The following is a 57,671-nucleotide window of genomic DNA, read 5'->3' as shown; positions in this document are numbered from 1 at the left end:
CGCCCTGGGCCTCTACGGCGGCCCTGAACTTGGCCTCGGCTGCCTTGGGGTCTTGTCCGGCGCACCTCCTGCAGATGCCGACGCCGCGCGTGGTGCTGGTCGGCGTTGGGTAGCACTCGTGGCCGTCCTTGCACGTGCAGAGGACCTTCGTGCGGCTGTTGACGTAATCGCCAATCACCTTGCCCCCTTGCCTTGCCACTTCGGCCCGGAACTTGGCCTCGGCCGCAATGGCGTCCGCGCGGCGTGGCCGTGGGAGGTTCCCCCTCGACGGCGGGGATGTCGTAACGTCGCTCAAGTCGACTCCTACTCAGTCGGCTAGCCCTCGGGATCTGGCGCCCACCGCCGCCCCGAGGGCGAAATGCTTTTCACCTCTCATTCTTTCAAAATCGGACACCCCTTGCGGGTGAATTCCTGCTGGCCAGACGGCATTTGCCGCACCGCGCTTAGTGGTCGGATCCGTAAATCCTTCGGGGGTTGATCACGCTGCCACCGCGACGGAGGATTCTTCGTGGTGATCGGTGGTGTGCCGGTCGAGCCTGGCCAGTAGATCGTCCAGGTCGGAGGTGGTGAACTTCCACTGGAACGGCTGTGCTGCGGCGTTGTAGCGGTCTTCGAACTCTTGGAATCGGTCCCTGACCTCGGTGAGGTCGGTGAAGTCGTTGGGCGAGACCACCTTGCGTTGGACGACGGAGAAGTAGATTTCGACCTGGTTCAGCCAGGAGGCGTGCACGGGAGGATGGACCATCACGGCGTTCGGGAACGTCGCGGCCAGCCGGTCGGTGGCTTTCTGCCCGCGGTGGGAGGAGCCGTTGTCGACGATCCAGAACACGCGCTTGGCACTGGCGTAGGGCTCCTGACTCATGACCTGGGTGACCAGGTTCATGAACGGGACGATGCCGGTCCTGGGCTCGGTGCGGCCGAACACGCGGGCGTGGTGCACGTCGTAGGCGGCGAGGTAGGCCAGGGCGCCGCCGCGTCCGTAGGTGTGGTTGACGCGCATCGCGCGGGCCTTGCCGGGGGCGAGGGTGGGGTGGCAGCGGCAACGGGCCTGGATAGAGGTCTTCTCATCGGCGCTGATCACGTACTCGTCCTCCCCCAACTGTTCGCCCTGCCAGGTGCGGGCGTACAGGTCAAGCACCTGGGCGGCCTTCAGCCGGAAGCCGGGGCCGGTGAGGAAGATCCAGGAGCGATGCTGCCAGGGCTTGAGCGCGTCCTCGGCCAGCCAGCGGCGCACGGTGGACGCCGACACGAACGTGGCGATGCCCCGCCGGGCGGCCTCGCGGGCCAGTTCCGGGCACGACCAGCGCGAGATCGGCACCCCGGTCTCGGCGGGCAGCCGGCAGGTCAGCGCCTTGACCTCGGCGGCCTGCAGCGGGGCGAACGAGGCGGACGGCCGCAGCGTTGACGGTCCTTGAGCGCGGGCAGGCCCGCCTCGGCGAACCGGCCCCGCCAGCGGCGCACGGTGTCCAGGTGCAGCCCCGTCTCCCGGGCGATACGCGCGTTGGAGCGTCCGCGCGCGGCGTGCAGTACCACCTGCGCACGCACCCGCAGCCGGTGCTCGGTCTTGTGGCCGTAGGCCATTTTCTTCAACCGCACGCGTTCGGCGGCACTCAGGGCTATCGGACAGGCAGTGCGGACGGGCATGGCGGGCGAACCGATCGGCCGAAGTGGATCACTGGCAAACCGCAGCCGCCCGCCCGCGAGGGCGGGGCCCAAACGTTGCGGCGGGGCGCGGATCGGGCAGGAGATGCATCGCAGTGCTGGAGCCAAGGAGCCCAGGACGATGCGTCCTGGATCGCGAACCCAAGGCCCTCCAGACAGGCGAGCTCTGGATCGTAGATTGTTCCCATGGTCGAGGAGACGTCGCCCGAGCGGATAGAGCGGTCCACAAGACGGAGGCACGCTGCCCCGAAGAAGGCGAAAGGTGGTGGCGGACGGCTGCGTTCGTCTGCACTGATGGCAGCGGGCACCATGGTCTCGCGTGCCACCGGACTGATACGGCAGGTGCTGCAGGCCGCCGCACTGGGACCCGGGCTGCTGGCCACCACCTACAACCAGGCCAACACGGTGCCGACCAGTTTGTACTTCCTGCTGATCGGCGGCGCACTGAACTCTGTCCTGGTTCCCCAATTGGTCCGGGCCCGTGCGGAAGACCCCGACGGCGGCGCCGCCTTTGAGCAACGCCTGGTTACTCTGGTGCTGTGCGTCCTGGGCGTGGGGACCGCGCTGGCCACGTGGGCCGCCCCTGAGATCATCAGCGTCTACCAGCGCGACACACCCGCCACGCACGACGCGTTCGAGCTGACCGTGGTCTTCGCCCGCTTCCTGCTCCCGCAGATCTTCTTCTACGGCGTGTTCAGCATCTTCGGTCAAGTCCTCAATGCCCGGAACCGGTTCGGCGCGATGATGTGGACACCGGTCCTCAACAATCTGGTTTTGATCGCCATGTTCGGCCTATACCTCGGCCTGATGACCGCACATGAACAGGTCTCGGATATCACTGACACCCAGGTCAGGCTGCTCGGGATCGGGACCACACTCGCACTCGCCCTCCAGGCACTCGCCTTGATCCCCTACGCGCACGCGGCCGGCTTCCGGTTCCGGCTGCGCTTCGACTGGCAAGGAACCGGTCTGCGCAAGAGCGTAAACGCAGCCCGCTGGACCCTGTTGTTCGTGCTGGCCAACCTCGTGGCGAACACGGTGGTCACCCGCCTGGCCTCCGCCGCCGACACGGCTCTGCCTCGCGACGGCGTCGGCTACACCGCCTACAGCTACGCCCAGCAGATCTGGATGCTGCCCCAGTCGATCGTCACCGTCTCCCTCGTGACAGCCCTACTCCCGCGCATGAGCCGGGCAGTGACGGAGCACCGCATCGACGACCTGCGCGCCGACCTGTCACGCGCGCTGCGGGTCAGCGGCGTCTTCATCGTCCCGGCCGCCTTCTTCTTCCTCGCCTTCGGCCCGCAGATCGCTCAGCTGCTGTTCGCCCACGGCGCCGCCAACGCAGCCAATACCGCCCCCCTGGGGCACATGCTGCAAGCCTTCGGCCTGGGACTGATCCCGTTCTCCGCCCAGTACCTCCTGCTGCGAGGCTTCTACGCCTTCGAAGACACGCGCACACCGTTCCGGATGGCGGTGTGGATCAGCAGCGTCAACATCGCTCTCGCCGCGGCCTGCCACCTCCAGTTGCCCGCACGATGGGCAGTCACGGGAATGGCCGCCGCCTACGCTCTGTCCTACGCGACCGGCCTGCTGCTGACTGCCTCGCGCCTGCGGCGACGCACGGAGGGGCTGCTCGACGGGCGGCGGATCTGTCGCACCTACGCAAAACTCACTGCGGCCGCTACCGCCGCAGGCGGTGCCGGGTGGCTCATCGCCCACTTCTGCAGCCAGAGCCTGGCATCAGCCTCTTGGACGCCCGCGCTTTCGCTGGCTGCGGGCGGCATCGCGATGGTCCTGCTGTTCCTGCTCTTTGCACGGATCTCGCGGATCGCGGAGCTGCGCAGCCTGCCGGGGCTGGGGTGAACCTCGCACCAACGAAGTCAACCCCCGATGGACTTCCGGAGCCGACCACTTAGCCGTTGACCAGGTCCCGCATGGCTTCCGTCCATGCCTTCAGTTCGGCTTCGGCCTGGTCGGCGAGGAACGCGCTGCGAGCGAGGGCCGCCGCGGTGGCCTCGGCGCGGCGGTCGCCGTTGGCATGCAGCTCCTCGATGGCGGCGACCCACGCGTTCACGTCCTGGCGCTCGAGGAACAGGGCGGCGTCCCCGAGGGCTTCGCGAAGGCCGGGCGTGGGGTGGGCGATGACCGGGATGCCGGAGGCGAGGGCTTCGACGGCGGCCATGCCGTACGACTCGTAGATGCTCGGGGCGAGGAGGACGCGGGTCTTGGCCCACACGTCGCCGCGCATGTCCGAGGTCTGGCCGATGACCCGGGCGTTCGGCGGGTGCGGCTGGAGAATCTGGGGGCCGTGGGAGCCGGTGACACCGAGGAACGGCAGCTGCGGCAGCCGTTCGGCGGCGGCGTGCCAGGTGTCGACGCCCTTGTCCCGGTTGAGGTTGACGAGGGTGACGTGCTCGCCGGTGGCCGGCGCCCGGTGCTCGTCGGGGATGACGGGCGGGTGGACGATCAGCGACGGGATGCGACCGACCTCGCCGTACCGGGGTTCCAACGAGCCGACGATCCACTGGGTGTTGTAGACGACGAGGTCCGGGCGCAGGCGCAGTGCGCGGGCGTTGCTCTCGAAGTCGGAGTGCAGCAGCAGCACCGGCCGTGCACGGATTCGGTGCCCGAGGGCGATAGCGCGCTCGGCGAACCCGTGGTGGGAGACGATCGCCTTCGGCCGCAGGGAGCGGATCAGGGCCGTCGCGGATGCCGGGTCCGCCTTGCGGTGCGGGACGCCATCGACGTCCCAGGAAGCGGGCGCCTCGGGCATCTGGGAGGCGATGACGAGGACCCGGAGCCCGGCGGTCTGCAGGGCTCGCATCATCGTCTGCAGCATGGTCTCCGAGCCCGCGCGCCGGTACGGGACGGTGTAGTGCACCCAGGCCACGACGTCCGGCCGCTGCGGCGGAGGCGGTGCCGGCCGTCGGCGGGCGGGCACCGGGTGCGCGACGTGTAGGTCCTCGCACGCTCCGGTGAATGCGCGCAGGTTGCCGTCGTAGTCGAGGGCCTGGGCGTGGGCTCGGGCGACGGTGGCCGCCGCGGTGTAGGCGCCCGGGTCGTCCAGGCGGCGGAGTTCGGCGGCCCACTGGGCGGGGTCGTCGCGGGGCACGTACACCGCGGCGTCGCCGAGTGCTTCACGGATGCCGGGCAGCGGGGCGGCGATGACGGGGATGCCGGACAGCATGGCTTCGACGCCGACGCGGCCGTACGACTCCCGGGCGGACGGCATCAGCAGGATGCGGGTCCGCCCGTACAGGGCGCGCGGGTCCATCCGGTCGACCAGCTCTACGTTCGGCAGGTCGACGCCGCCCGGGTGCCCGGCCGAGCGGACCATCAGGAAGCGGGTGCCGGGCAGCTGCTCGGCGACGGCCGCGAGGACGTCGGCGCCCTTGCCCGTGGTGGAGCCGTTCAGCGTGACGAGCCGGCCGGGTGTGGTGCGGTACTGCTTCGGGTCGATCGGTGGCGGCAGGACGAGCGAGGGACCGCGGTAGGCCGGGTAGTGGTCGCGGCAGGCCTGCGACGGGAACCAGGCGAGCGTTGGCCGGCCGAGCTGCCGGTTTGCTGACATGCCGTGGACGAGGAGCAGGTGCGGCACGCCGCGCACCTGGGCCTGGATGGCGGGTGCGCGGCGGTCGTTGTGGTGGGAGATGACGAGATCGGGGCGGCTGGTCTGCGCGGCACGCCACCAGTAGCCGAGCGGCCAGACCCGCACGCCGTCTTCAGTGCGGACGGCGGCGGGCTGGCCGCTGCTGGTGGTGACGACGTCGATCTGGTGCCCGGCGGCGACCAGGCCGCGAAGGTACTCGCGGGTGGTGACGTGGGCGCCGGTCGGCGTGGGCCCGTATACGGGCAGGAAGGCCAGGACGCGCACGCCGCCTACTTCTGGTCGCTGTTGTGGTCGTCGCCCGGGTCGGTCGGCAGGTCCTCAATCGGGGTCGTGCGCACGGGCCCGGACGGCACATCACCATCCGCGGCGATGAACGCGGCAGCGGCGGCGAACGCGGCCTGACGCATCTGCTCCTGGTGCGCCTGGTACTGATCGGCCGTGACCTCCTCCCAGCCCTCGGGCACGGCCGACGCGGCGAAAGGCCCGTCGTTGATCTCGACGGAGCCGCCGTCGGGGGATACGAAGTAGCGCGGCATGGATGCCTCCTGATCAGTCGCGGGTCTGGGTGTCGAGCGAGGCGTCCGAGATCCAGCTGTTGATACCGATGGTGCCGGTCAGGATGCGGACGGCCGGGTACATGATCACGACCGCCCCCGTGGCTGCCGGGAAGCGGTAGAACGCCTCGCAGAGTCCGCCGGCGTACCGCTCGCGCCGGGCCGACCCGAACGCCGTGTAGATGCCCCACATCGGCCGGACGCTGAGCACGCCCGCCTTGTTCACGATGTAGCCGACCTCGAACGTGGCCGTGGAGCTGATGTTCAGGTCGATGGACGCGTGGAGTTGTGTCTCGTATCCCCAGTCGCGGCACATGTTCCCGAGGAAGTTCGGGGGGATGTTCCAGGTGACGTTGGCGGGCGCGCCGCCACCAGGACTGAGCGAGACCCACCCGCTGGTCGGCCCCATGGACGCGATCGCCGGGTTCATGTGGTCGATGTAGAAGTGGTCCGTCGCCGAGTAGTGCTCAGGCGGGGTCCACAGGAAGCCGGTGTTCGGGTCACAGCGCAGCGTCGAGTACTGGGTGGCGTCGCAGCCCCAGTGATCGGCCCATGCATCCTTGCCCCGGGCCGGGTAGGCGGCCAGCGGTTTCGCCGCAGTGCCGTCGCCCTGGAGACCACATCCCACCGCCAGCGGCGGGTCCGGCGGAACGAACAGGCGGCCGTCGCTGCCCATTGCGAGCTGGTTCCCGGCATCGCCGGAGGGAGCGACGAGGAGGCCGCTCGCGGTCGCTTCCAGGCCGTTCGGCTCGGGCGCCACGATCACATCCGACTTCACCACGTACGGATCGGCGGCCGTGCCAGTGCCGCTGACCGTGGTGTCCACGGTGTTCGTGTCAGCGGCCTGCAGCGCTGTCCCGGCTGGGGCCGGGGTGTAGATCCCGCCGTCTGCCCCGATCTTCGTGGTGTTGCCCGCGTCACCGCTGATCTTCGCGGCGATCACGCCCGTGGCGGCGTCGTAGGTGACGCCATCCCCCGCCGACAGGCATCCGCGCACGTCGGCACACTCGAGATACAGGCCCTCCGGTCCCGTCCCGATCAGATTCGAGCCGCCCTGCGGCGGCGTCGGGTCCAGGCGCACGGCGCCGCTCACCACGTACGGATCGGCGGCCGTGCCCGTGCCGCTGACAGTGGCGTCGATCGTGTCGGTGTCCCCGGCCTGCACGACAGTCGGTGCCGAGCTGCTGGCCGGCGGCGCGTACAGCCCGCCGTCCGTGCCGATCTTGACCTGGTTCCCGGCGTCGGTGGAGACCTTCGCGCCGATCTCGCCCGTTGCCGGGTCGTACGTCGCTCCGTCCGTGGCGGAGAAGCACGTGCGGACGTCCGCGCACTCCACGAACAGGCCCTCGGGACCGGACTGCAGGAGGTTGCTACCGCCGCCGGGCGGGGTGGGGTCCAGGATGGCACTGCCGGTGATCTCGTACGGGTCACCAGCCGTGCCGGTGCCGGTGAGATCGAAGTCGATGGTCTCGGAGTCGGTGACCGCGAGGGCGGTCGTGCCGCTGCCTCCGGTCGCCGAGATGATGTAGGGGTTGGCCGCTGATCCGTTGCCGGTGACGGTGGTTCCGGTCCCGGCGGTGACACGGCAGTTGCAGGGGCTGACGCCGCAGCACTTGCTCATGAGGGCGCTCCTGGCTCGGTGCGAGGGAGGAGGCGCCCGGCCCACAACCAGCGGCGTCGTATCGAGTCTATGGCGCAGACGGGCCCGCTACGGGGCGACGGCGTGCGCGTGGACGGTGACCCCGGGGGCCGGGGTGCCGGCGGCGAGGACGCCGATGCCGAGGACCGTCACCCCGGCCGAGGCGAGCACTGTGACCTGTGTCTGGGTCGCGGTGTTCGCCGAGATTCGGGAGGACCGGAACCCGGCGCCCGCCTCCAGGGACAGGGTGACGACCGGGGCCGCCGAGAAGGCCCCGGCTGGCCAGTTGAAGGTGGCCACCCCGTTGGAGTCGGTCACGGCGGTCGCGCGCTCGACGTGCGGCGTTGGCTGCGCGTAGGCGCCTCGCGTGCTCATGCGACCCGCTCGTACCGCAGCGTCGTACGCCCGTTGCCATCCGAGACCACCGATGCGCTGTCGGTGATGCCGGTCTGAGTGACCCGTGCGGCTTCCAGCCGGATCGTGCGCGTGCCCGGGATCGTGTACCGAACCTGAACGGACGCTGTGCGGTTCCAGGTAAGGAGCGTTGCCGAAGTGCCAGCCCCGACGGCGAGCTGATGCGCGAGAACCTCACTGTTGGGGACGACGGCCCTGGCGGTCACGTCGTACAGGCGGGCAACGATGTACGCGGCCTCGCCGGTCGTCATGGTGCCGAGGAACGCGCGAACGGTTGCGTCGAGATGGTAGGCCCCGGCGCTCGGCAGCGTGAGGACCAGTCCGGTGGCAACGAACGTCCCCGACGCGGCCGCGTTGAGGTCGACGTTCGCGGGGAGGACGGCGAAGCCGTCCTCTTGGATTCGGATACTGCTGGAGGTCGCCATCAGTCGGAGTCCGTGTAGATGTGCTCGGTCCAGTGGACGATGAAGTCCGCGCCCGCTGCCGTCCCCGTGAACTGCAGGGCACCGTCCAGGGCGAGGTCGGTGGTGTCGCCGTCCACGGCCCAGGTGAGGGTGATCCCGGCAGGCACGGTGACGTCGTCGGCGTACGTGGTCGGGCCGCCGTTGGTGCTCGTCGCTCCGGAGCCTGCTGCCTGGACGCGGACAGCACCGGCGAGGACGGTGAGGGTGACGGACTGGGGGTCGGCGCCGTAGCTGTCGAAGGCGATTGAGCTCTGGGTGCCGGTGTACCGCTGGATGCGCGGCCGTACCCGCTGAGTCGGGGTCGGTCGAGCTCCCGGGGCGGTCTGCACCGAGCACTCAACGATCTGCGCCGGGTCCGGGGCGGCCACGGTGGTGCCCGCGTCGTTCACCCACCGCACGGACGAGGTCCCGGAGCAGTCGACTTCTGTGATCCGGCGGAAGAACTGGTCGGCCACCACAGTGTCGACGGGCGTGAACGTCAGCGTCTCGCCGCTGTCGATGTCCACGGCCGTCAGCACGCCGTACTTCGTGCCAGTGGGGGGCAGCGCCCGCGAGCGGATGAAGTAGGCGCACGAGTCGGAGACGGCGACGGTCCACCCGCCGGCGAACGGATCCCACGTGTTGAGGGTGGCGGCCAGGTCGGACAGGAACGGGACCCCGCAGTTGTCCCAGCCATCCGTGAACGGGTCAGCGATCACGTTGCGGCCATTGATGATCCACGACGTGATGCGGACGTTCGGGCGCCCGCAGATCCCGGCATCCGTGCCGTTGATCTTCGAGACGCCGCACGGGGTGGCCGCGCTGTTGTCGTAGGTCACGTACCGGTAGCCGGGGATCTTCCAGCATTCGTTCGCCAGGGTGGTCGGACAGTCCAGGGAGACCCCGGAGTTGGTTCCGCTCACGCTTACAGCTCCCGGGTGCTCAGGACCACGAAGTCCGAGCCGGCGACGCCGGTGAACGCGAAGGAGTCCTGCAGCTTCTCGCCGTTCTTGCCGCCTTGGTCCACCGACCAGGTCAGAGAGCTGCCCGCCGCGATCGGAACCGCCGTGCCGCCGCTGAGCGCCACGGTCGGCGACCCGGCGTAGACGACGACGGTGACCGAGCGGGCCCCGGCCGCGATGTTGACCGTGCCTGCGCCGCTCTGCCGCTGCACCGTCGAGTCGATCTGCGGGTTCGGGCTCGTGCCGCACCGTACGACACTGCCGGTCGGCGCGTACGGCGTGGTGCCGTCCAGCGTGGTGTCCGACACGGACGGGGCGCCGGTGCCGCTGGTCGTGTAGTGCCGCAGGAACGGCGTGCTCGTGCCGTCGGCCTGGACGTCGCACAGGATCTCGTACTCGGCATCGGCCGCTGCTGCCGCCGAAACGCTGCCGCTGGTACCGGACATGAGGAGACCTCCGAGAGGGGTGAGGGGTTACGCGACGCGCGCGTATCGCAGGGTGGTGCGCTGGAGAGTGTCGGAACCGATCCCGGCCACCTCGGTGGTGCCCGCGATGTCGACCCGGGCGGCTTCCAGCCGGACTGTCCTCGGCGACGTGGGCTTGTACTCGACGCTGATCGCGGTGGAGCTGTTCCACTGCAGGGCCGTCGCTGCTCCCGGCGCGTACTCGGCGATCTGTACGACGATGGCCTCACTGTTGGGGACCAGGGCGCCCGCGGTGACATCCCACAGTCGCGCGAGGACGACCGCGTTCTCACCTGCGGACATGTTGCCCAAGTTGCCCCGGACCACCGCGTCCAGGTGGTACGTGCCGGCCGTGGGCAGCGCGAGGGACAGCCCGAGGTTGACCCATGCCCCAGAGGCGACCGACCCGAGGTCAACGCCTGCCGGTAGTACGGCGAAGCCGCTACCGCCGGTGTCGAGACTGGCGGCGGTTCCGGTCATACGGGGGTGTCTCCTTCCGGGGCGACCCAGTGGGCCGAGATGTACGTACGGCCGTCGCCGTTGCTGACCACCGCAGCGGTGCCGGACGTCCCCAGGCGGAACGCGCCGAGGCCCACCGTGTCCCCGACGGCGAACGTGTGCATGAACTGCCGCGAGCCCGTCGCCTGGATCTGCTTGCCCTGGTCGCCCGCGAGTTCGCTGTGGTAGATCACCATCGCTTCAGTGCCGGGGACGAGAGCCCCGTTCTTGTAGAGGCCAGCAACCACGCCCGTGTCGATGTTCGCTGCGCCCGGTGCTGGGAGCAGCGCGACGCCGCGCACCTGGAAGTTGACCTCCCACACGCCGGCGCGCGGGATGGTCAGCAGTGGCAGCTCGGGCACGGCCTCCCACGCCCGGACTGCCCCGGTGATCGTGTGCAGGAAGTTGAGCGCGGGCGTCTGCACCCATGCCGCGTCCACCCCGATCCGCCACACCTGCGGGCAGTCGCCCGCGGCCGGGGGCGTGAGCGTCAGCCCCGGGTCCACCTCGATCAGCACCTCGGGCACCAGCAGCCCGGCCGCCGTCTCCTTCAGGGCGTTGCACGCCGCCGGGTCCAGCCGTGGGTCGACCCGGTACGTGCGCCCGCAGGGCCCGGCCATCAGTCAGCCACCTTCTTGAAGCGGAAGTTCGTGGCAGCGACGACTTCACCCGTCGTGGTTCCGCTGTCGACGTGCTTGAGGCCCTCGACTCGAATCGTGGTCGGTCCCGCCACCTGGTACAGCGCCGACGCTGAGGCGTTGCCGTGGAGGGTGTGCGTGACACCAACGGCGGGCGTGGCAGCGAAGAGCAGGAGGGTCCGCGCGGTGAGCGGCACCACGGCGTTGGCGGTGACGTTGAACAGTCGCGCCTGGACGATCGCGTTGGAGACACTGCCCTGCATGATCACGCCGCCCTGCACGTCGGCGTCCAGCTCGTAGACGCCGGCCTCCGGCAGCGTGAGCGTCGCGGGGACAGGGACCCACGTGTCGTATGGGGAGCCTCCGAGGCCGGCCGCACCAGACGTCTGCCCGCTCACCGGCGTGAGCCGAGCACCGACCTGCCACGTCTCCGGGCACGCCCCGGCAGCCGGTGCCTGCACGTCGATGTCGACCGAGCGCGTCGCCGAGACCGCACCTCCGGGGGCGATCCCGGCGACCTCGGCGTGTGGCACGAGGAGCCCGGCCGCCCCCTGCGTGAGCGCATTGCAGGGCGCCGGGTCGAGGCGCGGGACAACGCGGGTTGACCCGCAGCAGCTACCCGCCATCAGTCACCTTCCGGGGCTGCGGGGAAAAGCGAGGCGGAGAGGTCCGGCAGGCTCGCGAGATAGGCAGCCTCGTCGACCTCCTCGTAGCCCAGCTCGAAGTACGGCGCCGGGTCCTTCAGGTTGTAGACGACCTGGACGCCCTCGCCTTCCTTCGTGAAGTAGCGCGGGCCGGCCGCCGGGCCGGGCGTGGTCTCGGTCATGTCGTCGCTCATCAGCGCCTCCTGGTGGACGGTCTTGGAAAGGGCGCGGCCATCAGCGGTACGTCCAGTTCAGGAGGTAGCTCGCTGCGGCCGTCGCCCCGGCGAAGGAGGCCACGGCGAGGGCGGTGTCGCTGTCTTGGGCAACGGACCACGTCATCGTGACCCCGGCCGGGATCGGCACCGCCGCGCCGTCCGACATGGTGACGTTGACCGCGCCAGCGAGGACGGTGAGGCTGACGCTCTGGACGCCCGGAAAGGTGCTGGCGATGTTCTGCGCCGCGGTGCCGGTCACGGCCCGTACGCCGGTGCTCAGGGGCCCGGGCAGCGCCTCCGCCGCCGTGCACTCAACGGGGGCGACCGGCGTGTACGGCTGGGTGAGGTCGCCCTCCTCGTAGGTGCCCAGGAGGACGGGCGCCGCGCCGTTGCACGGGTCGACGGCCCACAGCTGGGTGTACTGGACGTCACCGATGCCGTCCCCGTCCGTGTCGTCGCAGCCGCACCGCTCCACCACCTGCTTGGCGCAGTCGGTGCTACTGCCTGCCGCGCCGGTGCATGGCGCCACATGCCAGCCGTCCGGGACGGCGTCCTGGCGCTGCCCGTCCTCGTCCAGGTAGTAGATCGAGTTGTCGCAGCAGACCATCCGCGTCCAGGAACGGGTCTCGGGGATGACCTCATACGTGACCTTCAGGTGCACCATCAGGCCGGAACCGCCGCCCACGGTTTCCTCGACGTCGAGGTAGAGGAAGTTCCGGCCGGCCTGCGCGCCTGGGATGGTGGCGGGGCCGAAGGTGTACGTGGTCCCGTTGTGCGTGGCCGTCGCCGGCAGGCTCTGCCAGGCACCGTTGTTCAGCCGGAAGGCCCTGCCGATCTGGTCGGCGTTGAACACCGTGGCCTGGATCTGGATGGTCGCTGGGTCGGCGTTGTCCGGCAGGTCGAAGTACGCGCGCGGGAACCAGTGGGTGTTGAGGAGCGACGGGCCCTCGTTCGGCTTCGCCGGGCTCGACTGCGCCGAGGTGCCGTTCGGGTGCGGGGAAACCCACCAGGCCGGGCGTGCGCTGTCGGAGTCGGTGACCGACCAGGCCGCCGAGTACTGGTACTCGTACATGTCGTACCAGGGCGGATTGGCCACGCTGAGGTCCGGAGTCCACTTCCATACCGGGTCCACCGAGTTGTCGTTGCGGTGACCCTCATTCGAGATGAACTCGACGCTCTGGGTGGGGTCCTGCTGGATGCAGACCTGGACCGGCTGGCAGCAGTCGCCGCACTTGCCGACCGTTCCGCCCGTGCTCACCGTGTACGGGGTGCTGCCGTCGAGGGCGGTGTCCCGGTGGGTGCTCTGTGCGCCGGTGAGGTCGTCGTAGACGTAGTGGCGGAGGAACTGCCGCACGGTCCCGTCTGGGGCCGTGTCGCACAGGGTCAGCGGCTCGACGTCATACCGGTGCTCGGGGTCCTCGGCTGAGGGCGTGCACTGGCCGACGGCGCCCAGCGGCGTGTACGGGGTGACGCCGTCCAGGCGGGTGTCCGTGGTGCTGGTGACCGTGCCGTCGCAGGAGCGGCAGATGGTGCGGAGGAACTGACCGGCCGGGGTGACGGTGATCGAGCCGAACCGCCACATGTCGAACACGCCGCAGGCGGCGGCGCGTGCGCCGAGGTACTGGAGGCTGAACGTGGTGACCGGGTTCGGGAGCCTGAACCGCGCCGACGTCGCCTGATGGGGGTCGGTGAGGGCGGCACAGTCGGTCAGGGTGCTGTCGCCCGTGAGGACGCCAGTGGCCGCGTTGTAGCTGTACCCGACAGGCAGGGAGACCGGCACCGCGCCGACCGGAAGCTGAGCGGCGTTCCGGGAGCCGTCGGTGAAGTTGAAGTAGTGGAGGACGACGCTGAACTCCACCTCCACCGGCCGGTCAAACGTCCATGTGGTGTTGGCGAGGATGGGGTTGGGGAAGGTGCCCTGACCCCACCAGGCGCCGTCCGCGTTGCTCACCTTCGCCGGGAACGCGCCGGGGCCCTTCGCCGTCCAGGCGACGCCGTTGGACAGGGTGCCGGCCGAGACGAGGCCGGTGAGGGTGGCCGGGTCGTCGGCGCCGTCATCGCATAGGAGCAGCGTCTCGCAGTCCCGGCAACTCGGGCACACGCCCACGCTCGCCCCGGCCGGGACGGACACCGCGGTCCCGGTGACGGCGTCCACCAGGCGGGAACTCACGGCGGCGCCGGCCGCGTCGTACACCACCTCTCGGCGTACCCGCTGGAGGACGGCGCCGGTGGCGCTCAGCACGCACAGCGGGTACGTCTCGACGTCGACCGGAGCGTCCGGCGCGCACTGGCCCACGGTGCCGGTCGGCGTGTAGGCGGCACCGTCGAGCGTGTAGTCGCTGTGACCGACGATGGCGCCGGTCTCGTCGCGCCGGTAGTCCCGGATGAACGCGGTGGTGGTGCCGTCGGCGGCGACGTCGCAGAGCTGGACGATGTCCTGCTCGGGCTGCTCGACGCCGGCCGGGCAGGTGGTGATGGTGCCGGTCGGGGTGTAGGTGCCGCCCGTGGTGGCGTCGACCAGGCGCACGGAGGCGATGGCGCCGGTGTCGTCGTAGGTGTACTCGATGAGCACCAGGCCGAGGACGTCGCCGGCGGCGTCCACGTCGCAGAACGTCCCGCTGACCTGAATCGAGCGGCTGTCACCGCACGCGACTGTCCCGGCCGGGGGCGCGCCCGCGCTGTAGGCGCCCGTGGTGAGGTTGAGCCAGCCCTCGGACGTGACGGTGCCCGCACAGTCGCGGACCACGGTGACCGCGATCGGTGTCCCGTCCGCCAGGCACAGGCCCACCGTGGCGGTCGGCTCAGTCGGAGAGGCGCAGTCCCGCTGTGGCTGCGGGCACGGAACGACCACTGCCTGTGTGAGGTCTACTGCGTCGCCGCTGACCTGGTCACGCCATGTCGTCTCGCCGGTCTTGCAGTCGCGGAGCCCATACGCCGTCCGGATCTCACCAGCCCCGGTGACGACACCGGTCGCGGTCACGCCGCAGAACCGCTCATCGTTGCCCGCGGCCGGGTCAGCGAAGCCCTGGGTGCCGAACTTCATCGTCACCGGCGACGAGAACGACAGCTTGAAGTGCAGGGAGCCGCCCATCCGCAGGTACTGGGTGCCGGTGGTGAGTGCCTGCTCGGTGAAGACCTCCAGCGTGACCGTGATGCCGTTGAAAACGGCGGTGCCCGTGTACGGGGCGGGGATGCCCGCGTTGGGGACTGAGGGGATCGGCGGGCTGAACGTGCTCCAGTCGATGAACCCGCCGAGCTCGGGCGCGGATACTTCGACGTTCGACGCCGTGCCCGTGTTCGACTCGTAGGTGCCTTCCCACGCGGTGATCGGGTCGGTGTACTGGATGAACGGGAGGTCGCCGTCCGTGGCGTCGAGCCCGACCAGGCAGCCGGGATGGTTCGGGTCGGCGTCGTTGAACTTGTGCAGCGTCAGGCCCGGGTCCTGGGTGGTCGGCTCCTGGTAGCAGAGCGTCCCGATGAACTGGTCGCAGTCTTCATCTGCGGCAGCGCAGTCCATCAGCGTGCCCTGGACCGTGTAGGCGGCGCCCGTCGTGGGGTCGACCGTGCGCGTGCCGACCCGTGCGCCGCTGCTCGTGTCGTAGACCGGCTCGACCAGGGCGACGCCGGCGACCGTGCCGTCCGCGAGGACGTCGCACAGCAGGACGGTCTCCACGTCGACTCGGGGTGTGGCGGCGGCGCCGCTCAGGATCACGGGCCCCTGCCCGCAGCATCCGCTCACAGCTGTACTCCTGTGGTGAAGGTGACGGTCACGGTGCCGGTGTCCGCCGCGATGGTGAGTGGCCCGGTCAGGCGGGCGTCGTCGTCCCGCGCGATGCTCCAGGTGGCGGCCTCGCCCTGGTGGAGGGTCGAGGGGCCGTCAGCGGTCGTGATGCGGCCGGTGCCGCTGTGGGCGACCGCGGTGACTGACTGGAGGGTCGGCCAGGCGTCGGCGGTCCACGTGCCGCTGCCCGTCAGCTCGATGCGGTGCGCTTGGGCGCCGAACGCGGGCGGTGCGCCCTCGGTGTCATCGAGCGTTCTGCAGTCGACCGGTGAGACGGGCGTGTACGGGCCGGTGAGGTCTTCGGTGTAGGTGCCGAGACTGGTCACGGTGCCGGTGCAGTCGACGGCGAGGAGTTCGAGGTAGCCGACGTCCGGTACGCCGTCACCGTCGGTGTCGTCGCACCGGCATTCCTCGAGGACGTTCTGCGCCGGGCACGGCTTGTCGGGGCAGCAGGAGCCGCCGCCGGCCGCCGCGCACTGTCCGGCCTGGCCGGTGACCGTGTACGGCTGGCCGTCCATGGTGGTGTCGACCACGGCGGTGACCGTGCCGGTCTCGCAGTCGGTGGTGACGTTGCGGAGGAACTGCGTGTCACAGCCGGTCTGGTCGTAGGCGGCTGTCGCGGTGAACGCGGAGAGCTGCCAGCCGGTGTGACGCGGGCTCGGTGCGCACGTGGCTGGGCTGTCGTCGTAGGCGTCCAGGGCGAGCGCGAAGGCGATCCTGCCTGCGGCGAGGTCGGCGGCTGGGACGTCGGCCTCGACGGTGAGCGTGCCGAAGAACCCTGCCGGGGTGGAGGCCGGTAGGAGGGTCAGGGCGGCTTGGGTCGTCCCGTTGAACAGGCGCAGGTGCCCGGTGGCCAGGCATCCGTTGTCGGGCCCTGTCTGCTGGACGTTGAGGGAGACGGTGACGTGCGCGGTGCCGGTGTCGCATACGGGGCGCGGCGCCTGGATGATCGCCGCGAGGCTGTTGACGGTGCCGAGCGTGCCTGGCTGCGGTGCCGTCCCGGGCGGCAGATCGAGCGTGCCGCCGTCCCACAGCGTTTGCCCGCCGCTTACGGGGGCGCCGGTCGGATACGGGTAGTACGGCGTCGGGTTCGTGTCGGTGACGGTCGGGTCCGGTGCCCCATCGGTCGGCAGGTCGCACAGCAGCAGCGAGCTGGAGTTGCGGCACGGCTCGGCTGGGGAGACGCACACACCGACGGTGCCGGCCGGGGTGTACGGGCTGCCGTCGAGGGCGTAGTCGCTGTGCCCGTTGACCTGTCCGGTGATGGCGTCGCGCCGGTAGTCGCGGACGAACGGCTTGCTGCTGCCGTCCGCCTGGACGTCGCACAGCACGATGAGGTCCTGGTCGGCGCCGGTGGCGGCGACGTCGGCCGGGCAGTACCTGAGTTCGCCCTGCAGCGTGTAGGTGGTGCCGGCGCCCGGGTCGACCAGGCGCACGGAGGCCAGCGAGCCGTCGGGGTTGTACTCGTACTCCACGAGGACCAGGCCGAGGACGTCGCCGCTGGCCGGGTCGACGTCGCACAGGAGCCCGGCGAGTTCGAAGGCGCGGGAGTCGCCGCAGGCCTGCGCCCCGGCCGGGGGTGCCCCGGCGCTGAACGTGCCGGTGGTGAGGTTGATCCAGCCGTCCTGGGTGACCGCGCCGGCGCAGTCGCGGGTGATGACGACCGCGATGGGTGTTCCGTCGGCCAGGCACAGGCCCAGCGTGGCTGTGGGCGTGGTCTGCTCGGCGCAGGGGCTGCTACCGCTGCCGCTGCTGGCGCACACTCCGACCGTGCCGTTGACGACGTGCGGGGTCTGCCCGTCGAGGGCGACGTCCTCGTACGAGCCGACGCCGTTGAGCCAGGTGAACCGCCGCAGGAACGGGCCGCTCGCGTCGCATAGGGTCACCGTCTCCGTCTCGGGGCAGCCATAGGTGCAGTCGACCGGGGCGGTCGGCGTGTAGGGCTGTGACGGGTCGTCCTGGTAGGTGAGGACGAGGGTGGCGGTGCCGTCCTCGCGGATGCACCACAGTTCGCTGTAGGTGGCGTCGGCTTGGCCGTCGCCGTCGGTGTCGTCGCACAGCTGGCGGCACACGGTGTCGACGCAGCCGGTGGTGCAGGGCCCGGCGCCCGCCGGAACCGCGCCAGGCGTGCACATGCCAGTTGCGGGGTCGATCCAGCCGATGACCGACGGGTCCGGGGCCGGTGTGTCGCAGTCGGCGCAGTCGTTGCGGACGACGACGAGGATCGGCGTGCCGTCCGCCCGGCACAGCGTGGCCGTCGTGATCGACGGCGAGCAGCTGCAGCCGAGCGTGCACGGCCCGGCGTCGGCCGGGGCCGGGCCGGGCGAGTAGGTGCCGCTGGTCGGGTCGATCCAGCCGACCACGGCCGGGGCGGCGGACGGGCTGCCACAGTCGGCGCATTCGGAGCGGATGACGAGGAGAACGGTCGTGCCGTCGGCGCGGCACAGTGGCGCAGAGGCGATCGACGGCGCGCAGGCACAGGTACCTGGCGTGCCTCCTTCGCCGGGTGCGCACGGTACGGGCTCGACCGGCACTTACGCCTCCGGGTGTGCCTGGCGGCGGTGGGTGTCCCGGCCGCGCTCGGACTTGAAGGGGCGGTTGCAGACGTCGCACGTGAAGCCGCCGTCCTCCGCCTGGTCGTTGTTCTCGTCGCCCGGGTCGCTTGAGTCGCTGCCGTCCTCGTCGCCGGCGGGGGCGTCCTCCAGCGGCGCGAACTCGGGCGGCGTCAGCGGCACTGAGTCCGGGCCGTACGTCTCGGCGGGCACCTCGGGCAGCGGCTGGCCGGGGATCCCCTCCCGCTCCGGCAGGCCGACACCCAGCAGCTCGGCGCCGCCGGTCTGCTCGACGGGCTGCTCCTGGTCCTCGTCGGGGCTGACGTAGCGGTGGCCGTCCACGATCGACCCGATCAGCAGATGCTCGGGCATGTGGATGAACTGGTTGGCGGGAACCGCGAACACGGTGTGGGAGACGGTGCGAACCTTCGGCTGCTGGGCGACCGCCCAGGCGGCGAACTCGCGGCGCAGCGCGGCGGTGGGCTGGACACGGATCAGCTCGGGTGGCATGGCGGTCCTCACGGGCAGGTGGTGACGAGCACCGCGCACACGGTGCAGGTGGTAGCGGGCACGTAGGTGCGCTCGGCGAGCACACGCCGGTCGTTGACGCGCCGGTCGATGGAGGCGCCGGCGGTGTCGGGGATGACGTCGATCGGGCCGCGGCGGACCACGACGGGCCCGGAGATGTACAGCCAAGCCGTACCGGGCGGGGCCGGGGTGCCGTCCGGCCCCGTGTTCGCGGCGGAGTACCCGGAGCCGACGATGACGCAGTTCCCGGCGAGCGTGGACAGCCGCTCGCCGTCGACGTAGGCGATGTTGCAGCAGCCCAAGAGCGCCGCCGCGCCGGTGGGGACGTGGAGGGTGCCCATGCCGCCGTAGTTCTCGGCCAGGCAGCCCTCCAGCGCGGCCACCCCCTGGGCGATCGACACCGGCCCTGCGGCCGGGGTGAGGTCGATCGCCCTGGGGGCGAGCGTGTACCGCCAGAACGCCGACTCGACGGCCTGCTGCTCCCCCAGCTCCAGCGAGGCCCGTACGTGGTCGATGGCCTCCTGGTACGACCAGCCGATGGTGGAGCACATCACCCCGGCATAGATCGTGACCGGGTCGGCCTCTTCGTGGATAGGCGGGTAGAACTCCTTCTGCCCGGGCAGCGCGCCCGGCGACTCGTCCCCGGAGGACTGGTCGGGCGGGCACCAGTCGGTGTCACGGACTGGGGAGCAGCCCAGTGCCATCCACTCCACACCGAGCAGCTCGTGCTCGTCGGTGACGTCGATGACCTCGGTACAGCCGCCGAGGATCCCGTACGGCAACGGGCGGCCGGGAATGGCCCCGACACGTCGCCTCATACCTGCAGGTGGCACGTCAGATCACCCCCGCGGGGAGCAACCGACACGCCGAGCTCGGGCGTTGTACCCGGTGAGTGGGCCGACGGCGCTGCACACGCCGTCGACCCCGACGGAACCCTTGGTGAGAAGGAGTCCAGCCATGGCCGACATTACGGCATGCCCTGCTGCTATCGACACAACCGTCTGCGACGTATGCGGGAAGCCGCCGGAGCCCGACAACCGGCTGAAGGGCGGCGCCCACATCCGCTACTGCTACCAGTGGCGGCGCAGGAACGACCCTACCCGCCCGAAGTGCACGACATCCGACTGCGGGCGCCCCGCCCGCGCGGGCAAGTCTGCGTTGTGTGACCGCTGCTACCAGCGGGCGCAGCGTGGAAACGCCCCAGCGGCCCGCCCGTTCCATCAGCGGAACAAGGGCGAAACATGCAAGGTCGAATGGTGCACGGGCGAAGCGCGGAAGAAGGGATGGTGTGAGGACTGCTACGGGTGGTCCTGGAACAACGGCGGAGCCGACCCGACTGCCCGCCGCTACCGGTACAACCGCACGGTCCAGGACGTCGTCGCTCTCGTACTGAGTATCGAGCCGGATCCGATCACCGGATGCCGTGACGCGACCGGCGTATTCTCCACTGACGCCTGGGGATACCCGGTCGCCAGCGTGGCGGGGAAGGCCAGCACCCGGATCACGCGCCTGGTCGTCGAGCACAACCTCGGTCGCCCGATGATGCGGGCCACGCACGCCTGCCACACCTGCGACAACCCGCCGTGCGTCGAGCCGACCCACCTCTGGGAAGGCACTCCGGCCCAGAACAGCCACGACAGGGACACCAAGGGGCGCGGCGCCCGGGGAGTAACCCACGGCCGATCCCGACTCGACCCCGACAAGGTGAGGGCTATCCGTGCCCGATACGTCCCCGGCACTAACCAGCATGACAGTAACGTCGCAGCCCTGGCCCGCGAGGTCGGGGTGAAGCCGCAAGCGATCCGGGATGTCGTGCGCCGCCGTACCTGGGCCCACATCGAGTAGAGCATTCCGCATCTGCCGCACCTCCTCAGGTGGGCGTGGCGGGCCGTATCTCACGAGTCCGCCACGTTGAGGCCGAGGGGGTTAGGCGATCGGGCAGGCGATGCCGAGCTGCTCGCCAGTGCGGCCGTCGGGGCAGACCGGGACCGTGACGATCCGAGACTCAGGCCCGCGGTCGATCAGGGCCACACACTCCTCAGAGAACGCAGCCGTATAATCATTACTTTGGAACTTCGCCGAATCGTGAATTACCCCCAGGCTGATCTCGCCTCCGCGCCCAATCTGGAACGCGCCCGCCGGGTGGATCAGGAACGGGATGCTGTTAGGCCAGTCCACGGCCGGGGTGGGGCCGCCGATCTGGGTCGGGACGTTCGGGGCAAGGCCGCGCGCCCACTGGACGCGGACACCGAGGGTGGCAAAGGCGTTGATGATGCAGGATTCGTCGATCTCGTCGCAGGCGACGCCGTTACGGCGGGCGATGTCGGCGAGGAACATTGCCTTCGACCACCACGGGAAGACGACCTCGATACTGATCGATTCACACAGGCTGTGCCGCTCGACCATGTCAGCCGCCTGCAAGGCGACGGCTGCGAAGATTGCGGAGAACGCGCCGAAGGTCTGCGCGATGGTGACCGGCGTCGACGCGGCCACGGCCTGGTCGAACAGCACCTGACGCACACGCAGTTCGTGCGCGACCATGGTGTTGCGCTGGTACCAGGCGACCAACTCCGGGAAGTGCCTCTGCGTCAGGATGCCGGCCTCAAGACAAACGCCGACCGCGTCGCAGCGGACTTCGTCGGGCTCCGGGCACGGGATCTTGAAGCAGGGCTTGACCGCGCCGGAGATGTCATCGGACTCGGTGTGCACGAACGTCATCGAGCCGACGTCCAACGACGGGATCTTGAAGAACCGTAGGCCACCACGGGCGAGCTGGATTTCGGGGGCGTCCCAGAGCATTTCCGGGCACGCGATGTCGGTCAGCTCGTACACCGTCTCCGAGGGGGAACACCAACCGCCCGAGGCGACGATGTTGCCCTGCGGGAGGCGGGTCTGGTCGGCGGCGAGGATGACCGCGCGGGTGCCCTCGGTACCGGATGACGAGTCGTTGATGATCAGCGACTTGTCGAAGGGGAGACGGTACGAGGCGCAGAGGCCGACGCCGCCGCCCGCGGTCTTGAGGGCGTTGGCGCGGCGGATGATCCCCTCGGTGACGCCCTCCATGTCGAGAGGCTGGCCCGGTTGGTATCCCGGGACGTCGACGGAAGCGGCGATCACTGGACGCGGGTTAGGGTCCGGCGGCAGGACGCGCGGCTGGTGGACGCGAACGCGGGACAGGTCAAGGGCGCGCTGCTTCATGACCGCTCCGGAGGCCGTTACGGGCTCCTTGGCGGGCTCCGGGTCGGTGACTGGCTCCGGCTCGGACGGCTGCTCCGGGTCGGTCCCGGAAGAGGCGTTGGCCTCCTCCGGGTTGTCGCCGCGCACGGCGGCGGCGAGGGCCTCGATCTCGGCGGCGGCCTGCTCGGCGGCCGCGATGCGCTCCGCCTTCTCCGTGCGGATGTCCTCAACCGCAGTAGCCAGCTGGCGGAGCTTGGCGAGGTCGTCAGTGGTGACGGTGCTGCTGCTCGCCTTCGAGTCGAAGGCCTTGACCGCGCCGTCGAGCAGGTTGTCCAGTTCCTCGTCGGTGAGGGCGGTGATGTCCTCGGGAAGGGAGAACTCGTCCATGGGGCCGGCTCCAAATGATCGATCTTGGAGTGACCCGGCCCAAAACCAGCGGTCGTCTTGGGGAATAGTAGCCCGCTGCATTGCTGAGCCGCCTGACCATACCTTCAAGGCGCTGGCTGGAGAACGCCGCCGTCCACCAACTGCGCGTGAACACCCACATCCGCTACAGCGGACGGTTCAGTCCGCAGCTGGCTCAACGACCTGCGGACCGCCTGCCAGTGCTGCGCACGCGGCATCGACGCCGGGCGCAACCCCAACGGCCAGGCCAGCCGCCGCCCGCGCTGCTGCGCGCTCGGCCGGTGCTGCCGAAAGCGGCTCTCCCCGCTGACGCTCGCCTACATCCTGAGGTTCCCCTCCTACTGTGGAGACCGTGACCGGAGGGATGGTTGGGGGTCATGGCATCCAGGAAGCGCATCTACGACGCTGAGTTCCGGGAGGGAGCGGTACGGATCGTGACGGAGACCGGGAAGCCGATTCCGGAGGTGGCCGAGGATCTGGGCATCCACCCGGGGACGTTGCACAGCTGGGTGTCGCGGGCGCGGCGCAACGGGTCGCCGTCGTCGGACCGGCCGGTGGCCGAGCCGTCTGGTGGCCGGCTGCGGGAGAGTGAGCGGGCGGAGCTGGAGCGGCTGCGGGCTGAAGTCAGAGAGAAGGACAAGCGCATCCTCGAGCTGGAGATGGAGCTTCCCAATAAGGATGTCAAGTCGCGGCGTAGCGGGGGGTGGGGCTTGGTAGAACTCTCCGTCACGGATCATGGCCCAGAGGATGTTGATGCGCCGGCGGGCGAGGGCCAGGAGGGCCTGCTTGTGCCCCTTCCCCTCGCTTCGCTTGCGGTCGTAGTACGCCTTGGAGGCCGGGCAGCAGCGCAGGCTGACCATGGCCGAGAGGTACATCACCCGCAGGAGGTCGCGGTGGTAGCGCCGGGGTCGGCGGAGATTGCCGCTGACGCGGCCGGAGTCGCGTGGCTGCGGCGCCAGCCCGGCGAAGCCCGCCAGCCGGTCCGCGGTGCCGAAGACATCCATGTCGCCGCCGGTCGCGGCGAGGCACTCGGCGCCGAGCCTGGGCCCCATCCCGGGCAGGGTGCTGATCACCTGGGCATGCGGATGCTCGCCAAACCGGGCCTCGATTTGGGCGTCGAGCTCGGCGATCTCCTCGTCGAGGGCCATCACCCCCTTGGTGAGGCGGACCACCATAGCGGCGCCAGTTTCTCACCCGGCAGCGCCGTGTGCTGGGCCTGGGCGGCTTCCAGAGCGGTCCTGGCGAGTGTGGCGGCGCCATGGACCTTGCGGTTCTTCAGCCGGGTCTCGATTCGTTTCACCCCGAGCGGCGGATGGCTGCCGGAGTCTGGTATCCGGTCAGCAGCATCAGCGGGCCCTTGTTCGTCAGGTCCAGCACCCGCTCCAATGCGGGGAATATTTCCAGTAGTTGTGCGCGCAGTCGGTTGATCTGCCGGGTGCGGTCGAAGACCAGGTCCAGGCGGCGGGTAGTGAGGTGCGCAGGTCGACGGCGATCTCGTCGCCGGGCCGGAGCAGGCCGAGGTCCCGGCGCAGACGGGCTTGGTCGGCGATGACGAAGGCGTCCTTGGCCTCCGTCTTGCCCTCGCCCCGGTAGGTAGGCAATCTCGCCGAGACCGGAGGCGCGAGCAACGACGGCAACGATCCGCCGCTTGGTGCAGCGCCCATCCGCTGACGTTGCCGTCAACTACTGCCGTCAGACACCACAGCGGCTCCATCGGCATGTATTTCCGATGGAGCCGCTGTCATTTCACTAGGCTCTGAAGATCAGATTCGCCAATCCATCAAACTCGGCAAAATCTTCATACGCAGGCACTGCCCTGCCATCAATCAGATCCACGCCGCAAATATATCGACTCCCCGGAGCGCCAGAGTATATTAGGTCAATATCCCTGAGGCCAAAACGGAGCGGACACAAGATCGAGAGCTGCGATTCATCGTACAGCGCCATCAAGTATTCGTGCCTACCAAGCGGATATTCGCGAGAGAACTCTAGAACACTCTCCTCCCAGTCACCAGAAAGCTCAAACCTGGCACACGGAATACTACGCCAATCCACGTGGCTCGGCGCCCAAGGCAGGGAGTCCAAGAACTTCGAGAACCGCGCAGACACCTCGATATCCAGGACAGACGCGCCAACACGAGTCATCCAGTCCCGAACGTGTGGGTCGTCAATATTCACCGGCCAGCACCTCCATCTCACTGATGCGGGAAGTGGCTGAGTATCTCAAGATACTGATCATAACTCCCCCCATCGATGACGTTCACACCATAGCTCCAGCCATCACTTCGCTTGGGGCCATTCTTCACCCACCAGTTCACATGGAATCCCTTGTCTGGATTTGCGGGGTCGAAGTCGATCCTCCATCCACGCAGTCCATCAGGACTCTGTGACCCTGTGATCCTTCCCTTGAATGGGCCGAGCTTCTGCACGAACGGAACACTATCGTCGCCGAGGCCAGCCCGCTGAATCGCATGAGCGCGAGCCGCATTGAAGCTGTCAAAGTTATTGACAATCTCGCCGCAACCACTCGAATTGTGAACCAAGATCGGCGTAGTGCCTGCGAGGACATAGTACGTGTGCTCGCCGGGGAGCTGTCATCTGCGTTTTCGCAGGTAAACGCCCTTCGACTTGTACGCGGGTGTGCGTGGAAGTGCCGTGTTGTGCGCCCGTGTTGCCGTCGGCGTTGCCGTCAGACGGTTACGCGCGTGAGGGCGGTGGAGTGGGCTTTGGCCGGTGTCCTGCCCGGGTTGGGGTTCCGCCGCATCCGTTTCCACGACCTCCGCCACTCGACTGCCACGCTGCTTCTGGAACAAGGCGTCGACCTCGTAGTGATCAAAGAACTCCTCGGCCACGCCCAGGGCGGCTTCAAGTTCCCGGTAGGAGTGGGCTGTCGGTGATGCCCCAGATCCAGACGGCGTGTTCGGGTGCGTTCCGGATCGTTCGGGTGGTCTTGGCGATGTTGTCCGCTCCCAGCAGTCGCAGCCTGCCGATGGCCAGGTTCCGCAATGCGGCCATCGCCCGCGGCGCGCTGCCGGTGTGGACGGTGGAAGCGTCCTCGGCGAACACCACGTCTCTGACATGGTGACTGGAGTTTTCGATTCCCCAGTGCCCGCGTACGTATCCGCCCAGGTCGGCAGGGCTGGCCTGGTGGGTGTCAAGGCTGGTGACGGCGTAGACCGTCTCCCGGGTCTGCCGCTTGCCGCTCTCCTGGCGGCGCCGGTGGATGCGCAAGACCAGCCGCGCTTCCGGGAAGGCGATCCCGCCCAGGTTCTCGGCGATGGCCATGGTCTTGACCGAGCGGGACTCCCGCCGCCCGTGCCCGGTCCCGGAGACCGTGTGCGCCACGGGCACCTGATCCCATGGCAGGGCCCTGACCTGGGCCGACGCGGTCGGCTGGTTTCCTTTGATCACCGCGATGTAGTGGGCCTTCTTCTCCTGCACCAGCCAGCGCACCTGGTCCTTGACGCTGTGCAGGGCGTCGAAGGTGACCACGGCGCCGACCAGATCGAGTGGTTCCAGCAGCGGGCGGAAGGCGGCGGTCTCGTTGGTCTTGGCCCCCACCTCCCGCTGGGCCAGGGTGACGGTGGGGGCATGGGTGACGGCGGACAGCAGGTGTCGGTGGCGCTGCTGTCGGTGCGCGGATCCGGACAGCGCCTTGCCGTCCACCGCGATCGCCGGCCGCGGCGCTGAGCCGGTGCCGCCTACATCGGTGTGGTCGCGTTCGGCCAGGTAGGCGCCGATCGCGGCGTCCAGGGCATCGCCGTCGAGGGCGGCCAGGAGCCGGGTGAGGGTGGCATGGGACGGGGCGCGCCGGCGTCCGGGCAGGTGACGGCGGATGCCGAGCTGTTCCAGCACCGTGGTGGTGGCGCGCTGTCCCCACTCGGTGATCTCGGTGATGGTCCGGGCGCCGGAGACGACTGCGCAGGCGCAGATCAGCAGCAAGCCGACCAGGGGATACCACCGCCCGCGACGCGAACGCGGGTCGGGTACGCGCCGGAGGTAGGCGTACAGGCGGCCGGTGTCGTGCTGGTGGAGGGGACCCAGTTTCGCCAGGACGGCAGGCATCGGGGAGGATGGAGCGGCAGGCACGGGACCTCAATGTGATCAGCTGGCGTAGACACCCTGATGATCACCGGTCTCGTGCCTGTGCTGTTGCCACGTCAACTCCCGCTGGGTGCGGACGATCTACGCGATCCGGGAACTTGCAACCGCCCTGGGCCACGCCCACATCGGCGTCACCGCCGGCGTCTACGCCCACGTGCGACTCCGACTCCAGCGTGACGCCATCGATGCCCTGGGCCACACCCTCGGCGGCCATGACGACGACCCCGACGACCCACCTGCCACAGCCGTCATCCGCTGACGTTGCCGTCAGCGTTGCCGTCAAAGCCCCAGAGGCCCCGCCGAAAATCACTCCGGTGGGGCCTCCGCTTATCACTCTGCACTCACTTCGAGAACGTTCCGAGTTATTCCGGAAAGATTTTCCGAATCACCGGATTAACAGCCAATCCAGGGATCTCTGAAGTCAGACGCGAATGCGCCTCTCGAAGGAATCTGGAGAAAGCACTCTCGAGCTCTTCACGCTCGGCAGTAACTCGCCAGGGCCGTTTCGACGAGGTCAAGGCAATGAGATCGCCGTCGCGGCGTAGATGGATAACCTCTTCGCTCTCTGTGAAACCGAACGCCGCATCTTCTCCTGACGAGATACGCCTCTCTGCATGGGAGAGTGAAAGGGCCAGATCAACGAGCGTCACAAATCTACGCTTTGAGATGACCTCCACGTCATCTACGAGCATCTCGACATTGACGCCGAAGTACTTGTAGCGAAGGTCAATCTCTGCAAGACCCGCAGGATCGCCCTGCTTGGCCCCCTCCCAGGTCCTCCGCCAGGGTGAACCCGGCTCTGGGAGAGAGAAGGAAAGATGAATCATGGTTTCTCCTTGCAGGAACTCTCTCACCTAGAACGGGAAGGCGGTCACGACTTTTCCGTCATTCACGATCACGCGGATGCTAGTCAAGTCTCCACCCCCATTTGCCGGACCAGCCCTGCCGATGGTGTCACCGAAGTCCCATTCATAAATCTGGCCGGGCCGCGGCGCGCCAGTAACAGGGTCTGGCGTGTTCGGCTTGGGAGTGCCGCGATTGATGGTGTCAGCAATCCTCTGACGGACCTTCTTCTCCTTGCCGATGAAGATACCCGCCTCGTCGTCGACCAACGCACCACCGGGCCGGTGACGGTCCAGAATATGCTGCCAGTCCCCGTTCTCCAGCGCCGCGGTTCCGCAGATTCCACTCGAATTGTGAACCAGAACCGGAGTCTGCCCCGCCAGCACATAGTACGTGTGGAGTTGCTGGACGGTGAGGTTCCAGCGGTTGGCAGCGCCAGGTTTGGGCTGGACGGTGAGGACGTAGGCGTGACCGTTGGCAGCCGTGTTGAGGGCGTCTCCGTGGTGAAGTTTGCCGGCGGGGACCCAGGTGTGGGTGGTGTCGTCCCAGAAGGGGTGGTTAGCCGTGGTGTGGAGGGTGCCTGTCTGACCGTCCCTGGTACGGATGGTCAGGTCGAGCAGGTCATGGTCGTGGTTGATCCACACGTGCTGGACGGTGCGGGACCCTTGGTGCTTGCCGGTCTTGGGGTTGGCGGCCTCGACCCGGTCACCGACCTTGATCTTCCCGATGGGCTTGGTCTTACCGGTAGCCATGAGGACGCGGGTTTTAGGGTCGAAGCTGCATAGGGGCGAGCCTTCGACCGGTTCTGAGAATTCCGGCGCCCCGCTGTACATCCCGTTCACCGCTGCGGCGGCACCGCTCACACCAGCCACACATTCTGGTCCGATGAGAGGAGCGCCGACGGTACACGCGCCTACCACAGGGACAGCGATGCCGAGGCCGGCAATGAAACTGCCCACCGTCAGGTAGTCGTGGAGTGTCTGCTGCAGGGTCTCTCGGTTTGCAGCGTCGATTACCTCGTGCCAGCGGTTGGGGTTCTCCTCGCATGCACGGTTGTTGCAAGACTTCGTTGATGTGGATGATGAATCCGTGTTGCTCTTATGCGCCGTTCCGCCGCCTGACGATTCGTAGCATTTATGCCTATCGCAGTAGCTTCCGGCCTTGTGGCCGTCGACGTCGTGGTATCCCCCTTGTCCGTCGACGAAGTCCCCATGGCATGCGTCGTCGGCGCAGAACCTCAAACCGCTCGGGTCGGAGAACGTGAGGGGGTTGTTGCCTGCGTAGCTGTAGCCGTTGAGTTCTTGAGGGCTGGTGGCTTCGAAGAGAGGATCGAGGCTGATGAAGCGGCCGGTGTCCGGGTCATACTGGCGGGCGCCGAGGATGGTCAGGCCGGTATTGGTGTCGGTGGGGGCGTTGATGAAGCCGCGGTTGTCGGCCCAGGTGGTGGCCTGGCCTCGAGGGGCTCCGTAGGGGGTGAACTGGCGCCAGGTCGGAGTCTGGGCGGTGGAGTCCAGTTGCAGGCCGTTGGTGCCGTGCTGGTCAGGAACTTGGAAGGTGTAGGTGCTGGTGTTGGTGGCGGCGTCGCCGGTGCGGACGGCTGTGCCCCCGCCGGGCAGGGTGTAGTAGCGGGTTCCCTTCACATCGCCGGTGGCGGTGTTGAGCGCGAGCTGCTCCCCCGGCAGGTAGAGGATGGTGGTGCCAGGGTCCTTCTGCAGCAGCAGGCTCCCGTCGGCGTCGTACACGTAGTGGCTGTCGCCGTTGGTGCCGCCGGTGATGTCGGTGAGCTGCCCGGCGTCGTTCCAGATCAGGTTCTGGCTACCGGCGGTAGGGGTCGTGCGCGTGGTCATGTCGCCGGCGGCGTCGTAGCCGTAGCTGGTCGACGCGGTGCTGCCGCCGGTGCTGCTGGTGCCGGTCAGGGTGTGCGGCTGGTTGGCGCTGTTGCCGTCGTAGGCGTAGCTGGTGGTGGTGTCGGTGCCGCCGGAGGTTGAGTGGTCGGTCTGCGTCTGCCGGTTGCCCAGCGCGTCCAGGCTCCAGCTGGTCCAGTACGCGGCTCTTGCATCGAGGGCGTCGCCGACCATGGAGGAGTTGCTGGTGGTGGGGGTGGCGGCGCAGGAGTCGGTCGCGGTCCACGCCGCGGTCAGCCGGTCCAGTGTGTCGTACTGGTAGCACTGGGTTTCGGTGGATGAGGTGGAACCGAGCCGGGTGGAGGTCTGCTTGGTGATGTTGCCGGCCGGGTCGTAGGTGTAGGCCTGCTCGTCGACGTTGGTGGGCGTGGCGGTGGAACGCGTGACCAGTTGGTCGGTGAGCTTGCTGGTGTGTAGGTCGTAGTTGTTGGTGATCCAGGCCTCGTTGGAGCCCATGCCTATGGTCTCTTGCTGGACCCGGCCGAAGGCGTCGTAGTTGGTGGTCTGCGCGTAGCCGGAGGTACTGCCTAGACCGGAGGGCAGATCGAGGGCGCCGGAGTATGTGTGGGAGACGGTCTCGGACGGTAGGCCCCCGGCCGCGGTGTAGATGTCGCGGAACGGCAAGCCGGTGGTGGTGGTGTAGGTGTGGCGGAAGGTGTAGCTGGTGCCGAGCGTGCTGCCTTCGGTGGTGGAGGGGATGGTGACGGTCTCGCCGGTGGGTTCGCCGAAGACGTTGAAGCCCAGGGTTTGGGTGGTGTAGGCGGCGCCGCCGGAGTAGGCGGTCTGGGTCGTCACGTGGCCGACGGGGTACGTCATGCCGGAGACGGCGTTGTTGGAGTTGTCGTACACCCAGGAGGCGAGCTGGTTCGACGATGACTGCCCAGTGGAGGGGGCGTCGTATTCGCCGGTCTTTCGGCCCAGCGCGTCGTAGGTGAAGCTGATGGTCTTGCCGCGGGAGTCGGTGGTCTGCAGGACGTTGCCGGCGTTGTCGTACTGCAGGGTGCTGTTGCCGGCGTCGGGGTCGCTCTTGGATTTGATACGGCCCAGCAGGTCGTAGGTGTTGCTCCAGGTGCTACCACCGGCCGTGACGGTGTTCTGGTTGCCGTGGCTGTCGAAGCCGTAGGCGGTGGCCTGGGTGGTGCCGCCGGTGGTGTACCAGATGCCGGTGAAGGTGTCCGGCGGGGTCGTCAGTGTGGGAGCGCCCGTGTATTCGTCGAGTTCGCTGGTGCGGCCGAGGGGGTCGGTGACGGTGGCCTTGGTGACACCGCCGGCCGGGGGGATGACGGTAGTGCGGTCGCCGTTGTAGACGGTGGTGGTCCGCGAGACCTCCACGTTGTCCTTTTCGGACTGGTCGATCACCGTGCGGCCGAGGCCGTCGTAGGTGAAGTAGTCCTGGTTGGGGACCTCTGCCTTGAGGTTGGCGGCGGAAACCAGGGTGGTGTTGGGGGTGGTGGCCGAGTCCCACCATCCGTTGTAGGTGGCGCTCTTCCAGCCGTGGGTGTCGTAGAAGGTGTCGGTGACCAGGCGGCCGCCCTGCGGTGTGGGAGCCTGCGTCTGCCGGACGCGCAGTTGCGCGTCGTACAGGGTCGTGGAGGTCTGGTAGCCGGACGAGTCGTTCAGCTTGTTCGTAGTGACGGCGGTGATGCCGCTATTGGACACGGTATAGGCGTAGGTGTAGTTGGCCGCCGACGTGGTGGCGCGGGAGTCCAGCCATGCACTCGTTGTCCGACCCAGGGCGTCGTGCTGCACGGTGGTCACCACGCCGTTGGCGTCCGTTGTGGTGAGAGGTAGACCGCGGGCCGGGTCCAAGGTGGCGGAGGCGGCCTGGTTCAGGGGGTTGGTGACGGTCGTTCCGGTTGTCGAGCCGTAGGCGTCGTCGGTGTAGGTGGTGACGGTCTTCTTCCCGTTCGCGTCATACGTGGTAGTGATCCGGCCGCGGGAGTCGAACACCTGCGTCTTGCTGGTCTGCCAGGTGAAGGCACCGCTGCTGTAGTCGGATGCCTTCTGTATGACGGAAACGTCGCCCTTGGTCGGGGCGGTGGTCTGGGGGAACGTCGGGGAGGTGGGCTGCGGCCAGGTGGTCGCGAGGGTCTGGTCGTCGTAGAAGGTGCGGGTAGCGGAGATGACCTGGTCGGGGCGGTTCACGCTTAGCGGGGCGGTCAGCGTATTGACCGAGCTGGGCACGGTGCTCGTGCTGCCCTCGGTGAACCCGCCGCACGCCACCGAGTCGGTCTCCGTGCTCGCGGTCAGGCCGACCAGGTTCTTGCTGGTGTTGGGTGCCGCGTAGGTGGTGGTGGTGCACCGGTTGTACGCCGCGTTCGCCGGGACCGTGTGGCTGTACTCCGCCGTCTGCAGGCCGAAGCCGGTGTCCGTGATGGTGGCGTCATAGCTTGTGTCGGTCTCGGTGATGCGCCATGTGATGGTGCCGCCGTCGGTTAGCGCCTGCCGTGTCCATGCCTCGACAGGCCGCACCATGTTGGCTGTCAGGTCCGGCAGGCCCGAGCGGGTGCGGGTGGCGGTGGCGGGAGATACCCAGTACGAGGTGATCGTGGAATGGTCCACCGGCCCGCCGTTGCCGAGGTAGGAAGTGGACTCCAACGTCTCCCCGGCCAGCTGGTTGAGATCCTCGTGAGTGCCGCCCTGAGAGTCGGTTAGCGTCACCGCGGTGGTGTTGTTGTCGTCCGACATGCCCTGGTAGTACGTGCTCTCATCCAGGGTCTGCTTGTCGTTGACACCGTCGCCGTTCAGCGTTTTGACGTCCTGGTAGCCGCGCCACTGCCCGTAGGTGCGGTACTTCTTCTGAACGACCTCGTTGTCGTCGAAGTGCCACGCGGGCTTGGAGTACTGATATGAGGTGGCCGTCGTGGGCGCACCGCCGGTGGGGTCGGTCTGGGTGACCTTGTTGGCGACGTACTTGTTGAACCAGTCCAGGATCGGTGCGCTGTAGTTCTGCGGTGTCCAGTACACCGGGTAGCAGGAAGACGTGTTCGACGAAGGGCTGATGGTCACCGGTGCGGAACAGGCGGCGGTCCGCCCGTATTGAACGCCAATCACCGAACCCGTCTCGGTGGTGATGGACGAGATGCGGAACCGATACAGCGGCGGCAGACCGTCGGTGACGGTGTCCACCCGGTTCTGCAGGTCCACCGCTCCGAACTGCACGCTCGGGAGCGTGATGGGTGAGGTGCTGCCTCCGCCAGCGGTGTCCTGGCCTGTGTGGGCGATGCTGGAAAGCCACAGGGTCGCGTTGCCGTCACCGGAGGTGGGCATGGTCTGGTTCAGCGCCCAGGAGTCCACCTTCGTGTACGACGAGGAGGCAGGCGCGTACTGCTCGGTGGTGACGGAGGTCAGCCGCACCGTGGAGAAGAACGACGGGTCGTGCACGGTGCACGTGGTTCCCGAGTTGCATACCAGGTCGTAGGGGACGTCAGGCCAGTTTGCCTTGGTCGTGGAATTCAGCGGGTCGCAGGTGCCCGACACACACCGGTCCCCCGTAGTGAACAGCACCTTGTCCGGCACAGTGCCGTAGGCATTGCCGTCGGTGAAGCCGTAGTCGATGTGGTCCAGATGCGAGTCGCGGACGTAGGAGACGTTGTGGGCGCCGTTGTCCTCGCCGTAGTAGTTCGTGTCCTGCTTGTAGTAGTAGGACATGGCGTCACCGTGCACGTCGGTGACGTAGTCCAGGTTCCAGCGGTAGGCCATCGTGCACACCGAGGAGGTGAACCCGGAGGAGCTGTAGCAGGGGTCGCCTGAGTGCGCCGAGTACACCGGCTCCGAGTCCACTGAGTTCGTCGTCGGCTTGCCCGAGGACCAGCCGGGCAGCTCATTGCGGCCGAAGGAATACACCTTCCCGTCGCGGTCGGTCACCGTCCAGTAGTCGGTGTTGTAGGTCCCGGTGCCGTTGTTGGAGTTGGTGACGTGCTTGACCACCTCGCCGTCATCGGACTGCGGCTTCCACACGCTCTTCGATGAGTCCCACACCAGGGCGGTCGTCGACCCACTGAGCGACAGCGTCAACACCGGCCCGTCGTAGCACTGGTCCGACGTCGACACCGGCGACGCGGTGCCTTCCGGGTTGTCCTTGCAGGAGATGAAGGACTGTTCGATGTATGACTGCGGCGTGCTCCAGCCATCCCCCACCCACGAGGACTGAGCCTGGGTGGCAGAGGTCTGCCCATCCACCGACCCGGAGTCGTACCCCAGCGACACATCCGGCGTCAGCGAAGACGCCGCCGACGGCACAGCCATCGGGTAGGAGTACGTGAACGACCCCGACGAGCCACCCCCGGACCAGGATCCGGACGGCTTCAGAGTGGTCGCCGAGTATGTACCCGAGGGTCCGCCGCCATCCCCGTCGCTCGAGCCGGACACTGCGGCCATCACCATCGTGGAGGAACTGCTGGTGCTGGCGGATGCGACCAGGGGGCGTTCGCCGGCCAGCTGAGGGGAGCTGGAACCCTTCGGCGGCATGCGCGTCTTGTCGTGCCCGACAGGCGGTACTGCCAAGCCCGGCGCATGGCCGCCCGTGGTGGGCGCAGTCTTCGGCGACGCAGGGGTGCCAAGCTGAACCGTGGCCGTCAGCGACTTGACCGCCGCGTCGTTCTTTGACTCCAGTGGAGTCTGCTGGTGGCATGCGGCTCGTTGCGGCGTCGTCAGGGCGCAGGCGGGAAGTTGTACCAGGTGCAGTCGGGAGCCGAAGTCGCCGCCGTAGGCCTGCGCGAAGCGGGAGTAGTCCAGGCTGAGCAGTGCCTTGCCCTGGCCGGTGGTGGAAGGCGTGATGGTGAACAGGACACCGTTCACGCCGGCTTTTACTGCTGCGGTGCGGGGCTTGACGATGACGTCGACGGAGGAGGGCCCGGCGTAGGAGCCGTGCTTGGGCGCAACTGCGTGCACCGAGATCGGTATGTCCGCGGAATGTGACTGCGCTTTGCGTGACGTCCGTGCCGACATCCCAGTGACAGAAAGAGTGGCTGATCCGGCCTTCGGCAGCAAGGTCGCGGTGGCCCGGTATGGCCGGGTGGCCTGGTTGTGCGGCTTGGTGAAGCGCATCGCCGCTGGCTTGACGTCCTTCACCGACGGCGTGGCGGGCAGGTGGGGAGCGGAAGCGTGCCGGGATGCGGAGTGCACCGCGTCTGCGCTGGCGGTTCCCGCGGAAGCGATGAGCGTTCCGGCGGCGACGAAGACAGCCCATCTGGATCTGCCCAGGCGGCTGGTGCGCCGCTTCCCACCCCGTATGGACATCGGTTGACCTTCCGTCAGAAAAGCGTCGCGAGACGCACACCGCTCAGGCGCAGTTTGATCATTTTCTGTGAAGCGATGCAGAGACTCCCACGAGGTGACCATGCGTGCGAATCAAGAAGCTGCCACTAGATCGCAAAGACGTGACCGGTTTCCAGCAAAGGGCTGGCGAATAGTTGCCTGTCATGTGTTCCACCGGAGGTGCCGATGTGGTGGTCCCTTTACGTTGACCCTGGTCCGGGAGCCGCCCGGCCATCGCAGAAGGGTCTACGCTTCTCGTGTCTTCATCTCCTTCTCAGAGACGGGCGATATGGCGTGCCGTCAGCGCGCCATGTGCGGCATTCACGCTGGTCGCCGCCGTTAGCGCCCTGATCACCGCTCCCGCTTACGCGGCCACTCCTGCGTCCGCATCCTCAAAAGTCCACCAGGCGAGCACGACGAGCTCGTTCGGGTTGACTGCCGAGCAGGCCTCCGCTCAGGCGAGGAAGACCGGTAAGGATGTCAGCGCGACTGCCGCGACGACGGACAGTAGTACGTTGACGGCGCATCCCAACGGCACCCTGACACTCACTCAGTCACTCGCCCCGGTACGCAAGCGAGTTGGGGGCGTGTGGAAGAAGCTGGACCCGACACTGCACAAGAACGCGGACGGCAGCATCTCCACTGCTGTCACCAGCAGCGCTCTCGCACTGTCGGGCGGTGGCACCACGCCGCTAGCCACCATGAACAGCCACGGGCGCAGCCTGGCTGTCAGTCTGCCCATGCGCCTGCCCGCTCCGACCCTGTCCGGGGCAACGGCTACCTACCGGGATGTGCTGAACGGTGTCGATCTGACGGTTACGGCCGACGCCCAGGGTGGCTTCTCCGAGGTCCTGGTGGTCAAGAACGCCCAGGCCGCAGCCAACCCCGCGCTCAAGGAACTCACGCTGGCCACCAAGGCACGCGGCGTGAGCGTCTCCTCGGACCGCGCCGGGAACATCACCGCGGCCGATCGCGGCGGACGCCCCGTGTTCACCGCTCCCGCATCCCAGATGTGGGACTCCGCCGCCTCCCACAACTCGACCGCATCAGCGGTACAGGACCCGATCACCGGACGGCGCGTCGACCGTGCCAGTGGCCTGCCCATTACTTCCTCCGTCCAGGGCCCCGGTAAGGGCGCACACCACGCCCCCATCAGGACCAAGGCCACAGGCAAGGGGATCGCACTGACACCGTCGGCGTCCCTACTGACCGGCCCGAAGACGGTGTACCCGGTCTACATCGACCCCGACTTCATCGCCCCGTCCGCCTCCAGCCCACGGCAGGCGTGGACCCAGACCAACTCCTACTATCACTCCTCGAGCTACTGGAAGTCCTCCGACGTTTTTCGCGTCGGCTACCAGACCTGGGATTCACCCATCTTCACCGCGCGCTCGTTCGTGCAGATCGGCGTGCCCTCCCAGATCTACGGCTCCACCGTGCTGACCTCGGAGATCAACTTCAGCGAAGTATGGTCATATTCCTGCACCAAGACGCCCGTGGAGTTGTGGAACTCCAGCACCATCTCGTCGTCCACGACCTGGGACAACCCGCCCACTCTGATTAGCGAGGTCGACACCCCCAAGACCGTTGCCAACGGCTGGGACTCCTCCTGCCCCGCCGCCGGCGTCCCCTTCAACATCGGCCCCATCATGCAGTCGGCCGCCGACAACAAGAAGACCAACCTCACCTTCGGGTTGCGGGCCGGGGACGAGAGCGACCCATACGGGTGGAAGGAGTTCGCCAACACCATCACCGTCTCCACCACCTATGACCACAAGCCCAACACCCCCACCCCCACAAGTCTGACCACCTCGCCGTCCACCTCCTGCCAGGACAACACCATCGTCGGAGACGGCAGCGTGACCCTCTACGCCGGAATTTCCGACCCCGACGGCGGCACGCTCGGTTCTCACTTCAAGCTGTGGCCCCATGGCAACAGCAGCGCCGTCGTTGCCCAGTCCGACTCCAACTCCCTGACCGGCACCTCCGGCACGACCGCTGTCTACATCATCTCCAAGGACTCCCTCGAGACGGCCGCCAATGGCAAGGTCACCGAGTTCGACTGGAACATCGAGGTCAGCGACTTCAAGTACTTCAGCAGCTGGTCAACCACCTGCCACTTCTCCTTCGACCCCACCCGCCCGGGCGCCCCGGTCATCTCCCAGCCCGGGAACACCACCATCGGCCAGCCGGTCACCGTCACTATCAATCCGCCGGCCGGCGGTACCTTGCCTTCCAGCTACGAGTACCAGGTCAACGGCGGCGCTCCCCTCAACGTCGCCGCGGACTCCAGCGGCCACGCCACCATCAGCATCAAGCCCACCAGGCGCACCAACGTCCTGTCCGTCAGCAGCCTGTCCGCCGGTGCCAACTACGGTGACAGCGACGCCGTCACCATCAACTCCGCCAATCCGGCGACTCCGCAGGCCGACGGTGACCTGAGCGGCGACGGCGTCCCGGACCTGCTGACCGTCGGCGGGCAGAACAGCCTTCCCTCCGGTCTGTGGCTGGCCGGCGGCAAGGTCGATCCGGGCAAGACCACCGGCAACGGACACGTGGTGACCGCGGCAAGCAACATCGGCATCAACGGCGACGGCCTGAACACCACCGAGTCACCCTCCGACTTCGACCACACCATCGCTTTCACCGGGCAGTTCACCAACAGCGGCTTCCAAGACGTCCTGGTCTACTACCCACCGAGCACGAGCACCCCCAACAGCTCCTGCACCAGCACAGGTATCGGCGGCAGCGGAAAGGTCATCGACGGCAGTGGTGACGGCTCGGCGCTGAACGCCACCAGCGATCCCCACAACATCGCCGCTGAGGGTCTTTTTGACATGAACTGCGATAGCCCTATCCAGCTCGCCAATGCCGGTACGACCTCCAACAGCGGGTCTCCTTACCCCGACCTGATCGGCATCTCCGGCGATTCGACGTACGGGTACGCCCTCAACATCTACCAGGCTCAAGGCCTCATCGGCAGCTGGGTTGCCTCGCCGCTCACCGTTAGCAGCCCTGACGGCACGAGGTGGGACAACTGGAGGCTGTACACCATGCAGCTACCCACCAGCGGTGGCGGAAGCAGCACGGCGATGTTCCTATGGAACAAGTCCACCGGCCAGCTCAACCTGTGGGAAAACCTCTCCGCAACAGTCGACAACTTCGGCAACCTCAGCCTGAACTACACCAATTACCCAGTAGCCACCAACTTCCACACGGGCCAGGACCTCACCCTGCGAGCCGCGGACATCAACGGCGACGGCAACCCCGACCTGTGGACCACGGGCGCCAACGAAACAGCTACCGCGAGCCTGTTCACCAGCCTATCCACCACCACCGCCGCAATTCTCGCTCAGATCAGCGACACCCTCTCCACCCCCAGCCACACTTGGGCCCTCAACGACAGCCAGGCCGGCACCATCACCACCGCCGCCGACTCCTCCGGAACACTGAACGCCACCGGATCCGGCGGCGCCACCTGGGCAACTGGTGATCTCTTCTCCCCTGCAGCGAACTTCAACGGAACTGGCAACCTCGCCACCAACGGCCCGGCCGTTTCCACCAATAGCGACTTCACCGTCTCCGCATGGGTTCAGCCGCAGTCGCTCGGTGGATACGTTCTGGGCCAGAAGGGAACCCATACGAGCGGCTTCGCTCTCTTCAGCGACGCGGCCACCAAGTCGTGGCGCTTCGAAATGCCCACCTCGGATGCCAGCAATCCAACCGAGGACACAGCCGCCGCGACCACCATTCCCGCCCAGGTGGGTGCCTGGGTGCGGCTGACCGCCACCTACCAAGCTTCTACCGGCCGCATGGTCCTCTACCTCAACGACGTCGCCGCGGCCCAGGCCACCCACACCACGAAGTGGAACGCGACCGGTGCCCTGACCACTGGCGCCTACCTCTACAACGACACGCTCACCGGCCGCTTCTTGGGCAACGTCTCCGACGTGGAGACCTACTCTCAGGCCCTCACCGCCAAGCAGGTGGCTGTCCTGGCCGGCAATCCCGGCCCCACCAGCTACGCCCATATCAACGATGGCCACGATTTCAACGGCGACGCCAACCCCGACGTCATTGCCCAGTGGGCCGATGGCACCTTGCACCTGTACACCGGCGCCCCCGGATCCCAGCTCGTAGCCGACGGCCAGATCTGGGACAGCAGTTGGCGTACCGTCCGCCTGATGACCGCCGGCAACTTCACCGACGCCCAGGACAACAACGCCGACACCTTCGCCATCTGGGGCGACGGAACCGCACACCTCTACACCAGCGACGGCAACGGCCACATCACCAACGCCGGACAGCTCGTGGGCGCAGCCACCTGGGGCAGCATCGTCCAGATCGCCGCAGCCGACTTCACGGGCGACGGCCACACAGATCTGCTCGCCATCTGGGGCGACGGAACCGTGCACATCTATCCCGGCGACGGCAACGGCTACATCGGCAGCGCCTCCGCGAACATCTGGACCGACACCTCATGGAGCACCATGAAGCTTCTCGGCGCTGGCGACTACAACAACGACGGCCACGCCGACCTGCTCGCCGAATGGGGAGACGGGAGCCTTCACCTGTACACAGGCGACGGCAACAGCCACCTCACCCAAGGCACCCAGATGTACGGCGGAAACACCTGGTCCACTGTCAAGGGCATCATCCCCGGCGACTTCAACCACGACGGCCTCATCGACCTCGTCGCCGTCTGGGGTGACGGGACCGTCCACCTCTACCCTGGCGACGGCAACGGCCACCTCTCTGCAGGCCCCGCCATGTGGCCCGACAACACTTGGAGCACCATGGGCCTCATCGCCTGACCCAGGCACAGCTACACGCGCTTCTGATGCGAGCCCTGCTGGGAATACCGGCTTGTCCGTCACTCAGCAGGGCCGTTTCCCGGAACAAGGCCGGGAGGTGCCGCGTACAAGGCGATGGGCGTAACAGTATAGGCCTACCAACGGTTACAGCAGCGGCGATGCCCCCGGTACCCGAGCACGAGTCATTGATGACGAGGTTCTTGTCGAACGGCAGCCAGTACGATGTGCACAGGCCGACGCCGCCACCTGCCGTCTTGAGCGCGTTCGCGCGGCGGATGATGCCCTCGGTGACGCCCTCCATGTCCAGCGGCTGGCCGGGCTGGTAGCCGGGCACGTCGGCTGACGCGGTGATCTCCCGGGGCGGGTTCGGGTCCGGGGCAGCATGCGCGGCTGGTGGACGCGGACGCGGGACAGGTCGGGGGCGCGGGCCTTGGCTACCGCTCCGAAGGCGGTGACCGGCTTCTCGGGCTCGGGTTCGGCGACCGGCTCGGGCTCGGCCGGCTCCTCCGGCTCGTTGGCCGCGACGGTGGGCTCCTCCGGATCGTCGCCGCGCACTGCGGCGGCCAGCTGCTCGATCTCGGCGGCGGCCTGCTCTGCGGCAGCGATGCGCTCGGCCTTCTCCTTGCGGATGTCCTCGACTGCGGTGGCCAGCTCGCGGAGCTTGGTGAGGTCGTCGGTGGTGACGGTGCTGCTGCCTGCCTTCGCGTCGAAGGCCTTGACGGCTCCGTCGAGAAGCGCGTCCAGCTCATCATCGGTGAGAGCGGTGATGTCCTCGGGAAGGGAGAACTCTTCCATGGGGCCGGGCTCCAATGTTCTTGCATGGAGTGCCCGGCCCAAAACCAGCGGCTGTCACACAGCATAGCGAGATGTCGAAGTCGCGACGCTGATGCACTACAGCCGCACAACGGCTGGTCATGGCGACAAGCTAGCAGCGCTCATCCTTTTGGCCGTCTCACCAGATGCACCATCACAGCGTCAGGGCGGCGGAGGGCTCACCGCCGAGGAGGCAGCCCGGGCGGCACGACCGACTGCCTTCATGTCTGCAGCATCGCTTCGTTGTGTCAGGAAGAGTTTCACCAGAGCGAGCAGACTCGGACCGCACAGAGCAGTTGCGAGCCATGGCTGGTCGGGCGCAATCCAGATCCCCCCACCCAGCATGGCCAAGGCTATGAGGACGCTGGCCCCCAGTGTGCACATGCGGTACGTATGCTTCCGCATACGCTCAGCCTCGCGCGCTGCGCGTTCAGAGGCCGCCTTGGCTGCTTCAGCCTCGCGCTGGGAGGCCTCACGCTCAGCGGCAGCGTCGCGCTCTGCCTGCGCGCGTTGATTTTCCAGCTGCTTCAGCCGGATCTGGTGCTCCCGTTTCAGTTGCGGTTCAAGCGCCCTGAGGGCCACCTCAAGCTTCTCTGGGCCTCCTAGGGCCGCACCCCACTTCGCGGCGATTTCAAGACCGGCCAGAATTAGCGGGTCATCGTTGGCGGCGGGGACAGGTCGCTGTTCCTCGAGGCTCACTGCTGCGCCCCTCCACCATCGCCACCTATGGGCGCGTAGTCGAGGCTGGATGGTTCCGGAGGCGGCCCAAGCCGCACGAAGAGGCGAGCCAGTGCCGCGTCCACCGTGCCCACTGCCGCCAAAGCATCCTCATCGGCAATTGCCGCTTCTTCAACGTCGGATTGCTCCGGCTGGCGCCAGAGCACGGGTTGGGCTTTGTCGTTGTTAGGGCGACCCTGGTAATAGTCGAGCAGGCGGTTGAGTTGCTGAAGGTACTTCCTAGCCTGTTCCGTATTACGCGGCAAGTTCTGCCTGAAATACCGTTCCCATGACTTCCTCGCGGCATTCATACCCACGAGCCTCATGCTGGGCGGGTAGTCAGTCAGAATACTCGCCCGAGTCTCATCGAGCCGCTGGAAAGCGATCTCCCAGCCCTCGAAATCCGGTGACCATGGGCCAGCCAGAAACCTGGCCATACTTCGCCTGAAATCTTCCCACCATGGCTGCTCGGCAGCGATCGCCACTAAGGTGGCGGCCTGAAACAGGACGTCCATGTCCCGCTCCCGCGGCGGCACATCCATAAAAGCCCCCCTGCCCTCCCACATCTCACTAGCGGCGGTAGCACCCCATGTCCGCATCAACCATGATCTGACGTGCCCCGGCCCCCGTCCAGGCCGCTGCCCGGATTGGCCCTGGGCCAACGCGACGCCGTCCCAGGGCCTTCCCCTACCTCGCACTCGGCTCCGTCGTGGTCTTCTGCGTCGACTCGTGCACGATGCGTCCGCTGGACTGCTCGCGGACCTGGGCGTCGACGTACCGGTTGGCGATGGCCTTCACCGTCTCCACGTTGGAGTGCTTGAAGACCACCTTGTCGCCGGGGATGACAGCCTCGTACGTCTCGGGCCGGGGAACGGCAGTGGTGTCGCCGTTCTGGCGGGCCTGGCGATTCTTGCCGCAGTTGCATCCCATGTCAGTCGTTCTCCTTCGGTGTCGCGGCGCTTGCGGTGATCTCTTCGGGGGTGATGGCGAGGGAGGCCTGCAGGGCTTCGATCTCGGCACGGCGGGCGGCCTCGCGCTGGGCCATGGCGTCGAGGAGCCGGTCCACGAACGAGTCGGTCAGCAGTGCTGCGACCAACTCGTCAGCAGCAGGGGCCGGCGGCTGCCCGGACACGCTGTCCGGACGCTGTCCTGGCAGGTCAACGGCCACGTCCGTGACGGACTCAGATGCTGTCCGGGCGGTGTCCTGATCTTGTCCGGACACTGTGTCTTGAGTGGGCAGAAGACCTGCCGCAGACGCTGCGAGAGCGAGTTCGGCACGCTCGGCGACGGCATGCATCGCGGCGAGCAGCGGCGTGGAATGGCCGGGCACCGGCACCGTCAGGACTGCGCGGAGCTGCCACTTGCCGTCTCGACCCTGCTTCAGGTGGTAGCTGGGCTGGCAGGCCGCGAATACCGACCGGTCCCACTCGGACAGCCACGGGGCCGCTGCGCCCGAGAACCACAGTCCGCGCGAGCTGAGGCCGACCGTGACGATCGCCCCGACAGTCCTGGTGTCATCGAACTGGCAGGACGCGGTCTCGCATTCGGCGCCGTCGCGGTGGTGGCCGACGTTCATCGTCATCGCGCCGACCCGCACGGTGGTTCCGTCGTCCAGCTGCCGCTTGGCGCGCAGGAAGTGCGTCAGGTCCAGGCCGTGCGCGGACAGCTTGCGCAGGGTCAGGTTCTTGCCGGGGTAGCCGGCGTGCGGCTCGTCCATCGTGGCCACGAACCCGAACACGCGGCCGTCCTTGTAGTGGACGCCTCCGGAGCCGTCGGGCAGCTCCTCGACGGTCGGCTCCCGGAACCAGGCGGCGGGCATGGGCGGCATCTGCTGCAGGGCGTGCCACGCCGAGGCCTCGATCTCCGGGGGCAGGCCGAGCGATGCGGTCTCGTCCTCCATCGCCTCACGGTCATCGTGGACCGGCAGGTCGGTGCTACCCGAGACGGCCGCGCTCACCTCGCCTTCGGGCAGGGTGGAGGCGCCGACGTACTGGCCGGGCGCGAGCCGGACGATCCGGCCGTTCTTCGCCGCCCGCCCAAGGTGCCCGCGCGCCGACTGCATGCTGATGTCGAGGGCGTTGGCGACCTCTCGGGCGCCGACCGCGACCGGCGACGTGCACACGTAGGTGACGACCCGCTCGTGCGTCTCGGAGGCCGCCGTGAGGACGACCGCCGGGGCCGCCGACGCTGCCTCCTCAGCGGGGTCGAGGACGATCCGGGCCCGGTTGTAAGCGGGCATCGCCACGAGGGTGGCGCCGCGCAGCCTGGCCCGGGTGATGCGGATCAGGAAGTCGCCGGCCTTCTCCGAGTGGACGACCAGGCCCTCGTCGGGGTTGTCGGGGTCGCCGGCCGCCGCGGTGAGCGCACCGGAGCGGGCGAACGCGGTGCGGATCGTGGCCGCGTTGACGACGCCGCCGGGGCCGGTGATGACCTGCAGATCGAAACGGTTGCGGGCGATGTGCCCGCCGGTGGACGCGGTCCACTCGGGGCGGGTGGCGCCGGACAGCATGATCGAGCCGTCCTCCATGCGCAGCACGCTCGCCTCCGCCAGGTGCCCGGAGGCGAACAGCCAGTCGGCATCCTCGGGGTCGAGGGTCTTGTCCACGAACTCCACGTCGACGTCGTCCAGGTCGACGGAGACGCCGAGCGGGGCTTCCTGCTCCAGCAGCATCACCGCGTCCTGCCCGGTGGGCCGGTTCAGGTAGAGGACACCGCTGGCGGTGATCCGGTTGCCGTCGCGCATGACCGTGTTGATGGCGCCGCACAGCTCGGCGCCGTCGTGGCCCATGCCCATCTCTTCGGCGTACTGCAGCGGCTTGGGGTCGCGGTCCCAGTACAGCGAGCCGGGCGTGAACACGCGGCCGTCGCCGGTCTGCTCGTTCTCGAAGGCGATGGCCGTATCGCCGGGCGTCGACCACGCGCGCGTCGTGATCGGCTCGGCCATGACGTCGGCCTGAGCGGTTGCGGGCATGGTGTCTTCCTCCTGCTGGGGGCCGAGAGGGATGTCCGTGTACTCGCCGGCGAAGGCGATCCGCACACGGTCGAAGGTGACTGCGCCGAGGCGGTCTTCGAGCTCGGTGAGCAGGTCGCCGTCGCCGTACGCGGCGGTGACGTGGGCGACCCATGGGGAGTGCTGGTCGGGGACCTGCTCGTCGTCCAGCTCGCTGTGGCGGATGGCGTACCCGGCGACGTTGCGCAGCTCGTGCAGATAGGGACTGGACTCGGGCCGGTCGTCGCCGGTGTCGTCGCTGACGGCCCACACCCAGCACGGTTCGTCGCCGTTGCCGTTCCACCGGTTCACGCCGAAGATCCGGCCGGGCACGGGCCCGAGCCCGCGGTCCTGCAGTTCCTCGCGAAGCAGGTCGATGAGGCTGGCGCGCTGGTGGGCGGGGAAGGCGTCGGCCTTGCCGAGGAACCACATCGTCAGGTGCAGCTCGTCGGCCGGTTCGCCGCCGTCGATGGCGAGGCGGGCCAGGTCCTCGTCGGACGGGACGAGCGCGATCATCGCGCCGGTGTTCCCGCCCGCCGCGGTGACGGGCTGCGGCTCGCTGGGGACCAGCTGGTAGTCGGCGCGGGTCGTGGACATCGCGCGGCGCACCGCATCTTGGACGATCCGGCCCATTTCCTTCAGATCGAAGACGCCGGTCGATGGGACCTGGTCACGATCGAAGGCGGATGCGCGTCTTTCGGGGTGGACTGCAAGGACACAGCGGCAGTTGACGACCTGGTTGGCCGGGGCGGTCGGGTCGTGCGGGGCGTCCATCGGGATGCCGCCGACGGTGAAGTGCTCGCCGAGGAGCCTGATCTGCCCGTTCGCTTCCTTGTGGTCGTGCCGTACCCGGTCGTCGCGCTGGCTGATCCACTGCTTCACGATCGGGGCGTCCGTGCCGGTCACGGCCCGTGCTGCTTCCAGCGTGGCCGTGTTCCACGCCCGGCCGGCCTCGGTGCGGGCGATGCGCTCCTCACGTGCGTCACCGAGCTGGGCGCCCTCGCGGGCGAACCGCTCCCGGAGCCGGGCCCGCAGCTGCTCGATGCTGTCGCCGGCGTCGACTCCTGCGGCCAGCTCCTGGCGGGCGGCCTCGGCGAGCCGTTCGCCGACGGCGCGCATCAGGTACTCGGTCGTCGTGACGTAGCTGGACATGGCCGGGGGCAGGCCGCGGCCGTCGTCGTACCGGCCGGGCAGGTCGTTCCACTCCGGGGGCAGTTCGCCGCCCGTGTCGTCGGCGGCCTGCTGCGCGGCGGTCTCGGAGACCCGCAGGAGGCGGCGCACGATGCGCGGCATCCGGTCGGTGAACATGCGGGCGATCCGGGACACGGAGAACCGGGCTGCGACCAGCTCGGTGGCGTCGGCGAGCTGCTGGGCGAACTCGTCGGCTAGCTCGGTGAGGACGGCGCTCACCTCCTGGGTGACGTCCTCCTCCGCCTGGTCGAGGAGCGCATGCAGGTCAGCCACGATCAGACTCCTTGAACTCGTCCAGGGCGGTGATGGTCGGGCACGGGAACGGGACGAACCCCTCGCGGGTGCAGTGGGCGCAGCCGCAGAAGTCGTCCGTGTGCAGGACGCGCAACCGCTCGACGGCGGCGATCAGACCCACGTGCTCCCAGCGCGGGTGCGGCAGGGCGTCGCAGTGCAGGCACAACGCCCACCCACCGGCCGGCTTGGGCCCGTCGTCGTCGTGGACCTGCGCGGTGACCACCATCAGGGCCTCACGGCCGCAGACGGGGCACAGCCGCTCGTGCGCCACGGTGACGTCGACCTCGGGGCTCGGGGTGACGGCCTGCTTGGTCACCTCGAAACGGGCACGCTCGTGGCTGCGCCACGCCACCAGCTCCTCGTCAGCTGTGCGGTCGGGGCACTGGGCGCACCAGCCGTGCACGCGGTGGGAGGCCACCGAGTGCCCGAACGGCGCCTGGTACTGGGGCTCAGCCACCGCTCACCTCTCGGTCGTCTGGGTCTTCGCACACCGAGCACCACGCCCACGTGCCGACGGTCGAGACACCGGCCGGGGTGAGGAGGGCAAGGCTGCCAGTGATGCGGGTGTACGCCTTGCAGGCCGCGCACCAGTCCTCGCGGACTTCGGCCGGGGCGAGGGTGACGGCGAGCGGCGCGGGTTGAGGCATGGCGGGACTCCCTACCGTGACACGAAAGGGTCGCTGACCTGGCGAAACAGGGCAGACCGGCGCCAACTGGCCGATAGAGTGGGGTCGTCCAACGAAGCAGCCCGAAGGGTGCGTCAACACCCTCCGGGCGCAGCCTCCTCGGTGCGTCAACACCGTCGGGGCGATGACCGAACCTGTGAGAGAGGTACGGACATGAGCGACCCTACTCCGCTGTGCACTGTGGTGTACGCAGACGGCGTCCGATGCGACAGGACCGCGACGCGGAAGGCGCGGACGCGGTGCTCCACCTGCCACGACTGGTCGTACCGCCACGGCTGGGCCGACCCCAACGGGCGTCCACGGAAGCGGAAGAACGGCGAACTGTTGGCCTTCCTGCGGGCTGCAGTCCGCGCCGACACCGACGAGTGTGTCTTGGTCACCGGCTTCGAGGGACGCCCCTCGGCCACGTACAAGGGCCGCGGCATGTGGTGCGCCCGCATCGTCTGGATCATGGCGGAGGGCGATCCCGGAGACGCGCACGTGCTCCACACCTGCCACCGTGGTGACGAGGGGTGCGTCAACCGGCGACACCTGTACCTCGGGAACACGCAGCGGAACATGGCGGACCGCGACGAGGCGGGCCGCCAGGCGCGTGGCAGTCGTCAGGGCAACGCCGTGCTCGAAGAGGCCGACGTCCGCCGGATCCGGGAGATGCTCGCCTCCGGGCTGTCCCAGACGGCCGTGGCCGAGCAGTTCCCTGTCTCGCGCAGGACCATCAGCGACATCGCCCGCGGCACGCGCTGGGCGTGGCTCAACTGACCTCACGCCGCCACCGCCAGGCCCGCACATGAGCTGATCACCGCAGGGACCACCTCGAAGGAGTGGACGATCCCCGCGGCGATCAGCTCTCGCGCGTAGGAGTCCAGAGAGGCGGTCAGGCACTCGGGGTCGAGGCCATACCGGTTGGCGATCTCAGGGACGCGCCGCCAGGCCCCTTCCAGGAGCCGGTACTGCTCAACCTGGCCCGGCTCCACCTTCAACTCGGTGTGCAGGGCCGCAGCCTCGATCTCGCGGGCCTTGGCTCGCTCGCTGCGGGGGCAGATCGGCGTCCGGAGGAGCTTGTCCCCGGCGGAGGACAGGGCGGCCCAGATCAGGCCGTCTGCAGCCGCCACCAGGCCCTCACCGGCTCGGGGCGTGGCCGAGGCGGGCAGGGTTGCCGGCTCGTCGGCGGTCTCGTCCACGGGCAGGTCCGGCTTGGTCGGGCTCTGCTGCTGGTCCTGCGGCTGCGGCTGGTTCTGCTGCGCCTGGTCGGCGTTCTGCTTCTGCCGCTCGGCGATCTCCTCGGTGGTGGGGGCGTCGTTCTCGGTGAAGCCGGTCTCACGCCGCAGGGCTTCGTCGGAGATGACTCCACGGTCATAGGCCTGCAAGGCGGTCTCCGAGCGGTTGGTGCGTACCCGCAGCGGGGCGGTGTCGTACCAGACGAGCCAGCGGTGCCAGTCCTCGACGTTCTCGGCCTGCAGGAGCGGGCGCAGCCACTGCTGTGTGAGCGCGTACGAGACGGTGGCGAGCTTAGGCTCGATGCCCATGCGGATGGCCTCGCTGGTCAGCGCCCACGCACCCCAGTGGTTGGAATCTCCCAACCCTAGGAGGATCTCGGCCGGAATCTCCAAGCCGTTCGCGAAGCGTCTGATGGCTTCCTCGCGCAGCTTCAGCGCCAACTCGTCAAAGCTGCTCTCGAACGTCAGCAGCTTGAAGTCGGAGATGCTGTCGGCGGGGACCTCGAGAACGATCGGCACCGTGGCGGCGGCCGACTCGGGTTCGCGGATGGCGGTCTCTGCGACCGTCATCAGGATTTCGATCAGGTCGTCCTCGGCGTCGTTCTGCGTCGAGGTGGTCGGGAACCTGGTGCCCTTGGGGACGAGGAGGATGCCGCGGCCGGTCAGCCGGGAGCGGGCAATGGCTTTCACCGCGGCGTTCAGCAACAGGAGTTCTTCTAGCAGGTCGATGCTGGAGCGCACCGGCGAGTCGGCTTCGATGCTGCGCTCAGGGTCCGGCTCCCACACGCGCAGGGCCACGGGGGCGTCGGGGTCGAGGTTCTCGGGGTCGCCGGCCGGGATCATGATGTCGTCGCCGTCGACCTCGGCGGTCAGCTTGCCGGACTGCTGGCGGACTTCGCGGGTGGACAGCACCCGCCAGTCGTGGCCGTCCTCGAGCGAGTCGGGGCTGAGGACTTCGGAGTTGGGGCGGATGACGATCCAGCCCTCGCCGGGTACGGTCAGGTGCTTGCCCATGGAGCCGAGGAGCTTGGATTGTCCGTCGGGGCCGCCAGCGATCTGGGCGACGATCTCGGCGGCGCGGTGGCCGTCGGGGGCGCGTTCGATCGAGCCGTCCTCGGCCCGACGACCGGCGAACAGGACGGCGCCAGACATGGCGTTGCCGACGTAGGAGGCGGCGAAGCGGACCTCGGGCACGAGGTGGTACAGCTCCCAGGCTCGGTTTTGCCATCCCTGATCGGTGCTTCCCTTGCTGCCTCGTCCGACCTTGCGGTCGATGTAGCGCGAGGCGGCAGCGGCGAGTTCGGACCTCACCGGTTCACCAGGCCGCCGAGCGTGTCGTCCACGCGGTTCAGGAACACCGCGGCGCCGGCGACGGCGAGCCACTCCACGCCATGCACGACGAGCGGTGAGCCGCCCCACTGATCGGAGGCGAGGAGCCAGGTGGCGAGCATGGCGCCGCTGATCCACCAGCCCATGCAGTACACGCAGCTGATCAGGGATCCGACTGCAGTGCGCACGCGGCTGGTGGGTTTCCGGCTGAGCCAGTCGAAGACGGCGACGCGCGCAGGTTCTAGCACCGTGTCATGGACGGCTAGCTGTGTCGCCCGGTAACCGGCGGCCGCGAGGACGACAAGCTCCGGAAGACTGATCATGCCCGGCCCCTTGCTGAAGATCTTGCGGGATGCGGCGGCACACTATAGGCACTCGCCGAAAATCCTGCTTCAAACTTGATCTTCAGCAGCACATTTTTGATCACCGTGCGCTTCGCATGGAAGTCAGCGCCACTCGATGAGAAGGCACTCTGTCGCACGGCTTGTTTGGGTACGCTCATTCCAAGCGTTCATGCAGGGGGGCCGAGCATGGCGAGTGTCCGGTTTGAAGCGTTCGGGGAGTGGAAGACGCTGCGGCAATGGTCGCGGGATCCGCGATGCGTCGTGGAGAGCAATCTGCTGCACCGCAGAGTCATCGCGCAGGGCTGGGAAACGGAGAACGCCATCACTACCCCGCCCACGTGGGTGAAGCGTGATTCCCTCGAGGCCGACCGGAAGAAGCCGGCCCAGCGGACGTTCGTTCCCGAGCCCAAGCCCAAGCGCGCACGAAGAAAGCTGCCACCAGTCAGCAAGGAAACGCGTGAACAGCTGGCCCGGAGGGCAGCGGAGCATGACCAGCACTGGCGTGACTACCCAGCGACGTCACGAGCTGTAACTGACAGCAGCTCAAGTGTCCGTGCACTCCAAGGCGGGCTGCCGAGCCTTGGTCGACGTCGCTGAGGCCCATCAGCCGCACCGTCAGGCTTCGTAGCTCCAAGGACGGCCGTTCGTCGACGCCCCTTGTTCGAGGTGCCGGGCTGTCACGAGGCCGACAGCCTGGCGGCCCTCGACGCGTCGGTTTACGCAGCCCCTTCCGCTGCTAGGGCGGTAGAGCGAATGGACTTGATAACCGCATCCATGCTGTCGATGTCCGCCTCTGTGAAGAGGTCCTCAGGCCCTTGCGGCGCAAGCGAGTTGAACGGCGCTTCGTACAGGGTCGCGATGTCGATGGTGCCGTTACGCGCCAGGTAGTCGATCAGGAGATCCACGTAGCGCAGCTGAGCACTGGACAGAGTCCGTCCACGCTGGAAGTCGGCGAACGCGTCGCGGGCTGCGTCGCGGTCCAGGCCGGTCAGGGAGCGCAGGAAGACGCCGAGCCCGCCTTCGATGTTCCGGGTGCGGTCGAGGTCAGCCTCGGTACCGATGCCAGCCTCCAGGAATACCCGCTCCAGCTCGGCCAAGTCCGTCGCGGTGATCTGCCGGTTCCGGCGAATCTTCTGGATGGCCAGCTGATCCTCGTGGGCACGCAGGTAGATCTTCAGCTTCTGCTCGAATCGGGTCAGGTCTGATCCGATGGCGGTGCCCTGCAGCTGGGCGACAGTCAGCTCGCCCAGTTCGTCCTCGAAGTCGGTGTAGACGATGTTGCGACGGGTCTTCTCAATGAGCTTGACCAGGCTCCGCAGCCGACGCCGCATTGACTCCAGCATCGGCAGGGTCACGTCCTGCCACCACTCGTCGCCGACCAGCTCATCGATCAGCTCCTGCTGAGCCCGCACGGCCGGGATCGTGTACTGGTCCTGCAATGCGGAGGCGATCTCCTGCACCTGGGCGCGCAGCCGCTCGTAGCCGGGGTCAGCGCGCACTACTGCAAGTTGCAGCCGCAGGGCGAGGAGGTCGAAGCGCTTAGCCTCCTCGGTGCTGTCGTCGTCGCGGAACGCGGTCGGCAAACCCGCCAGGTGGTCGACGACCTGGGCGTGCGTCTCCTGCGTCAAAGAGAGCCAGGCGTCAAGGCCGGCGAACGCGTCAAGGTACTCGCGCTTGGGACGGACCAGGAAGTTGTCCGGGTTCATGGCCGTCACCTCCTGGTGCAGCCGCTCGGCGAGATCGTGGCGCAGCCCCGACGTGCTCACGGTGCCGTCGCCGTCACCCGGCTGGGCCTCGGCCTGCTCGTCCGAGGCGGGCTCCTGTCCGTCCAGGGCAAGCAGCAGGTCTGCACGGCCCGTGAAGATCCTCTGCGACAGGGACGGCCCGAGCTTGCCCTCTGCCTTCATGAGGTTCTGGTTGAAGAACTCGATGTTCTGGCACAGGTCGAAGACCAGGAACCCGTCCTTGTCCCGGTTCGGGCCGAACAGGTCCGGGCAAAGTCGAGTGCCACGGCCTATCATCTGCCAGAACTTGGTCTTGGAACGCACGAGCTTGAAGAAGACCAGGTTCACGACCTCCGGCACGTCTACGCCGGTGTCAAGCATGTCGACCGATATCGCGATATGCGGCGCCTTGATCGGGTCAGAGAACTGGTCGATCAGGCTCTGCGCGTACTCCTTGCGGTACGTGATGACCTGCGCGAACTCGCCCCGATACTCGGGATAGTTCGCGTTGAACCGCTCTGCGATGAATTCGGCGTGGGCGTTGTTCGCCGCGAAGATGATGGTCTTTCCGAGACGGTCACCGCCAGCCACACGAACGCCCTGCTCCATCAGTGTCGCGAGCGCCTTGTCGACCGTGTCCGCGTTGAACAGGTACTTGTTCAGCTCCTCAGAGCTGACCTCGTCCGGAACACTGCCGTCCTCGGCCCAGTCCAGCTCGTCCCAGCGCTCCTTTTCCTCGTCCGACAGGTCCGCGTACCTTATTCCGCCACGCTGAAACTTCAGCGGCACGCCAACGGCTCGCGCAGGCACCAGGTACCCGTCGGCGACCGCCTCCTCCAGGCTGTACACGTCTGTCGGGACGCCGTCCTCCAGATGGAAGCGCCGGTAGGTGTTGCGGTCAATCTCGTCCTTGGGCGTAGCGGTCAGACCGACGAGCAGGGCGTCGAAGTAGTCAAAGATCGCCCCATATTTCTGGTAGATCGAGCGGTGCGCCTCGTCCACCACTATCAGGTCAAAGTAGCCAGGGCCGAAACGTCTCGCGCCCGACTCCTCCACCTCGTTGATCAGGTTCATCAGCGTCGGGTACGTCGACACATACACCCGCGCATTGGTGTTCTTCTCCTCCAGGAGGTTCACGACCGGCGCGCCCGGCAGCAGGTTTTTGAACGCGTTCGCGGCCTGCTTGACCAGCACCTTGCGGTCCGCGAGGAAGAGCACACGCTTGACCCAGTTGGCCCGCATCATCAGGTCGGCTATCGCGATCACGGTTCGGGTCTTGCCCGAGCCCGTCGCCATCACCAGCAAGGCATGCCGCGCCGCGTCGGACTCGAACGCCTCAGCCACTCGGCGAATTGCGTGGGACTGGTAAGTGCGGCCGGCAATCTGGTCGTTGATGGGCAGCTTCGCAAGATTCTGCCGCCCTGTCCGGCGCTGCACCAGCAGCCGCAACTCCTCCTTGGTGAAGAAGCCCTGGACCTCACGCGGCGGGTAGTTCAGGTCATCCCACAGGTACGTGTGGTAGCCGTTAGTGTAGAAGATGACGGGCCGCTGCCCGAATTGTTTCTCCAGCGAGTCCGCGTAGAGCTTGGCCTGGTGCTGACCCGCCCTCGCGTCTTTCGTAGTGCGCTTGGCCTCCACGACCGCCAAGGGCTTTCCGTCGTTGTCCCACAGGACGTAATCGACCTTGCCCTTGCCCGTCTTGGACGCCGACTCCGGCAGACCGGTGATGGGGAACTCCCGGTCGCTCGGCTGGTCCAGTGCCCAGCCCGCCTCCTTCAGGAGCAGATCGATGATCAGAGTCCGGGTCTCGGACTCGTTGTAGTCGTGCGTGTCGACGCGCGCCTCGTTGGCCGCCTTCGCAGCCTTGACCTCCGCGCGGAGCGCCTGCAACTCGGCATCGAGGTCCTGGCTCTTCCGCCGCTCAGCCGCCAGCTCCTCTTGCTGCGCAGCGAACTGTTCCGCCATCTTCTTCAGTTCGGCCTGCTTCGCCAGCCGAACGCTGGCTGGCTCCGGGCGCGGCACAAGCGTCGGATCGAAGGCCAGGCCCGGCGCGGGCAGGTTGGCCTTGTCTACGGCGTAGGTGCGGGCCAGCCAATACATGACGTGGAACAACTCGCCCACAACGCGCATGGCATCGTTCACCGACACCGGCGTCTTGCGGTGCACTGCGGCATTCCCCTGCCGCCGGATGACATCCATCTTCGTGCGGATCGCCGGACCCACAACCCGCACGAAAGTCGGTTCCGAGACCATCGCCGCCAGGTCATCCCGATACGGACGCTGCAAGGCCTCATCCACCTCGAACATCCAGGTAACCCCAAGCTCCACCGCCCGTCGGGCGTAGAACACCGCTGCCCGAGGATCGGCCATAGCCAGCCGCTCGGCGTGAATCGCCTCACCGCACAGCTCCGGCCACTCACTATTGAGGAACCAGAAGTTGCTCACGTACCACTCTCCCCCTGATGCCGTTCACGCCGAGCGTTCGGTGAACGCACGCTGTCGAATCGAAAAGAAAAGTTCGTCCAGAATCGCAGCCTGTTTCCGGTGCACAGCCGTCACCCTGGAAATCTCACGGATTTTCTGCACGTACTCCAGTTGAAGGTCCAGCGGTGGAACCTGAATGACCAGCGGTGCAAGGTCCTGCTTGTTCAACTGCGGAACGCTGCTTCCGCTGACAAGAGCGGAGAGGTCGAAGAATGAGAACCACTGGCGGAGATAGGTCAAGTTCAGGGCCGCGGCATCCGGCACGATTCCCATGAGGTTCGGGTCCAGGATCGCGGGCCGGACGGTGATCCGCTTCTTGTTGGTGGAGATCGCCCCACCTCGCTTGGGGATGACGATCGTTCCGGCCGGGCAGGTGGCCGACTTTCCCCCCGGGCCGGTGCTCCAACTTCGGGACGTGGAGATCTCGTGCTCGTTGCCCGGGAGATTCATGTCGGAGACCTTGAGCAGAAGATAGCCGCCCTGTTGTCCCGTATAGGCGACGCCTTCGGGGAGCGAGGCACCCGCGTGGAACCGCACCACTTCGCCCAGCTGCACGGTCTCCCATCCCTTGGGATTGCGCTTGAGATCCCCGAACGTTTCCAGGAAGACCGACCGGGACAGTTCGTCGAGGAGCGAGATGGCCGCACTGCGCCTGGCCCGCAGGGCATCCGCCTGGTCAAGCGCCCTGACGGCCTGGCGCTGCCGGGGCACGTCCAGCACCGGCACCGAAAGCGCGAGGAAGACGTCCTTCGGCAGGGAGCGACGTCGCGCCGTCGTCCCCTGAAGCTTGGCGGAATAGTAAGCAAGTGCCTTCGGTGACCTCAGGAAACGCTCGAGGTAGCCGCGGTCGATGCGTTCCGGATCGGAAACGTCCCAGATCTCGTAAGCAGGACTCACGATCGCTTCGTCGTACTTGTCCTGGATGGCAAGGACGCCTTCGTCGATGGGGAAACCGACGACGAGCTGGCCGCGCTTCACCACCTTGTAGGTGGAGGTGTCCTGGCTGGCCACCCTCTTCCTGAACTTGTCACCCTGGTCGATCAGACCGTGCTTCATGGTCATAGAGAGGATGGGATAACTCACCGAACCGGCACGACAGACCGCAGCTGGCCTGATGAGGGAACCTAGGGGAACGGTGAAGCCGGTCACCACAGCATCCCCTTGAGCTCGCTCATACCTTGCTGGATCTCCGCCTCGATCCTGGCCAGATCGTCCATGATCTCCTGTGGCGTGCGGTGCTCCACTTCCTCGTGGATGACTTCCCGGTAACGGTTGAGGCTCAGGTCGTATCCATGGGACACGATGTCGGCTTTGGGGACGCAGAAGCTCTGCTCCGCGCGTGACCTCTCCAGCTCGCTGCCGTTGCGGCGCTTCCAGCGGGCCAGTACGTCGGGCAGGTTATTACTGCCGTGCTCCTCGCCACTTAGCACGGCCTCGCCAACCAACGGGCCCAGCTTCTCTTCTGGCAGAAGCGGAGCGCGCTTGTCGTCGAGGCTCCAGCCGTCGGCCGTGACCTCGTAGAACCAGACGTTGTCGGTGCCCCCACTGTTCGTCTTTGTGAAGAACAGAATGGCCGTGGACACTCCGGCGTAGGGCCTGAACACACCGCTCGGCAGCTTCACGACGGCGTCTAGCTTGTGTCCCTCGACAAGGAGCTTGCGCAGGTCCTTGTGCGCCTTGCTGGACCCGAACAGCACTCCGTCCGGAACGACGACCGCCGCGCGGCCGCCGGGCTTGAGCAGGCGGAGGAACAAGGCGAGGAACAGCAGCTCCGTCTTCTTCGTCTTGACGACGGCCTGCAGGTCCTTGGCCGTGGCGTCGTAGTCGAGGCTGCCAGCGAAGGGCGGGTTGGCCAGGATCAGCGAGTATCGCTCCGCCTCACCGGCTGCGCTCTCCGCGAGCGAGTCGCGGTAGCGGATGTCCGGATTCTCCACCCCGTGCAGAAGCATATTCATGGAGCCGATCCGCAGCATGGTGCTGTCGAAGTCGAAGCCGTGGAACATGCGCTCGTCGAAGTGCCGGCGCTGCGCGGGCTCCATCAAAGCTTCGTGATGGGTACGCGCCACGTACTCGGCCGAAGCGACGAGGAAACCGGCCGTGCCGCAAGCGGGGTCGCAGATCTCGTCCCTCGGGCCAGGAGCGGTCATCTCGACGATCAGCTGGATTATGTGCCGCGGTGTACGGAACTGGCCGTTGTGCCCCGCTGTCGCGATCTTGCTGAGCATGTACTCGTACAGATCGCCCTTGACGTCCCGGTCGCCGAGCGGGATCTCGTCCAGCATGTCGACGACTTTCGCTAGCAGGGTGGATGTACCGATTGCGAAGCGTGCGTCGCGCATGTGGTGTGAGTAGGTGGAGTCCTGGCCGCCGAGGTTCCTGAGCCACGGGAACACGCCGTCCCGCACCAGGGTGAGCATGGCCTCCGGGGACTGGTTGCTGAAGCGGGACCACCGCAACCGGTCCGTCTCATCGGTGAAGATCGGGTTCTCGATCGGCCGGCCTGTGCGGTTGGCCTTGTTCTCTTTGGCCGTCTGGAGGTCGTCCAGACGGCGGATGAACATCAGGTAGGTGATTTGCTCGATCACCTCCAGCGGGTTCGAGATCCCGCCCGACCAGAAGGCGTCCCAGACGCGGTCGATTTTGCTCTTCAGCTCACCCGTAATCACAGCCCGAAGGCTAACGGACCCCACTGACAACCCGCACGGAGTCCCCTGATTAGCGCCCGAAGGGCGGCAGGGTCCCACCGCTCTGCCCGCGCTGGCGCTGCGCTTCGCCCCGGGGCAGCCGCCCACGGGCTGGCCACGTGATCAACGTCCGTGGGAGGGGCTGAGGGTGTTCTCCTACTTTCCGATCCTTCGCCCATAGGCGGACGCTGTACCACCGGGCGGCCGACTCCTGCCGAGCTGGCCCGGCTGCGGCATCGTCGGCAGCGGCGGGTGGACGATGGCGCCCTGGTTGGCCTCCGGGATGAGGCCGTACGCCAGGATGCACGAGGCGTCGATGCGGCCGGGGCTGTCCGGGTCGGTGGACTGCCAGGTTGCCCACTCGCGCTCGAGGTCGGTGAAGAGGCCTCGAAGCCGCACCTTGTCCTGCACCATCTGCTGGGCGATCGGCTCCGCGCGGAGCAGCTTGCCCTGCTTTGCCCGTACTGGCTGGATGACGGGCATCAGTGCCGTCTTGGGGATCTCGCCGTCATTCTGCAATTTCTCCCATGATGTCTGGATCGCGAGGACGCACATGTCCCGGCCGAAGTTCCACTCCACGTAGATGATTGCCGCGTTGATGCGGTGGGCGAGGAGGCAGGCCGCGGTGGACCACTCGGCGGACGACATCGCGGCCGACACGTCGTCGGTGATCCACACGCGACCGTCGCCTCCCAGGAAGCCGCCGATGACGGCGGCGACGTCGCGCCCACCGCCCGAGGGGTCGATGGCCACGGCGATCTTCTGCGGCTCCACCTGCGTGGTGGTGTCCCGCAGCATCCGCAGCAGCTCCTCGGACACGAGCGCGCCCTCGGCCGGCTGCGGATCGCCCTGCGCCAGGGCGTGCCAGTCCCGCACGATCGACGTGCGCTTCATGTCCGCCCACCACGCCTTCAGCGCCGCCTTGTTCCGCGTGGAGATCTTCGGATGCGGCAGCGGGTCCCCCGGGGCGCGGCCGAGCGGATCCGGACCGAACTTGGGGTCAGCGACCGCGGGCAGGTGAATCACCTTCCACCGGCCGCCGTCCTCGATGCGGCCCTCCTCCTCCAGGCGTCGGCCGGCGAAGTCGTCCGGGTGCCAGCGGGTCTGGATCGCCACCACGGCGTTGCGGTCCGGCTGCAGACGCTTCAACGCGGTGGACGAGTACCAGTCGTGCAACGCCCGCCGGGTGGCCTCCGACTCGGCGTCCGCGCGGTCCTTGTGCGGGTCATCCACGATCAGCAGATTCACCGGGTGACCGGTCAGGCCCTTACCGACCGACACCGAGCGGACACCGCCGCCCGTCGTCAGCGACCAGTCCTGTTTCGCCGACGAACCCCACTGCAGCCGCAGGTCGAACTCGTCGCCGTACTCCTCCACATAGTCCCGGACGATCTTGCCGCGCCGCAGCGCCAGGTCGTCGCCGTACGAGGTGACCGCGACCCGGTCCATCGGGTACAGGCACAGCCACCAGAACGGAAACCACTCCGCGACCGTGGTCGACTTCCCGACCTGCGGCGGGGTCAGGATCAGCAGCCGGTCGTACTCGCCGCGCCCCACCTCCGCCAGGGCGTCCCCGATGACCTTCAGGTGGGGCCGCATCCGGTAGGTGCGGTCCAGGCCGCGAGCGAGCGTCACCGGGTCCCGCAACAGGGCCTCGCTCATCGACCGCCGCGCGGCCTCCAACTGCCGGAACACCTCCGCATCGTCCAGGTGCTCCAGCTCGCTCACGGTGACCGTCATCGCCTACTCCTCGTCGTCTCCGCCGTCGACCGCGCGGATCCGCTGCTGCACCGAGTCCGCCAGATCGGCGAGGCGGGCACGGCGCTGCTCCGGGCTCATCTGCGCGAACTCGGCGAACTGCTGCGCCAGCGGGTTGGAGCCCTCCCCGGTGACTGCGATCGTCTCCGTCGGGTCTCCGAACAGCACCCGGCGGTGCCGCATCGCCACGTCCATCAGCCGGATGAAGTCGCCCACGCTCATCTCGGCCGGGTTGATCGTCGTCAGCCGCTGCGCCAGCTTGCCGATCGCCGCCCCGAGGATCTTCGCGTCCGTCTCGGCGGCCTTCCGGCGCTCCTGCAGCCACATCGCC

The 57,671-nt window shown here is 67.8% G+C and carries 43 protein-coding genes and 4 pseudogenes (2 of these 47 running past the window's edge); 9 read left to right on the top strand and 38 right to left on the bottom strand.

Going from position 1 to position 57,671, the window contains the following annotated elements; all coding sequences use genetic code 11:
• The 3 genes from AB0N14_RS18050 to AB0N14_RS18040 all read right to left on the bottom strand — a co-directional run.
• Positions 1 to 295 carry the start of a hypothetical protein gene (locus tag AB0N14_RS18050; protein WP_366026643.1) on the bottom strand. Its footprint begins 800 nt before the window's first position, so 295 of the gene's 1,095 nt are visible here — the first part of the coding sequence; it begins with the start codon at positions 293 to 295; its stop codon lies off the left edge, out of view.
• Positions 296 to 478: 183 nt separating this feature from the next.
• The gene (locus tag AB0N14_RS18045) at positions 479 to 1,348 is read right to left on the bottom strand and encodes an IS630 family transposase (protein WP_366026652.1); all 870 of its coding nucleotides are present in this window, start codon (positions 1,346 to 1,348) and stop codon (positions 479 to 481) included.
• The gene (locus tag AB0N14_RS18040; RefSeq protein WP_366026641.1) at positions 1,345 to 1,596 is read right to left on the bottom strand and encodes a helix-turn-helix domain-containing protein; all 252 of its coding nucleotides are present in this window, start codon (positions 1,594 to 1,596) and stop codon (positions 1,345 to 1,347) included. The genes AB0N14_RS18045 and AB0N14_RS18040 overlap by 4 nt, the downstream gene beginning before the upstream one ends.
• 252 nt (positions 1,597 to 1,848) lie before the next feature.
• Here AB0N14_RS18040 and murJ point away from each other — a divergent pair, with 252 nt between their 5' ends.
• Positions 1,849 to 3,525 carry a murein biosynthesis integral membrane protein MurJ gene (gene murJ / locus AB0N14_RS18035; protein ID WP_366026640.1) on the top strand — a complete coding sequence of 559 codons (1,677 nt, stop codon included), beginning with the start codon at positions 1,849 to 1,851 and terminating at the stop codon, positions 3,523 to 3,525.
• Positions 3,526 to 3,574: 49 nt separating this feature from the next.
• On the opposite strand, the gene AB0N14_RS18030 is transcribed toward murJ, so the two are convergent.
• From AB0N14_RS18030 to AB0N14_RS17960, 15 genes are all read right to left on the bottom strand, one after another.
• The gene (locus AB0N14_RS18030) at positions 3,575 to 5,536 is read right to left on the bottom strand and encodes a glycosyltransferase family 4 protein (RefSeq protein ID WP_366026638.1); all 1,962 of its coding nucleotides are present in this window, start codon (positions 5,534 to 5,536) and stop codon (positions 3,575 to 3,577) included.
• A 5-nt stretch (positions 5,537 to 5,541) separates the two neighbouring features.
• Positions 5,542 to 5,808 carry a hypothetical protein gene (locus AB0N14_RS18025; protein ID WP_366026637.1) on the bottom strand — a complete coding sequence of 89 codons (267 nt, stop codon included), beginning with the start codon at positions 5,806 to 5,808 and terminating at the stop codon, positions 5,542 to 5,544.
• Positions 5,809 to 5,821: 13 nt separating this feature from the next.
• Entirely contained in the window at positions 5,822 to 7,447 is a 1,626-nt protein-coding gene (locus tag AB0N14_RS18020; protein WP_366026636.1) for a hypothetical protein, read from the bottom strand.
• An 87-nt stretch (positions 7,448 to 7,534) separates the two neighbouring features.
• Positions 7,535 to 7,840, bottom strand: a complete 306-nt coding sequence (locus AB0N14_RS18015) for a hypothetical protein (protein ID WP_366026635.1) — start codon at positions 7,838 to 7,840, stop codon at positions 7,535 to 7,537.
• A complete protein-coding gene (locus tag AB0N14_RS18010) occupies positions 7,837 to 8,304 on the bottom strand; it encodes a hypothetical protein (RefSeq protein WP_366026634.1) in 468 nt (155 codons plus the stop codon). Before AB0N14_RS18010 ends, AB0N14_RS18015 begins: the two co-directional genes overlap by 4 nt.
• Complete coding sequence (locus AB0N14_RS18005) at positions 8,304 to 9,245, bottom strand: hypothetical protein (protein WP_366026633.1); 942 nt, start codon at positions 9,243 to 9,245, stop codon at positions 8,304 to 8,306. Before AB0N14_RS18005 ends, AB0N14_RS18010 begins: the two co-directional genes overlap by 1 nt.
• Before the next feature lie 2 nt (positions 9,246 to 9,247).
• On the bottom strand, positions 9,248 to 9,730 hold the full coding sequence (locus AB0N14_RS18000; protein ID WP_366026632.1) for a hypothetical protein: 483 nt from the start codon (positions 9,728 to 9,730) through the stop codon (positions 9,248 to 9,250).
• Positions 9,731 to 9,757: 27 nt separating this feature from the next.
• Positions 9,758 to 10,228, bottom strand: coding sequence for a hypothetical protein (locus tag AB0N14_RS17995; RefSeq protein WP_366026631.1), 471 nt, complete (start codon positions 10,226 to 10,228; stop codon positions 9,758 to 9,760).
• On the bottom strand, positions 10,225 to 10,866 hold the full coding sequence (locus AB0N14_RS17990; protein WP_366026630.1) for a hypothetical protein: 642 nt from the start codon (positions 10,864 to 10,866) through the stop codon (positions 10,225 to 10,227). The genes AB0N14_RS17995 and AB0N14_RS17990 overlap by 4 nt, the downstream gene beginning before the upstream one ends.
• Positions 10,866 to 11,417 (bottom strand): hypothetical protein, encoded by a 552-nt coding sequence (locus tag AB0N14_RS17985; protein WP_366026629.1) that lies wholly within the window; start codon positions 11,415 to 11,417, stop codon positions 10,866 to 10,868. Before AB0N14_RS17985 ends, AB0N14_RS17990 begins: the two co-directional genes overlap by 1 nt.
• 92 nt (positions 11,418 to 11,509) lie before the next feature.
• Positions 11,510 to 11,722 carry a hypothetical protein gene (locus AB0N14_RS17980; protein WP_366026628.1) on the bottom strand — a complete coding sequence of 71 codons (213 nt, stop codon included), beginning with the start codon at positions 11,720 to 11,722 and terminating at the stop codon, positions 11,510 to 11,512.
• A 40-nt stretch (positions 11,723 to 11,762) separates the two neighbouring features.
• Positions 11,763 to 15,482 (bottom strand): hypothetical protein, encoded by a 3,720-nt coding sequence (locus AB0N14_RS17975; RefSeq protein WP_366026627.1) that lies wholly within the window; start codon positions 15,480 to 15,482, stop codon positions 11,763 to 11,765.
• The gene (locus AB0N14_RS17970; RefSeq protein WP_366026626.1) at positions 15,479 to 18,058 is read right to left on the bottom strand and encodes a hypothetical protein; all 2,580 of its coding nucleotides are present in this window, start codon (positions 18,056 to 18,058) and stop codon (positions 15,479 to 15,481) included. The genes AB0N14_RS17975 and AB0N14_RS17970 overlap by 4 nt, the downstream gene beginning before the upstream one ends.
• Positions 18,059 to 18,586 carry a hypothetical protein gene (locus tag AB0N14_RS17965; protein ID WP_366026625.1) on the bottom strand — a complete coding sequence of 176 codons (528 nt, stop codon included), beginning with the start codon at positions 18,584 to 18,586 and terminating at the stop codon, positions 18,059 to 18,061. It lies immediately after the preceding gene.
• An 8-nt stretch (positions 18,587 to 18,594) separates the two neighbouring features.
• Entirely contained in the window at positions 18,595 to 19,422 is an 828-nt protein-coding gene (locus AB0N14_RS17960; protein WP_366026624.1) for a cupin, read from the bottom strand.
• 139 nt (positions 19,423 to 19,561) lie between these two features.
• Here AB0N14_RS17960 and AB0N14_RS17955 point away from each other — a divergent pair, with 139 nt between their 5' ends.
• The gene (locus tag AB0N14_RS17955; protein ID WP_366026623.1) at positions 19,562 to 20,449 is read left to right on the top strand and encodes a hypothetical protein; all 888 of its coding nucleotides are present in this window, start codon (positions 19,562 to 19,564) and stop codon (positions 20,447 to 20,449) included.
• An 81-nt stretch (positions 20,450 to 20,530) separates the two neighbouring features.
• On the opposite strand, the gene AB0N14_RS17950 is transcribed toward AB0N14_RS17955, so the two are convergent.
• Positions 20,531 to 22,168: a major capsid protein gene (locus AB0N14_RS17950; RefSeq protein ID WP_366026622.1), complete on the bottom strand. Its 1,638-nt coding sequence runs from the start codon at positions 22,166 to 22,168 to the stop codon at positions 20,531 to 20,533.
• Between the two features lie 113 nt (positions 22,169 to 22,281).
• Here AB0N14_RS17950 and AB0N14_RS17945 point away from each other — a divergent pair.
• Positions 22,282 to 22,510 (top strand): annotated as a pseudogene (locus tag AB0N14_RS17945) (site-specific integrase); the annotation flags it as partial.
• Positions 22,511 to 22,563: 53 nt separating this feature from the next.
• Positions 22,564 to 22,749 (top strand): annotated as a pseudogene (locus AB0N14_RS17940) (transposase); the annotation flags it as partial.
• A 162-nt stretch (positions 22,750 to 22,911) separates the two neighbouring features.
• Here the strand turns inward: AB0N14_RS17940 and AB0N14_RS17935 are convergent.
• Both AB0N14_RS17935 and AB0N14_RS17930 read right to left on the bottom strand, forming a co-directional pair.
• Positions 22,912 to 23,781 (bottom strand): annotated as a pseudogene (locus AB0N14_RS17935) (IS110 family transposase); the annotation flags it as partial.
• A gap of 600 nt (positions 23,782 to 24,381) precedes the next feature.
• The gene (locus tag AB0N14_RS17930; protein ID WP_366026621.1) at positions 24,382 to 24,615 is read right to left on the bottom strand and encodes a hypothetical protein; all 234 of its coding nucleotides are present in this window, start codon (positions 24,613 to 24,615) and stop codon (positions 24,382 to 24,384) included.
• A 321-nt stretch (positions 24,616 to 24,936) separates the two neighbouring features.
• Here AB0N14_RS17930 and AB0N14_RS17925 point away from each other — a divergent pair.
• Positions 24,937 to 25,041: pseudogene (locus tag AB0N14_RS17925) on the top strand (tyrosine-type recombinase/integrase); the annotation flags it as partial.
• Positions 25,042 to 25,051: 10 nt separating this feature from the next.
• Here the strand turns inward: AB0N14_RS17925 and AB0N14_RS17920 are convergent.
• Positions 25,052 to 26,251, bottom strand: coding sequence for an ISAs1 family transposase (locus AB0N14_RS17920; protein ID WP_366026619.1), 1,200 nt, complete (start codon positions 26,249 to 26,251; stop codon positions 25,052 to 25,054).
• A 109-nt stretch (positions 26,252 to 26,360) separates the two neighbouring features.
• On the opposite strand from AB0N14_RS17920, the gene AB0N14_RS17915 reads away from it, so the two are divergent.
• On the top strand, positions 26,361 to 26,549 hold the full coding sequence (locus tag AB0N14_RS17915) for an integrase (RefSeq protein WP_366026618.1): 189 nt from the start codon (positions 26,361 to 26,363) through the stop codon (positions 26,547 to 26,549).
• Between the two features lie 103 nt (positions 26,550 to 26,652).
• Here the strand turns inward: AB0N14_RS17915 and AB0N14_RS17910 are convergent, their stop codons facing one another.
• Positions 26,653 to 27,117, bottom strand: a complete 465-nt coding sequence (locus tag AB0N14_RS17910) for a hypothetical protein (RefSeq protein ID WP_366026617.1) — start codon at positions 27,115 to 27,117, stop codon at positions 26,653 to 26,655.
• A gap of 27 nt (positions 27,118 to 27,144) precedes the next feature.
• The gene (locus tag AB0N14_RS17905) at positions 27,145 to 33,930 is read right to left on the bottom strand and encodes an RHS repeat-associated core domain-containing protein (RefSeq protein WP_366026616.1); all 6,786 of its coding nucleotides are present in this window, start codon (positions 33,928 to 33,930) and stop codon (positions 27,145 to 27,147) included.
• A gap of 73 nt (positions 33,931 to 34,003) precedes the next feature.
• On the opposite strand from AB0N14_RS17905, the gene AB0N14_RS17900 reads away from it, so the two are divergent.
• Entirely contained in the window at positions 34,004 to 34,285 is a 282-nt protein-coding gene (locus AB0N14_RS17900; RefSeq protein ID WP_366026615.1) for a hypothetical protein, read from the top strand.
• 526 nt (positions 34,286 to 34,811) lie between these two features.
• Positions 34,812 to 39,110 (top strand): FG-GAP-like repeat-containing protein, encoded by a 4,299-nt coding sequence (locus tag AB0N14_RS17895; RefSeq protein ID WP_366026614.1) that lies wholly within the window; start codon positions 34,812 to 34,814, stop codon positions 39,108 to 39,110.
• A 144-nt stretch (positions 39,111 to 39,254) separates the two neighbouring features.
• Here the strand turns inward: AB0N14_RS17895 and AB0N14_RS17890 are convergent, their stop codons facing one another.
• From AB0N14_RS17890 to AB0N14_RS17860, 7 genes are all read right to left on the bottom strand, one after another.
• Positions 39,255 to 39,905: a hypothetical protein gene (locus AB0N14_RS17890; RefSeq protein ID WP_366026613.1), complete on the bottom strand. Its 651-nt coding sequence runs from the start codon at positions 39,903 to 39,905 to the stop codon at positions 39,255 to 39,257.
• 180 nt (positions 39,906 to 40,085) lie between these two features.
• Positions 40,086 to 40,622: a hypothetical protein gene (locus AB0N14_RS17885; RefSeq protein ID WP_366026612.1), complete on the bottom strand. Its 537-nt coding sequence runs from the start codon at positions 40,620 to 40,622 to the stop codon at positions 40,086 to 40,088.
• Complete coding sequence (locus AB0N14_RS17880; RefSeq protein WP_366026611.1) at positions 40,619 to 41,155, bottom strand: hypothetical protein; 537 nt, start codon at positions 41,153 to 41,155, stop codon at positions 40,619 to 40,621. Before AB0N14_RS17880 ends, AB0N14_RS17885 begins: the two co-directional genes overlap by 4 nt.
• 172 nt (positions 41,156 to 41,327) lie before the next feature.
• Positions 41,328 to 41,570 carry a hypothetical protein gene (locus tag AB0N14_RS17875; RefSeq protein ID WP_366026609.1) on the bottom strand — a complete coding sequence of 81 codons (243 nt, stop codon included), beginning with the start codon at positions 41,568 to 41,570 and terminating at the stop codon, positions 41,328 to 41,330.
• A 1-nt stretch (position 41,571) separates the two neighbouring features.
• Positions 41,572 to 45,093 (bottom strand): phage minor head protein, encoded by a 3,522-nt coding sequence (locus AB0N14_RS17870; protein ID WP_366026608.1) that lies wholly within the window; start codon positions 45,091 to 45,093, stop codon positions 41,572 to 41,574.
• Positions 45,086 to 45,571, bottom strand: a complete 486-nt coding sequence (locus tag AB0N14_RS17865) for a hypothetical protein (RefSeq protein WP_366026607.1) — start codon at positions 45,569 to 45,571, stop codon at positions 45,086 to 45,088. The genes AB0N14_RS17870 and AB0N14_RS17865 overlap by 8 nt, the downstream gene beginning before the upstream one ends.
• A complete protein-coding gene (locus tag AB0N14_RS17860; protein WP_366026606.1) occupies positions 45,564 to 45,761 on the bottom strand; it encodes a hypothetical protein in 198 nt (65 codons plus the stop codon). Before AB0N14_RS17860 ends, AB0N14_RS17865 begins: the two co-directional genes overlap by 8 nt.
• 192 nt (positions 45,762 to 45,953) lie before the next feature.
• Here AB0N14_RS17860 and AB0N14_RS17855 point away from each other — a divergent pair, with 192 nt between their 5' ends.
• Complete coding sequence (locus AB0N14_RS17855) at positions 45,954 to 46,559, top strand: hypothetical protein (RefSeq protein WP_366026605.1); 606 nt, start codon at positions 45,954 to 45,956, stop codon at positions 46,557 to 46,559.
• A gap of 2 nt (positions 46,560 to 46,561) precedes the next feature.
• Here the strand turns inward: AB0N14_RS17855 and AB0N14_RS17850 are convergent, their stop codons facing one another.
• From AB0N14_RS17850 to AB0N14_RS17820, 7 genes are all read right to left on the bottom strand, one after another.
• A complete protein-coding gene (locus AB0N14_RS17850; RefSeq protein WP_366026604.1) occupies positions 46,562 to 48,328 on the bottom strand; it encodes a hypothetical protein in 1,767 nt (588 codons plus the stop codon).
• Positions 48,325 to 48,669 (bottom strand): DUF1360 domain-containing protein, encoded by a 345-nt coding sequence (locus AB0N14_RS17845; RefSeq protein ID WP_366026603.1) that lies wholly within the window; start codon positions 48,667 to 48,669, stop codon positions 48,325 to 48,327. Before AB0N14_RS17845 ends, AB0N14_RS17850 begins: the two co-directional genes overlap by 4 nt.
• A gap of 737 nt (positions 48,670 to 49,406) precedes the next feature.
• Entirely contained in the window at positions 49,407 to 52,859 is a 3,453-nt protein-coding gene (locus AB0N14_RS17840) for a DEAD/DEAH box helicase family protein (protein ID WP_366026602.1), read from the bottom strand.
• 24 nt (positions 52,860 to 52,883) lie between these two features.
• On the bottom strand, positions 52,884 to 53,960 hold the full coding sequence (locus tag AB0N14_RS17835) for a restriction endonuclease subunit S (RefSeq protein ID WP_366026601.1): 1,077 nt from the start codon (positions 53,958 to 53,960) through the stop codon (positions 52,884 to 52,886).
• 83 nt (positions 53,961 to 54,043) lie between these two features.
• Positions 54,044 to 55,564 (bottom strand): class I SAM-dependent DNA methyltransferase, encoded by a 1,521-nt coding sequence (locus AB0N14_RS17830; RefSeq protein WP_366026600.1) that lies wholly within the window; start codon positions 55,562 to 55,564, stop codon positions 54,044 to 54,046.
• A gap of 174 nt (positions 55,565 to 55,738) precedes the next feature.
• Positions 55,739 to 57,322 carry a terminase family protein gene (locus tag AB0N14_RS17825; protein WP_366026599.1) on the bottom strand — a complete coding sequence of 528 codons (1,584 nt, stop codon included), beginning with the start codon at positions 57,320 to 57,322 and terminating at the stop codon, positions 55,739 to 55,741.
• Positions 57,323 to 57,325: 3 nt separating this feature from the next.
• Positions 57,326 to 57,671, bottom strand: the 3' portion of a protein-coding gene (locus AB0N14_RS17820) for a hypothetical protein (RefSeq protein WP_366026598.1). It continues 242 nt past the right edge of the window; 346 of the gene's 588 nt are visible here — the last part of the coding sequence; its start codon lies beyond the right edge, outside the window — the gene reads right to left on this strand; it ends in the stop codon at positions 57,326 to 57,328.

It is taken from the genome of Streptomyces sp. NPDC051104 (assembly GCF_040682835.1).
Classification (GTDB): domain Bacteria; phylum Actinomycetota; class Actinomycetes; order Streptomycetales; family Streptomycetaceae; genus Streptomyces; species Streptomyces cynarae.
Note: the sequence above shows the minus strand (reverse complement) of the source record. Positions and strands in the feature narration are given on the sequence as shown.

Excerpts from the sequence above, each read along its gene's own strand:
- murJ (WP_366026640.1), top strand. The coding sequence starts at position 1,849 with ATGGTCGAGGAGACGTCGCCCGAGCGGATAGAGCGGTCCACAAGACGG.
- AB0N14_RS18025 (WP_366026637.1), bottom strand. The coding sequence starts at position 5,808 with ATGCCGCGCTACTTCGTATCCCCCGACGGCGGCTCCGTCGAGATCAAC.
- AB0N14_RS18020 (WP_366026636.1), bottom strand. The coding sequence starts at position 7,447 with ATGAGCAAGTGCTGCGGCGTCAGCCCCTGCAACTGCCGTGTCACCGCC.
- AB0N14_RS18015 (WP_366026635.1), bottom strand. The coding sequence starts at position 7,840 with ATGAGCACGCGAGGCGCCTACGCGCAGCCAACGCCGCACGTCGAGCGC.
- AB0N14_RS18010 (WP_366026634.1), bottom strand. The coding sequence starts at position 8,304 with ATGGCGACCTCCAGCAGTATCCGAATCCAAGAGGACGGCTTCGCCGTC.
- AB0N14_RS18000 (WP_366026632.1), bottom strand. The coding sequence starts at position 9,730 with ATGTCCGGTACCAGCGGCAGCGTTTCGGCGGCAGCAGCGGCCGATGCC.
- AB0N14_RS17995 (WP_366026631.1), bottom strand. The coding sequence starts at position 10,228 with ATGACCGGAACCGCCGCCAGTCTCGACACCGGCGGTAGCGGCTTCGCC.
- AB0N14_RS17990 (WP_366026630.1), bottom strand. The coding sequence starts at position 10,866 with ATGGCCGGGCCCTGCGGGCGCACGTACCGGGTCGACCCACGGCTGGAC.
- AB0N14_RS17980 (WP_366026628.1), bottom strand. The coding sequence starts at position 11,722 with ATGAGCGACGACATGACCGAGACCACGCCCGGCCCGGCGGCCGGCCCG.
- AB0N14_RS17965 (WP_366026625.1), bottom strand. The coding sequence starts at position 18,586 with ATGCCACCCGAGCTGATCCGTGTCCAGCCCACCGCCGCGCTGCGCCGC.
- AB0N14_RS17960 (WP_366026624.1), bottom strand. The coding sequence starts at position 19,422 with ATGAGGCGACGTGTCGGGGCCATTCCCGGCCGCCCGTTGCCGTACGGG.
- AB0N14_RS17955 (WP_366026623.1), top strand. The coding sequence starts at position 19,562 with ATGGCCGACATTACGGCATGCCCTGCTGCTATCGACACAACCGTCTGC.
- AB0N14_RS17950 (WP_366026622.1), bottom strand. The coding sequence starts at position 22,168 with ATGGACGAGTTCTCCCTTCCCGAGGACATCACCGCCCTCACCGACGAG.
- AB0N14_RS17920 (WP_366026619.1), bottom strand. The coding sequence starts at position 26,251 with ATGCCTGCCGTCCTGGCGAAACTGGGTCCCCTCCACCAGCACGACACC.
- AB0N14_RS17910 (WP_366026617.1), bottom strand. The coding sequence starts at position 27,117 with ATGATTCATCTTTCCTTCTCTCTCCCAGAGCCGGGTTCACCCTGGCGG.
- AB0N14_RS17890 (WP_366026613.1), bottom strand. The coding sequence starts at position 39,905 with ATGGAAGAGTTCTCCCTTCCCGAGGACATCACCGCTCTCACCGATGAT.
- AB0N14_RS17880 (WP_366026611.1), bottom strand. The coding sequence starts at position 41,155 with ATGGACGTCCTGTTTCAGGCCGCCACCTTAGTGGCGATCGCTGCCGAG.
- AB0N14_RS17875 (WP_366026609.1), bottom strand. The coding sequence starts at position 41,570 with ATGGGATGCAACTGCGGCAAGAATCGCCAGGCCCGCCAGAACGGCGAC.
- AB0N14_RS17860 (WP_366026606.1), bottom strand. The coding sequence starts at position 45,761 with ATGCCTCAACCCGCGCCGCTCGCCGTCACCCTCGCCCCGGCCGAAGTC.
- AB0N14_RS17855 (WP_366026605.1), top strand. The coding sequence starts at position 45,954 with ATGAGCGACCCTACTCCGCTGTGCACTGTGGTGTACGCAGACGGCGTC.
- AB0N14_RS17845 (WP_366026603.1), bottom strand. The coding sequence starts at position 48,669 with ATGATCAGTCTTCCGGAGCTTGTCGTCCTCGCGGCCGCCGGTTACCGG.
- AB0N14_RS17835 (WP_366026601.1), bottom strand. The coding sequence starts at position 53,960 with ATGACCATGAAGCACGGTCTGATCGACCAGGGTGACAAGTTCAGGAAG.
- AB0N14_RS17825 (WP_366026599.1), bottom strand. The coding sequence starts at position 57,322 with ATGACGGTCACCGTGAGCGAGCTGGAGCACCTGGACGATGCGGAGGTG.